General features: G+C 73.6%; 42 protein-coding genes. 13 read left to right on the plus strand and 29 right to left on the minus strand.

Annotated elements, in window-relative coordinates:
- Together ACTT8P_RS04025 and ACTT8P_RS04030 are read left to right on the plus strand one after the other, a co-directional pair.
- Positions 1 to 99, plus strand: a 99-nt coding sequence (locus tag ACTT8P_RS04025) for an FMN-binding protein (protein ID WP_442830146.1), incomplete at its 5' end; no start/stop codon positions are given.
- Between the two features lie 43 nt (positions 100 to 142).
- The gene (locus ACTT8P_RS04030; protein WP_442830147.1) at positions 143 to 880 is read left to right on the plus strand and encodes an FAD:protein FMN transferase; all 738 of its coding nucleotides are present in this window, start codon (positions 143 to 145) and stop codon (positions 878 to 880) included.
- Between the two features lie 97 nt (positions 881 to 977).
- On the opposite strand, the gene ACTT8P_RS04035 is transcribed toward ACTT8P_RS04030, so the two are convergent.
- From ACTT8P_RS04035 to ACTT8P_RS04065, 7 genes are all read right to left on the minus strand, one after another.
- The gene (locus ACTT8P_RS04035) at positions 978 to 1,523 is read right to left on the minus strand and encodes an arginine repressor (RefSeq protein WP_189418791.1); all 546 of its coding nucleotides are present in this window, start codon (positions 1,521 to 1,523) and stop codon (positions 978 to 980) included.
- A 7-nt stretch (positions 1,524 to 1,530) separates the two neighbouring features.
- Positions 1,531 to 2,742 carry an acetylornithine transaminase gene (locus ACTT8P_RS04040; protein WP_442830110.1) on the minus strand — a complete coding sequence of 404 codons (1,212 nt, stop codon included), beginning with the start codon at positions 2,740 to 2,742 and terminating at the stop codon, positions 1,531 to 1,533.
- Entirely contained in the window at positions 2,739 to 3,647 is a 909-nt protein-coding gene (gene argB, locus ACTT8P_RS04045) for an acetylglutamate kinase (RefSeq protein WP_442830111.1), read from the minus strand. The genes ACTT8P_RS04040 and argB overlap by 4 nt, the downstream gene beginning before the upstream one ends.
- Entirely contained in the window at positions 3,644 to 4,798 is a 1,155-nt protein-coding gene (gene argJ, locus ACTT8P_RS04050) for a bifunctional glutamate N-acetyltransferase/amino-acid acetyltransferase ArgJ (protein ID WP_442830112.1), read from the minus strand. Before argJ ends, argB begins: the two co-directional genes overlap by 4 nt.
- The gene (argC, locus tag ACTT8P_RS04055) at positions 4,795 to 5,823 is read right to left on the minus strand and encodes an N-acetyl-gamma-glutamyl-phosphate reductase (RefSeq protein WP_442830113.1); all 1,029 of its coding nucleotides are present in this window, start codon (positions 5,821 to 5,823) and stop codon (positions 4,795 to 4,797) included. The genes argJ and argC overlap by 4 nt, the downstream gene beginning before the upstream one ends.
- 80 nt (positions 5,824 to 5,903) lie before the next feature.
- Positions 5,904 to 6,215, minus strand: coding sequence for a hypothetical protein (locus ACTT8P_RS04060; RefSeq protein ID WP_442830114.1), 312 nt, complete (start codon positions 6,213 to 6,215; stop codon positions 5,904 to 5,906).
- A 29-nt stretch (positions 6,216 to 6,244) separates the two neighbouring features.
- Complete coding sequence (locus tag ACTT8P_RS04065) at positions 6,245 to 8,740, minus strand: alpha-L-arabinofuranosidase C-terminal domain-containing protein (protein ID WP_442830115.1); 2,496 nt, start codon at positions 8,738 to 8,740, stop codon at positions 6,245 to 6,247.
- 145 nt (positions 8,741 to 8,885) lie between these two features.
- On the opposite strand from ACTT8P_RS04065, the gene ACTT8P_RS04070 reads away from it, so the two are divergent.
- Positions 8,886 to 9,335, plus strand: a complete 450-nt coding sequence (locus tag ACTT8P_RS04070; RefSeq protein WP_442830116.1) for a DUF6314 family protein — start codon at positions 8,886 to 8,888, stop codon at positions 9,333 to 9,335.
- Here the strand turns inward: ACTT8P_RS04070 and ACTT8P_RS04075 are convergent.
- The 3 genes from ACTT8P_RS04075 to ACTT8P_RS04085 form a co-directional block, all read right to left on the minus strand.
- Positions 9,332 to 9,907, minus strand: coding sequence for a histidine phosphatase family protein (locus tag ACTT8P_RS04075; protein WP_442830117.1), 576 nt, complete (start codon positions 9,905 to 9,907; stop codon positions 9,332 to 9,334). The two genes, ACTT8P_RS04070 and ACTT8P_RS04075, sit on opposite strands and share 4 nt — an antisense overlap.
- 127 nt (positions 9,908 to 10,034) lie before the next feature.
- The gene (locus ACTT8P_RS04080; RefSeq protein ID WP_442830118.1) at positions 10,035 to 10,478 is read right to left on the minus strand and encodes a GNAT family N-acetyltransferase; all 444 of its coding nucleotides are present in this window, start codon (positions 10,476 to 10,478) and stop codon (positions 10,035 to 10,037) included.
- A 56-nt stretch (positions 10,479 to 10,534) separates the two neighbouring features.
- Positions 10,535 to 11,992 carry an aminotransferase-like domain-containing protein gene (locus ACTT8P_RS04085; protein ID WP_442830119.1) on the minus strand — a complete coding sequence of 486 codons (1,458 nt, stop codon included), beginning with the start codon at positions 11,990 to 11,992 and terminating at the stop codon, positions 10,535 to 10,537.
- On the opposite strand from ACTT8P_RS04085, the gene ACTT8P_RS04090 reads away from it, so the two are divergent.
- Together ACTT8P_RS04090 and ACTT8P_RS04095 are read left to right on the plus strand one after the other, a co-directional pair.
- Complete coding sequence (locus tag ACTT8P_RS04090; RefSeq protein ID WP_442830120.1) at positions 11,991 to 12,914, plus strand: DMT family transporter; 924 nt, start codon at positions 11,991 to 11,993, stop codon at positions 12,912 to 12,914. The two genes, ACTT8P_RS04085 and ACTT8P_RS04090, sit on opposite strands and share 2 nt — an antisense overlap.
- A 79-nt stretch (positions 12,915 to 12,993) precedes the next feature.
- Positions 12,994 to 13,188: a DUF1918 domain-containing protein gene (locus tag ACTT8P_RS04095; protein ID WP_442830121.1), complete on the plus strand. Its 195-nt coding sequence runs from the start codon at positions 12,994 to 12,996 to the stop codon at positions 13,186 to 13,188.
- Positions 13,189 to 13,218: 30 nt separating this feature from the next.
- On the opposite strand, the gene ACTT8P_RS04100 is transcribed toward ACTT8P_RS04095, so the two are convergent.
- Positions 13,219 to 14,487: a glycoside hydrolase family 10 protein gene (locus tag ACTT8P_RS04100; RefSeq protein ID WP_442830122.1), complete on the minus strand. Its 1,269-nt coding sequence runs from the start codon at positions 14,485 to 14,487 to the stop codon at positions 13,219 to 13,221.
- Positions 14,488 to 14,668: 181 nt separating this feature from the next.
- Here ACTT8P_RS04100 and ACTT8P_RS04105 point away from each other — a divergent pair, with 181 nt between their 5' ends.
- Together ACTT8P_RS04105 and ACTT8P_RS04110 are read left to right on the plus strand one after the other, a co-directional pair.
- Positions 14,669 to 15,541 (plus strand): 3-hydroxybutyryl-CoA dehydrogenase, encoded by an 873-nt coding sequence (locus ACTT8P_RS04105; RefSeq protein WP_442830123.1) that lies wholly within the window; start codon positions 14,669 to 14,671, stop codon positions 15,539 to 15,541.
- Positions 15,542 to 15,734: 193 nt separating this feature from the next.
- Positions 15,735 to 15,992: a hypothetical protein gene (locus tag ACTT8P_RS04110; protein WP_442830124.1), complete on the plus strand. Its 258-nt coding sequence runs from the start codon at positions 15,735 to 15,737 to the stop codon at positions 15,990 to 15,992.
- A gap of 30 nt (positions 15,993 to 16,022) precedes the next feature.
- On the opposite strand, the gene ACTT8P_RS04115 is transcribed toward ACTT8P_RS04110, so the two are convergent.
- The 10 genes from ACTT8P_RS04115 to infC form a co-directional block, all read right to left on the minus strand.
- Positions 16,023 to 16,568: an NUDIX hydrolase gene (locus tag ACTT8P_RS04115; protein WP_442830125.1), complete on the minus strand. Its 546-nt coding sequence runs from the start codon at positions 16,566 to 16,568 to the stop codon at positions 16,023 to 16,025.
- An 82-nt stretch (positions 16,569 to 16,650) separates the two neighbouring features.
- Positions 16,651 to 17,991: a transcriptional regulator gene (locus tag ACTT8P_RS04120; protein WP_442830126.1), complete on the minus strand. Its 1,341-nt coding sequence runs from the start codon at positions 17,989 to 17,991 to the stop codon at positions 16,651 to 16,653.
- A 252-nt stretch (positions 17,992 to 18,243) separates the two neighbouring features.
- Positions 18,244 to 19,260 (minus strand): PP2C family protein-serine/threonine phosphatase, encoded by a 1,017-nt coding sequence (locus ACTT8P_RS04125; RefSeq protein WP_442830127.1) that lies wholly within the window; start codon positions 19,258 to 19,260, stop codon positions 18,244 to 18,246.
- 179 nt (positions 19,261 to 19,439) lie between these two features.
- The gene (gene pheT / locus ACTT8P_RS04130; RefSeq protein WP_442830128.1) at positions 19,440 to 21,944 is read right to left on the minus strand and encodes a phenylalanine--tRNA ligase subunit beta; all 2,505 of its coding nucleotides are present in this window, start codon (positions 21,942 to 21,944) and stop codon (positions 19,440 to 19,442) included.
- Entirely contained in the window at positions 21,944 to 23,065 is a 1,122-nt protein-coding gene (gene pheS, locus ACTT8P_RS04135; protein ID WP_442830129.1) for a phenylalanine--tRNA ligase subunit alpha, read from the minus strand. Before pheS ends, pheT begins: the two co-directional genes overlap by 1 nt.
- Positions 23,066 to 23,203: 138 nt before the next feature.
- Positions 23,204 to 24,352 carry an ATP-binding protein gene (locus ACTT8P_RS04140; protein WP_442830130.1) on the minus strand — a complete coding sequence of 383 codons (1,149 nt, stop codon included), beginning with the start codon at positions 24,350 to 24,352 and terminating at the stop codon, positions 23,204 to 23,206.
- Positions 24,353 to 24,402: 50 nt separating this feature from the next.
- On the minus strand, positions 24,403 to 25,248 hold the full coding sequence (locus ACTT8P_RS04145) for a TrmH family RNA methyltransferase (protein WP_442830131.1): 846 nt from the start codon (positions 25,246 to 25,248) through the stop codon (positions 24,403 to 24,405).
- A 168-nt stretch (positions 25,249 to 25,416) separates the two neighbouring features.
- Complete coding sequence (rplT, locus tag ACTT8P_RS04150) at positions 25,417 to 25,800, minus strand: 50S ribosomal protein L20 (protein ID WP_055492778.1); 384 nt, start codon at positions 25,798 to 25,800, stop codon at positions 25,417 to 25,419.
- Positions 25,801 to 25,896: 96 nt separating this feature from the next.
- Positions 25,897 to 26,091 (minus strand): 50S ribosomal protein L35, encoded by a 195-nt coding sequence (gene rpmI, locus ACTT8P_RS04155; RefSeq protein ID WP_007829094.1) that lies wholly within the window; start codon positions 26,089 to 26,091, stop codon positions 25,897 to 25,899.
- Between the two features lie 110 nt (positions 26,092 to 26,201).
- Positions 26,202 to 26,855 (minus strand): translation initiation factor IF-3, encoded by a 654-nt coding sequence (gene infC / locus ACTT8P_RS04160; protein ID WP_361164932.1) that lies wholly within the window; start codon positions 26,853 to 26,855, stop codon positions 26,202 to 26,204.
- Positions 26,856 to 27,241: 386 nt separating this feature from the next.
- Here infC and ACTT8P_RS04165 point away from each other — a divergent pair, with 386 nt between their 5' ends.
- Positions 27,242 to 27,598 (plus strand): DUF1844 domain-containing protein, encoded by a 357-nt coding sequence (locus tag ACTT8P_RS04165; RefSeq protein ID WP_442830132.1) that lies wholly within the window; start codon positions 27,242 to 27,244, stop codon positions 27,596 to 27,598.
- Here ACTT8P_RS04165 and ACTT8P_RS04170 read toward each other — a convergent pair.
- On the minus strand, positions 27,589 to 28,383 hold the full coding sequence (locus ACTT8P_RS04170; protein WP_442830133.1) for an SseB family protein: 795 nt from the start codon (positions 28,381 to 28,383) through the stop codon (positions 27,589 to 27,591). The genes ACTT8P_RS04165 and ACTT8P_RS04170 overlap by 10 nt on opposite strands.
- 128 nt (positions 28,384 to 28,511) lie before the next feature.
- On the opposite strand from ACTT8P_RS04170, the gene ACTT8P_RS04175 reads away from it, so the two are divergent.
- Entirely contained in the window at positions 28,512 to 29,465 is a 954-nt protein-coding gene (locus ACTT8P_RS04175; protein ID WP_442830134.1) for a serine hydrolase, read from the plus strand.
- On the opposite strand, the gene mycP is transcribed toward ACTT8P_RS04175, so the two are convergent.
- On the minus strand, positions 29,450 to 30,631 hold the full coding sequence (mycP, locus tag ACTT8P_RS04180) for a type VII secretion-associated serine protease mycosin (RefSeq protein WP_442830135.1): 1,182 nt from the start codon (positions 30,629 to 30,631) through the stop codon (positions 29,450 to 29,452). The two genes, ACTT8P_RS04175 and mycP, sit on opposite strands and share 16 nt — an antisense overlap.
- Positions 30,628 to 31,728, minus strand: a complete 1,101-nt coding sequence (locus ACTT8P_RS04185) for a hypothetical protein (RefSeq protein WP_442830136.1) — start codon at positions 31,726 to 31,728, stop codon at positions 30,628 to 30,630. Before ACTT8P_RS04185 ends, mycP begins: the two co-directional genes overlap by 4 nt.
- A 1,375-nt stretch (positions 31,729 to 33,103) precedes the next feature.
- Between ACTT8P_RS04185 and ACTT8P_RS04190 the strand changes: the two genes are divergently transcribed.
- Entirely contained in the window at positions 33,104 to 34,306 is a 1,203-nt protein-coding gene (locus ACTT8P_RS04190; RefSeq protein WP_442830137.1) for an amino acid deaminase/aldolase, read from the plus strand.
- 1 nt (position 34,307) lies between these two features.
- Here ACTT8P_RS04190 and ACTT8P_RS04195 read toward each other — a convergent pair whose 3' ends face one another.
- The 3 genes from ACTT8P_RS04195 to ACTT8P_RS04205 are packed head-to-tail and all read right to left on the minus strand — an operon-like array spanning position 34,308 to position 37,829.
- Positions 34,308 to 35,090: a 3-oxoacyl-ACP reductase gene (locus ACTT8P_RS04195; protein ID WP_442830138.1), complete on the minus strand. Its 783-nt coding sequence runs from the start codon at positions 35,088 to 35,090 to the stop codon at positions 34,308 to 34,310.
- A gap of 7 nt (positions 35,091 to 35,097) precedes the next feature.
- The gene (locus tag ACTT8P_RS04200) at positions 35,098 to 36,462 is read right to left on the minus strand and encodes an aldehyde dehydrogenase family protein (RefSeq protein WP_442830139.1); all 1,365 of its coding nucleotides are present in this window, start codon (positions 36,460 to 36,462) and stop codon (positions 35,098 to 35,100) included.
- A gap of 8 nt (positions 36,463 to 36,470) precedes the next feature.
- Complete coding sequence (locus ACTT8P_RS04205) at positions 36,471 to 37,829, minus strand: glutamine synthetase family protein (RefSeq protein ID WP_442830140.1); 1,359 nt, start codon at positions 37,827 to 37,829, stop codon at positions 36,471 to 36,473.
- A gap of 83 nt (positions 37,830 to 37,912) precedes the next feature.
- Between ACTT8P_RS04205 and ACTT8P_RS04210 the strand changes: the two genes are divergently transcribed.
- Both ACTT8P_RS04210 and ACTT8P_RS04215 read left to right on the plus strand, forming a co-directional pair.
- On the plus strand, positions 37,913 to 38,647 hold the full coding sequence (locus tag ACTT8P_RS04210) for a FadR/GntR family transcriptional regulator (RefSeq protein WP_442830141.1): 735 nt from the start codon (positions 37,913 to 37,915) through the stop codon (positions 38,645 to 38,647).
- Positions 38,648 to 38,710: 63 nt separating this feature from the next.
- The gene (locus tag ACTT8P_RS04215) at positions 38,711 to 39,403 is read left to right on the plus strand and encodes a gamma-glutamyl-gamma-aminobutyrate hydrolase family protein (RefSeq protein WP_442830142.1); all 693 of its coding nucleotides are present in this window, start codon (positions 38,711 to 38,713) and stop codon (positions 39,401 to 39,403) included.
- Positions 39,404 to 39,705: 302 nt separating this feature from the next.
- Here the strand turns inward: ACTT8P_RS04215 and ACTT8P_RS04220 are convergent, their stop codons facing one another.
- Positions 39,706 to 40,650 carry a LysR family transcriptional regulator gene (locus ACTT8P_RS04220; RefSeq protein WP_442830143.1) on the minus strand — a complete coding sequence of 315 codons (945 nt, stop codon included), beginning with the start codon at positions 40,648 to 40,650 and terminating at the stop codon, positions 39,706 to 39,708.
- 70 nt (positions 40,651 to 40,720) lie between these two features.
- Here ACTT8P_RS04220 and ACTT8P_RS04225 point away from each other — a divergent pair, with 70 nt between their 5' ends.
- A complete protein-coding gene (locus ACTT8P_RS04225) occupies positions 40,721 to 41,824 on the plus strand; it encodes a TDT family transporter (protein WP_442830144.1) in 1,104 nt (367 codons plus the stop codon).
- An 8-nt stretch (positions 41,825 to 41,832) separates the two neighbouring features.
- Here ACTT8P_RS04225 and ACTT8P_RS04230 read toward each other — a convergent pair whose 3' ends face one another.
- The gene (locus ACTT8P_RS04230) at positions 41,833 to 42,402 is read right to left on the minus strand and encodes a helix-turn-helix domain-containing protein (protein WP_361171778.1); all 570 of its coding nucleotides are present in this window, start codon (positions 42,400 to 42,402) and stop codon (positions 41,833 to 41,835) included.
- Positions 42,403 to 42,770: the final 368 nt, after the last annotated feature.

Raw genomic sequence — 42,770 nt, forward strand, 5'->3', positions numbered from 1 at the left:
ACCGGCACCGCCGACATCGACACCGTCTCCGGCGCCACCTACACCAGCACCGGATACAAACAGTCCCTCCAGTCGGCGCTGGACCGGGCCGGTGGCTGAGCCGGCCGAGGCTCCCGCCGCGGTGCGCCGGGTGGAGGAGACGATGGGCACCGTCTTCTCCTTCGACGTCCGCGGCGGGGAACCGGCTGCCGTGCGGGCCGCGCTGAACGAGGCGGTGGCCGGGCTGCACCGGGCCGACGAGGTGTTCAGCACCTTCCGCGACGACAGCCAGCTCTCGCGGCTGGCCCGCGGTGAGCTGACCACGGCGGAGTGTGAGCCGGAGGTGGCTCAGGTGCTGGCGCTGGCGGCCGAGGCGGAACGGGTGAGCGAGGGCTGGTTCAGCACGTCGTACGAGGGCCGGCTCGACCCCACCGGGATCGTGAAGGGCTGGGCCGTGGAGCGGGCCGCGCGGCGGATCGCGGCGGCGGGTCCGGACGGGGTGAGCGTCAACGGCGGCGGGGACGTGCAGGTGCTGGGGACGCCCGGGGCCGGCCGGCCGTGGCGGGTCGGCGTGTCGGACCCGCTGCGGCCGGGCGCGCTGGCGGCCGTCCTGTCCGCCGCCGGAGCCACCGAACTGGCCGTCGCCACCTCCGGGTCGGCCGAGCGGGGCGCGCACGTCGTCGACCCGCGCACGGGCCGCTCGGCCGTCACCGACCTGGTCTCGGTCACCGTGGTGTCCGACAGCCTGACCTGGGCCGACTGCTGGGCGACGGCGGCCTTCGCGATGGGGGCGAGGGAGGGACTGCGGTGGCTGGAGTCCCTGGAGGGGGTGGAAGCCCTACTGATCACGGCGGGCGACGAGGTGAGATGTACGGGGGGCCTGGCTTCCCGACTCGGTTGAGGAGACGTCCCTGAAGGGGCGCGGGGCTGTGTCGATCCGCGGCTTCGCCGCGTGGGCGCGACCAGCCACAACCAACCCGCACCCGGCGAACGAACCCTCAGTGCCCGTTCTGCGCCAACCGCAGCAAATGATCGGCCAACGCCTGTCCCCCCGTAGGATTCCGGCTGATCAGCATCACCGTGTCGTCCCCGGCGATCGTCCCGAGGATGTCGTGCAGCTCCGCCTGGTCGATCGCCGAGGCGAGGAACTGCGCCGCCCCCGGCGGAGTCCGCAGCACCACGAGATTCGCGGACGCCTCCGCGGAGATCAGCAGCTCCGCCGAGAGCCGCCGCATCCGCTCCTCCTTCGCCGACCCGCCCAACGGTGCCCGGGGGGTCCGGAAACCCCCCTCACTGGGCACCGCGTAGATCAGGTCGCCGTCGGTGTTGCGGATCTTGACCGCGTTCAGCTCGTCGAGGTCCCGGGAGAGCGTCGCCTGCGTGACGGTCAGCCCGTCGTCGGCGAGCAGCTTCGCGAGCTGGCTCTGCGACCGCACCGGCTGCCGGTTGAGGATGTCCACGATCCGGCGGTGGCGGGCGGTGCGGGTCTGCGGCACGGCGGGCCCCGCGGCCCCCGCGCTCTCGTGGTCCTGCGCCTGACTCATCGTCGTCTCATTCTCCGGATCGTCCATCCGTTCGTCCGTTCCCGCCCGCCGCGTCCAGGATGCCGGGCAGCGCCCCGAGGAACGCGTCCACCGCGTCGTCACCGAGGTTCAGCGGCGGCATCAGCCGTACGACATCGGGGGCGGGCGCGTTCACCAGGATTCCGGCGTCCTGAGCCGCCTGCTGCACCCGCGGCGCCAGTGGCTCGGTGAGCACGATACCCAGGAGCAGGCCCGCGCCCCGGACCTGGTCGACCAGCGGGTGTCCGAGCGCCTCGACGCCGCCGCGCAGCTTCTCGCTCTGCCGTTTGACGTTCTCCAGCAGCCCGTCCGCCGCGATGGTGTCCAGGACGGCGAGTCCGGCCGCGCAGGCGACCGGGTTGCCGCCGAAGGTGGTGCCGTGCTGGCCGGGCTGGAGCAGGTCGGCCGCGCGGCCGAAGGCGACGGTCGCGCCCAGCGGCAGGCCGCCGCCGAGGCCCTTGGCGAGGGTGACGACGTCGGGCAGCACGCCCTCGTGGGCCTGGTACTCGAACCAGTGCCCGGTGCGGCCGACGCCGGTCTGCACCTCGTCCAGGACCAGCAGCGCGCCGGTCGCGGCGGTGATCGCGCGGGCCGCCTTCAGATAGCCGGCCGGGGGCACCACCACGCCGTTCTCGCCCTGCACCGGCTCGATGATCACCAGGGCGGTGTCCTCGGTGACCGCGGCGGCCAGCGCCTGCGCGTCGCCGTAGGGGACGTGCGTGACGTCGCCGGGCAGCGGACGGAAGGGTTCCTGCTTGCCGGGCTGGCCGGTGAGGGCCAGCGCGCCCATGGTGCGGCCGTGGAAGCCGCCCTCGGTGGCGACCATGTGCGACCGCCCGGTCAGCCGGCCGATCTTGAACGCGCCCTCGTTGGCCTCGGCGCCGGAGTTGCAGAAGTAGACCTTGCCGTCCCGGCCGAAGTGCTCCAGCAGCCGTTCGGCGAGCGCGATGGGCGGCTCGGCGATGAACAGGTTGGAGACGTGGCCGAGTGCGGCGATCTGGTCGCTGACGGCTGCGACGACCGCCGGGTGGGCGTGGCCGAGCGCGTTGACCGCGATACCGCCGACGAAGTCCAGGTACGCGTTGCCGTCGGCGTCCCACAGCCGCTCGCCGGCGCCGCGCACCAGGGGCAGCCGGGGGGTGCCGTAGTTGTTCATGAGCGCGCCCTGCCACCGCGTGGTCAGGTCCTGGTTGGCGGTCACTGGTCCCCCTCGGTCTCGTCCGGCACGACCATCGTGCCGATCCCCTCGTCGGTGAAGATCTCCAGCAGGATCGAGTGCTGGACCCGGCCGTCGATGACGCGGGCCGTGGTGACGCCGCCCCGGACGGCGTGCAGACAGCCCTCCATCTTCGGCACCATGCCGCTGGACAGCTCGGGGAGCAGCTTCTCCAGCTGGGAGGCGGTGAGCCGGCTGATCACCTCGTCGGAGTCCGGCCAGTCCTCGTAGAGGCCCTCCACATCGGTGAGGACCATGAGGGTCTCCGCACCGAGCGCCGCAGCGAGTGCCGCAGCCGCCGTATCAGCATTGACGTTGTAGACATGGTGGTCGTCCTGGGAGCGGGCGATCGACGAGACGACCGGGATGCGGCCGTCGGCGAGCAGCGCCTCGATCGCGCCGGTGTCGATCTCGGTGATCTCACCGACCCGGCCGATGTCGACCGGCTCGCCGTCGATCCGGGGCTGGTGCTTGGTGGCGGTCATGGTGTGCGCGTCCTCGCCGGTGAGGCCGACGGCGAGCGGGCCGTGCCGGTTGAGCAGCCCGACCAGTTCCCGCTGCACCTGCCCGGCCAGCACCATCCGTACGACGTCCATGGCGTCCTCGGTGGTGACCCGCAGGCCCGCCTTGAACTCGCTGACGATGCCGTGCCGGTCGAGGGCGGCGCTGATCTGCGGGCCGCCGCCGTGCACGACGACCGGCTTGAGGCCGGCGTGCCGCAGGAAGACGACGTCCTGGGCGAAGGCGGCCTTGAGGTCCTCGTCGATCATGGCGTTGCCGCCGAACTTGATGACGACCGTCTTGCCGGCGTGCCGGACCAGCCAGGGCAGCGCCTCGATGAGGATCTGGGCCTTGGGGAGCGCGGTGTGCTTCCGCGTGGGAGTGCTCATGACGAGTAGGCGCTGTTCTCGTGGACGTAGTCGGCGGTGAGGTCGTTGGTCCAGATGGTGGCGGTCTCGGTGCCGGCCGCGAGGTCGGCGACGATGTGCACCTCGCGGTAGCGCATGTCGACCTGGTCGCGGTCCTCGCCGACGCCGCCGTCCTTGCACACCCAGACGCCGTTGATGGCGACGTTGAGCGCGTCGGGCTCGAAGGCGGCCTTGGTGGTGCCGATCGCGGACAGGACGCGGCCCCAGTTGGGGTCCTCGCCGTGGATGGCGCACTTGAGGAGGTTGTTGCGGGCGATGGAGCGGCCCACCTCGACGGCGTCGTCCTCGGTCGCGGCGTTCACGACCTCGACCTTGATGTCCTTGCTGGCGCCCTCGGCGTCCCGGATGAGCTGCTGGCCGAGGTCGTCGCAGACGGTCCGTACCGCCTCGGCGAACGCGGCGTACTCGGGGGTGACCCCACTGGCGCCGGAGGCGAGCAGCAGCACGGTGTCGTTGGTGGACATGCAGCCGTCGGAGTCGACCCGGTCGAAGGTGACCCGGGTGGCGTCGCGCAGCGCCCGGTCGAGGGTCGCGGCGTCCAGGTCGGCGTCGGTGGTGAGCACGACGAGCATGGTGGCCAGGCCCGGGGCGAGCATGCCGGCGCCCTTGGCCATGCCGCCGACGGTCCAGCCGTCCCGCGTGACGACCGACGTCTTGTGCACGGTGTCGGTGGTCTTGACGGCGATGGCGGCCTTCTCGCCGCCGTGCTCGGAGAGCTGGGCGGCGGCGCTCTCGACGCCCGGCAGCAGCTTGTCCATCGGGAGCAGCACGCCGATCAGGCCGGTGGAGCAGACGGCCACCTGGCCGGCGCCGATCCCGCCGAGCACCTCGGCCACCTTCTCGGCGGTGGCGTGCGTGTCCTGGAAGCCCTTGGGTCCGGTACAGGCGTTGGCGCCCCCGGAGTTGAGGACGACGGCGGTCAGCTCGCCGGTCTTCAGCACCTGCTCGGACCACAGGACCGGGGCGGCCTTGACGCGGTTGGCGGTGAAGACGCCCGCGGCGGCGCGGCGCGGGCCGGTGTTGACCACGAGGGCCAGGTCGGGGTTGCCGTTCTCCTTGATCCCGGCGGCGATGCCCGCCGCCGTGAATCCCTTGGCTGCCGTCACACTCACGGCGCGACTCCGATCGTCGTCAGTCCCGTGGTCTCGTCGAGACCCAGGGCGAGGTTCATGCTCTGGACGGCACCGCCCGCGGTGCCCTTGGCCAGGTTGTCGATGGCGCTGATCGCGATGATGCGGCCCGCGGCGGCGTCGTACGCGACCTGCACCTGAACGGCGTTCGAACCGTGGACTGACGCGGTCGCGGGCCACTGCCCCGCGGGCAGCAGGTGGACGAAGGGCTCGTCGGCGTACGCCTTCTCGTAGGCGGCGCGGACCGACTCGGCGGTGGCGCCGGGGCGGGCCTTGGCGCTGCACGTGGCGAGGATGCCGCGCGGCATCGGCGCCAGCGTCGGTGTGAAGGAGACGGAGACCCGCTCGCCCGCCGCGGCGCTGAGGTTCTGGATCATCTCCGGGGTGTGCCGGTGCACGCCGCCGACCCCGTACGGGGACATCGAGCCCATCACCTCGCTGCCCAGCAGGTGCGGCTTGGGCGCCTTGCCGGCGCCGGAGGTGCCGGAGGCGGCGACGATCACCGCCTCGGGCTCGGCGAGCGCGGCCGTGTACGCCGGGAACAGGGCGAGGGAGACGGCCGTCGGGTAGCAACCGGGTACCGCGATGCGCTTGGACCCCTCCAGCGCGGCGCGGGCACCCGGCAGTTCGGGCAGCCCGTAGGGCCAGGTCCCGGCGTGCGGGGAGCCGTAGAACGCCTCCCAGTCGCCGGCGTCCGTCAGCCGGAAGTCGGCGCCCATGTCGACCACGAGCACGTCCGGGCCGAGCTGCTCGGCGACGGCGGCGGACTGGCCGTGCGGCAGCGCGAGGAAGACGACCTCGTGGCCGGCCAGCACCTCGGCCGTCGTCGGCTCCAGCACCCGGCCGGCCAGCGGCAGCAGGTGCGGCTGGAGCGCGCCGAGGCGCTGTCCGGCGTTGGAGTTGCCGGTCAGGGCGCCGATCTCGATCTCGGGATGGGTCAGGAGCAGCCGCAGCAGCTCTCCGCCCGCGTATCCGCTCGCTCCGGCCACCGCCGCACGTACCACCATGGATAACCCTCCTCCTGATGGCATGACTATACGTTTCCATGCACGTTTATGCAATGCGGTCCCCGGTGGGCCACGAGCCTCTAGGCGGCCAGGACCAGCAGCAGCAGAAACAGCACCACGGGTGTCAGGAGCAGGGTGAGGAGGTGCCCGCACAGAGTGCGGACCATGCCGAGCAGCGCGAAGAGCAGCAGCCCGCCCAGCAGCCAGGAGAGGAAGAGGCCCAGCGCGAGTGTCTGTGCCGCGTTCTCCTGTTCCCGGGTGGCCGGGTCGGTGAGCACGCCGCTCGCCAGGAAGAAGAGCAGCGAGCCGAGCAGGACGTCCGCCGCGCCGACCACGGGTGCGGCCGGCCGGTCGGCCCGCCGCACCCGTCTCCACAGCCGTATGACACTCATGGGCCGGGGAGCCTAGCCCAGGATGATCTTCACCGCCGCTTGATCCGCAGGAAGGTGACCGAGTTGGCCGGGAAGGTGTACGTGAACTCCGCCGCGACCCCGGAGAAGGTCGACGTCACCGGTGTGACCGGGGCGTCCGTCTCGGTGTTCACCGCGTCCTGGTCGGCGGCCAGGGTGGTGACCCGGGCGCGGGTGGCGACCTTGGCGCCGCCGAGGTCGACCGCGGTGCGGGCGGCGGCGCTCTGCGCGTTGACGACCTTGACGATCAGGTCGCCGGTCTTCGCGTCCTCGGTGACGACCTGACGGAACGGCTCGGCCGGCTTGTCGTCGGTGAAGGAGCCCCACTCCGCGCCGTCGAGGTAGAGGGTGACCTGACGGCCCCGGACCTTGATGCCGATGTCGTAGGCGCGACCGGTCTCGACCGAGCCGGCCTTGGACAGCAGCGTGGACTTGCCGCCGTCGACGGCCTGCTCGACGGCGGACTGGGTGTTGTTCCAGCCGCCCAGGTTCCACCAGTAGTAGTTCCCGGTGTCCTTGACACCGAAGGCGACCAGGAAGCCCTCCTTGCCGGCCTTCTTGGTGGCCTTGACGTGCAGGTCGTAGTTCTGCCAGGCCGGGTCGCCCGCCGTGACCAGGGTGTTCTCGGCGGCCTCGTCGGTCTGTACGTACTGCCCGTCCTGGACGCTCCAGCTCCCGGTGCCGGAACCGGTCCACTGCGCCGCGTCACCGGAGAAGTCGTCGCTCAGCAGCGTCGCACCGTCCGCCGAGGTCACCTTCACGTCGTCGTACGCCGCGCTGGTGGCCCAGGTCGACAGCCCGACCGCGCCGGCGATGGGGCCGCTGACGTCAGGGGTCGTGGTGGCCGTCGAGGGGACGACGCGGTCGCCGGTGTTGTTCATGAAGAGCTTCTGGACCTCGTAGTTGGCCGAGTTCCAGGACGCCCGGTTGTTGAACCAGATCAGGTCCGGGCGCCACTGCACGTAGTCCTCGTTGGCGAGCAGCGGGGCGTAGGAGGCGAGTTTCACGATGTCCGCGTTGCGTTCCAGGCCGGTCATGTAGGCGGCCTCGGAGAGGGCGTTCCGCCAGGCGTTGCCCTGGGAGGCGTACTCGCCGAGGAAGACCTTGGGGCCGTTGCGGTCGTAGCTGTCGTAGCGGTCGTTGTTCTGGAGGAACCACTGCGGGCTGTTGTAGTAGTGCTCGTCGACCAGGTCGACGCCGCCCTCGCGGTTGAGTTTCCAGGCGGTGTCGAAGGTGGTGCCGGAGTCGTCGGGGCCGGAGTTGGAGACGACGGTGATGTCCGGGTACTTCGCCTCGATGGCGGTGCGGAACTTCTCGAACCGGGCGTAGTACGCCTCGGGCAGGTTCTCCTCGTTGCCGACCGCGAGGTGGGTGAGGTGGAAGGGCTTGGGATGGCCCATCCGGGCGCGCAGCCCGCCCCACTCGGACGTCACCGGACCGCCCGCGAACTCGATCAGGTCCAGGGTGTCCTGGATGTGCCGCTTCAGCAGCGCCTCGTCGTCGACGGCCCGGTTCTGGCCGCAGCCGGTGACCAGCGCGGGGACGACGGGCAGCGGCATGGCGCCGATGTCCTCGGCGAAGCGGAAGTACTCGTAGTAGCCGAGGCCGTAGCTCTGGTTGTAGCCCCAGAAGTTGGCGTTGGTGGCGCGCTCCTCGACCGGGCCGACGGTGTCCTTCCACTGGTAGGCGCGCTTGCGCTGGTAGCCGGACGCCGCGCTGTAGTCCTCCATCGAGCCGGTGTTGACCAGGCAGCCGCCGGGGAAGCGGACGAAGCCGGGGTCCAGGGCCTCGATCTTCTCGGCGAGGTCCCCGCGCAGGCCGTTGGGCTCGTTCTGGTAGGTGTCGCGCGGGAAGAGCGAGACCATGTCGAGGGCGGCGGACGCGGAGGAGGCGACCGCGAGCCGGCCGCGGTTGCTGGTGCGGGTCGCCGTGAAGGTGGCGGTGTACTTGCGCCAGCCGCCCTTCGCGGCGACCTCGCGTGCGGTGGCGAGGGTGCCCGCGGCGTCCTTCAGGCCGACGGTGAGGATGGTGCCGGACTCGGCGCGGGCCCACACCGAGAAGTCGTACTTCTTGCCCTGCTCGACGCGGACGCCGGTGTTGTAGCCGGCGTTGGTGACCGCCGAACCGGCGCCCAGTTTCAGGTAGTTGCGGTTGCGCTCGTTGAGCCGCCCACTGTCGTCCACGACCTCGGCGGTGCCGTCCGTCGCCCAGGAGGTCAGCGGGGTGTAGGAGGCGTTGTCGGCGGTGGAGTACTCGAAGGACCGGTTCTGCACCAGCTCGGCGTAGAGACCGCCGTCGGCCGCGCGGTTGATGTCCTCGAAGAAGACGCCGTACATCGTGTCGTCGATGGCCGCGCCCGTGGCGTCCGGGTCGACGGTGATCGCGTAGTCGGTGACCGCCTCGGCGTGCGCGGGGACCGGGATCAGGACGGTGGCGGTCAGCAGGGCCGTCGCCGTCAGACCGAGTCTGAGACGGCGGCGGTGCGTGCGGGACAGGGATCGTGACATGGATACTCCGCGGCTCCGACTGGACCGGGTCCAGTCTTGTTCGAAATATCGGACATTGACCAGGACTTCGAACGGCAAGATAGGGAGGAGACCGTGGAGCGTCAATGGGTCGCGCGAGGGCGGGCGGGGCGGAGGGAGCGAAGTGATGGGCGAGTTCTGGCCAGTACCCGATGTACTGGCCCATCTGGCCGGGGGCTGGCGGGTGCGGCGGTCGGTGCGGGATCTCGCGGGCGGCGACGCGGGGCGGTTCGAGGGGACGACGGTCTTCCGGCCGCCGGCGGACGGCGACGGTCTGCTGCACCTGGAGTCCGGCGGGTTCACCTGGCAGGGCGTGACCCGGCCGGCCGAGCGGACGCTGCGGTTCCTGCCGGGCGCCGCGCCGGGCACGGCGGACGTGCGCTTCGCCGACGGCCGGCCCTTCCACGACCTGGACCTGACCACCGGCCGCTACGTCGCCGACCATCCCTGCGCGGCCGACCTGTACCGGGGCGAGTTCACCGTCCGGGACCGGGACCACTGGCGCACGGTGTGGCGGGTGGGCGGCCCGGCCAAGGACCTGCTGCTGACGACGGATTATGAGCGGGCGGCCCTCTAGAGACCCCCGTCGAACCGCAGCGCCCAGCGACCCGCGCTGCCGGTGAGGGTGGTCGTCGCCAGTGGGTGCACGTCGATGTTCCAGTACGTCGCGGGCGGCGCGCCCAGGGCGTACACCAGGGCGGCGCGGATCACGGACGGCTCGGCCACCGCGACGACCCGGTCGCCGTCCTGGGCGGGCCGGGTGTCGAGCCAGCCGCCGACCCGGCCGATGAAGCCGAGCAGCGACTCCCCGCCGTGCGGGGCGGCTCGGGCGTCGGTCAGCCAGGCGTCCACCGCCTGCGGTTCCCGGGCCATCGCCTCGCCCAGGGTCAGTCCGCGCCAGCGGCCCATGTCGCAGTCCCGCAGGGCGAGTTGGACGAGCGGGGCGTAGCCGAGTCCGTCGCCGGTGGTCCGGCTGCGGGGGGCCGGCGAGCAGTAGCGCAGTTCGCACGCCGCGAGCGGCAGCAGGCCGGCGGCGGCCCGCTGCACCTGCTGCCAGCCGTCCCGGTCCAGCGGCTGGTCGTCGCCGAACCGCTCCGCGAACGGGGACGCGGCGCCGGCCGCCGCGACGAACGTGACGCGAAGCGACATGCGCCGATCGTCATCCCGGAAAGTGCCCGGGGCAAGGGGTGTTACCCGGGGCTCACCGTGCGTGCGCCGGAGTTCACCCTCGGTGTGCCGGGGCTCACCGACGGCTCACTGGGGGCGCACCGACGGCTCATTGGCCGTAGGCGAGCAGCATCCACTCCGCGGGCCGCTCCAACGGCGCGAACCCGAGCTTGGCGTACACGCCGTGCGCGTCCCGGGTGGCGAGGATGATCCGGCGCAGCCCGTACGGCCGCAGGTGCTCGCGGACGGCCGCCGCCAGTGCCGTACCGATGCCCTTGCCGCGTACCGAGGGGCCCACGTAAACGTCGCACAGGTACGCGAAGGTCGCCCGGTCGGTGACCACCCGGGCGTAGGCCACCTGCTCGCCCGTCACCGCCTCGTACACCCCGAAGTTGAGCGACCCGGCGACCGCCCGGTCGTGCTTGTCGCGGGGGCGTCCGGTGGCCCAGTAGGTGTCGGTGGCCAGCCAGTGGTGCACGCGGTCGGCGTCGAGGCGGGCGGGGTCGGTGGAGATCTCGTAGCCCTCGGGGAGGGACGGGGCGTCGTCGGTCATGCCGGGAGGCTCGCAGGCGGCCGGCCCGGTCGTCGACCTGTTTTCCCCGCCGCGGCTCACGCCTCCCGGCCGCCCGCCACCTCGTCCAGCGCCGCCCGCAACCGCCGCACGCCCTCCCCGATCTCCGCCACTCCCGCCACCGCCGCGAAACTCAGCCGCAGATGACCCGCCGACGGCTCGGCGCTGAAGTACGGGCGGCCGGGCGTGAGCGCGACGCCCGCGCGCAGGGCGGCGGTGGTCAGCGCGGCCTCCGAGGTGCCGTCCGGGAGGCGGAGCCAGAGGTGGTAGCCGCCGGACGGGACGTGCGGCAGGGCGAGTTCGGGCAGGTGCCGGCGCAGGGCCGTGGTCATGGTGTCCCGGCGGGTGCGCAACTCGGCGGACACCGCCCGCAGATGACGGGGCCAGGCGGGCGAGCCGACCAGTTCCAGCGCCGCTTCCTGGAGCGGGCGCGGGACGAAGAAGCTGTCGACGACCTGGATGGCGCGCAGCCGCTGAAGGACGGGGCCGCGGGCGGCCAGCGCGCTCACCCGGAAGCTGGGCGAGGCCGCCTTGGTCAGCGAGCAGACGTGCACCACCACGCCGTCCGGGTCGTCGGCGGCCAGCGGCGGCGGCAGCGGCCCGGCGTCCTCGTGCACCAGCCGCCGGACGAAGTCGTCCTCGACGACGAACGCGCCGGCCTGCCGGGCGATGCGCAGCACCTCGGCGCGCCGGTCGGCGGCGAGCACCGCGCCGGTCGGGTTCTGGAACAGCGGCTGGCAGACGAGGACCCGGGCGCCGCTGGCCCTGAAGGCGTCGGCGAGCAGCGCCGGACGGACCCCGCCGGCGTCCACCGGTACCGGCACCGGGCGCAGTCCGGCGGCGCGGGCGATGGCCAGCATGCCGGGGTAGGTGGGCGACTCGACGAGGACCGGCGCGCCGGGCGGGGCGAGCGCGCGCAGCGCCGTGGTCAGCGCGGACTGGCCGCCGGCGGTGACGAGTATCTCGGCGGCCGTGACGGTCCCGCCGGGCCCGCCGATGGCGCGCGCGAACCACTCGCGCAGTTCCCACAGCCCCTCCATCGGCGGCCGGCCCCAGGCGCCGGGCCGCCGGCCGGCCCGGGACAGGGCGGCGGCCAGCGCCCGTTCCGGCTGGAGCGAGGGGTGCAGATAGCCGCCGTTGAACTCGATGACACCGGGCGGCGGCGCGGCCAGCGAGGCCAGCACGCCGGACGCGTCCACCGAGCGCGGTACCAGGTCGGTGGAGGCGTCCGCGCTGAGCGCGACCTCCTGCCAGGAGGTGTCCCCGGCGGCCGGCGCCGGAGTGCGCGGCTCGGCCCGGAAGGCGCCGGCGCCGGGCCGGGTCACCACCAGCCCCTCGGCGGCGAGCCGCGCCAGCGCCCGGGAGACGGTCACCGGACTGACCCGGAACCGGTCGACCAGGACCCGGCTCGACGGCAGCTTTCCACCGGGTGAGTAGCGGTCCAGCTCCCGTCGCAGCAGATTCGCCAGTTCCTCCACACTGCTACGCTCATGCATGAGAGCACAGAGTAGCGCTACCGGTACTGCGGCGATAGCGGTCGGCGGGGCCCCGGCCGAGGACTCCGCGACCGGGGGCACCCTTCAGGCCGCGCTCGGCGTCGTCGCCTTCTCCCTCACCTTCCCGGCCACCGCCTGGGGCCTGGAGGGCTTCGGTCCCTGGTCCCTGGTCGCGGTGCGCAGTGTCCTGGCGGCCGCGATCGCGGGCGGTTGCCTGCTGTTCCTGCGGGTGCCGCTGCCCGACCGGCGGCACCGGGCCCCTCTCGCGGTGGTCGGCGCCGGCGTGGTGCTCGGCTTCCCGCTGCTGACCACGCTCGCCCTCCAGACCTCGACCACCGCGCACGCCGCCGTCGTCGTCGGCCTGCTGCCGCTGACCACCGCCCTGCTGTCCGCGCTGCGGACGGGCACCCGCCCCTCGCGCACGTTCTGGCTGGCGGCGCTGGTGGGCGCGGCGGCGGTGGCCGCCTTCACGGTGCAGCAGAGCGGCGGGGCGCTGACGGCGGCCGACGCCTACCTGTTCGCGGCGCTGCTGGTGTGCGCGGCCGGGTACACCGAGGGCGGCCGGCTGGCCCGGCTGATGCCGGGCTGGCACGTGATCGGCTGGGCGCTGGTGCTGTGCCTGCCGCTGACGCTGCCCGTCGCGGCGGTGGCGCTGGCCCTGGAGCCGGTGCGCCTGACCGCGCACAGTGTGACCGGGCTGCTGTGGGTCGCGGTGGGCTCGCAGTTCCTCGGGCTGGTCGTCTGGTACCGGGGCATGGCCGCCATCGGCATTCCCAAGGCCAGCCAGTTGCAGCTGGCCCAGCCGCTGTTGACGCTGGTCTGGTCGGTGCTGCTGCTGGGCGAGCACCTGCCGGTGGCCGCGCCGGTCACGGCCGTCGCGGTGCTGGTGTGCATCGCCGTCACCCAGCGGGCGCGCGGCTGACCGGGTCCCCGCCCGGAGCTCACCGCCGTAGACTCGACAGCACGGACCGCTGCTCCGCGACGGTGAGGAGGTCCCGCCCATGCGTGCGACCGTTGGTGACCAGCTTGTGCAGCACGGCAGGGTGGTCGGACAGCAGGACAAGAAGGCCGAGATCGTCGAGGTGCTGGGCCGGGCGGGCGGCCCCCCGTACCGGGTCCGGTTCGAGGACGGGCACGAGGCCGTGTGCTCACCCGGCCCGGACACCGAGATCCGGCACCCGCAGACCCAGCTGTAGGAACCCCGAGGCCACGGCTGCCCGTGGCGGTCAGCGGGTGGTGCGGGCCGGCTTGCCGTAGTGGTCGGCGGCCACCCGCGCCATCGCGCCGATCGGGTTGGCCGCGACGTCCCGGGCGCCGAAGAAGACGTGCCCGCGCACCTGCGGATGGTCCTTGGCCAGCGTCAGGTGCCGGGACAGCTCGCCCGTCTTCTGCCAGGCGGCGGGCTGGGCCGCGTCGCCGGCCTTGTACAGCGCCTCGCCGATGTACAGCTCGGTGCGGCTGCCCTCGGCCGCCTTCGACCACCAGGACAGCAGCTCGGCGTAGTCGGCGGCGGCCATGCCGATGTGCCAGTACAGCTGCGGCACGATGTAGTCGATCCAGCCCTGCTGGACCCACTTGCGGGTGTCGGCGTACAGGTCGTCGTAGGTCTGGACGCCGCCCTGGGTCCGGGAGCCGCGGGAGTCGGTGGTGGCGTTGCGCCACACCCCGAAGGGGCTGACCCCGAACCGGGCGGCGGGGCGGACCTCCTCGACCCGGGCCGCCGTCTCCCGCACCAGCCGGTCGATGTTGTCCCGCCGCCACGCGGCCCGGCTCTCGAAGCCGCCGCCGAAGGTGCCGTAGGCGCCCGCGTCGTCGAAGCTCTGCCCGGCCACCGGGTACGGGTAGAAGTAGTCGTCGAAGTGGACGCCGTCCACCGCGTACTTGCGTACCGCGTCGAACATCGCCTCCTGCACGAAGGCGCGCACCTCGGGCAGCCCGGGGTTGTAGTAGAGCTTTCCGCCGTACGGCACCACCCAGTCGGGGTGCTTGCGGGCGGGGTGGGCGGCGGCCAGCCTGGACCGGTCGGTGTGGTTGGCGACCCGGTAGGGGTTGAACCAGGCGTGCAGTTCCAGGCCGCGCGCGTGCGCCTCCGTCACGGCGGTGCCCAGCGGGTCCCAGCCGGGGTCGCGGCCCTGCACCCCGGTCAGGCACTCCGACCACGGCTCGTGCGCGGACGGCCACAGCGCGTCGGCGGCGGGCCGCACCTGGAAGAAGACCGTGTTCAGGCCGTACTTCACCGCCGTGTCGAGGTACTTGACCAGGTCCCGGCGCTGGTCGGCGGCGGGCAGCCCCGGCCGCGACGGCCAGTCCCGGTTGGCCACGGTCGCCAGCCACATGCCGCGCATCGCGGTGCTTCCGGCGGCGCCGCCACCGGCCCCGGCCGCCCCGGCCGCCGTACCGGCACCCCGGCTGCCCGGTGCCGACGAGGCCCGCGGCGCCATCGCGAGCGCCGACACGGCGGCCACCGCGAATGCCCGGCGTGACAGCCGGCGCATGGGAAGACTCATGAAGACCCCAAAACGCTCCGGATCCGCTCGGTCACGGATCGTCCCAGGGGCACAGCATGCCCGACCCGGAGGACCGATCGACGTCATGGCGAGGGTAACGTGCACGATCGGAGCAGACGCCGGAGCCCCCGGCGGGCTGCCGGTGCCGTAGGACAGCGAAAGGGACGATGTGACCGTCTTCTCGGGAGATATCGCGCGCGTCGGCGTGGTCGGCTGCGGTCAGATGGGTGCGGGCATCGCCGAGGTGTGCGCCCGCGCCGGTCTGGAGGTGATGGTCGCCGAGACCACCGGAGAGGCCCTGGAGATAGGCCGTACCCGGCTGTTCAACTCGCTGGACAAGGCGGCCGAGCGCGGGAAGATCACCGAGGACGAGCGGGCGGCCACCCAGGCCCGGCTCGGCTTCACCACCGACCTCGGCGAGTTCGCCGACCGCGATCTGGTGATCGAGGCCGTCGTCGAGAACGAGCAGGTCAAGACGGAGATCTTCCAGGTCCTCGACCAGGTCGTGACCCGCCCGGACGCGATCCTCGCCTCCAACACCTCCTCCATTCCGCTGGTCCGGCTCGCGGTCGCCACCTCGCGCCCCGACCACGTGATCGGCATCCACTTCTTCAACCCGGCCCCGGTGCAGCAGCTCGTCGAGCTGATCCCGGCGCTGACCACCTCCGAGGGCACCCTCAGCCGGGCCCAGCTGTTCACCGAGAAGGTGCTCGGCAAGCACTCGATCCGGGCCCAGGACCGCTCCGGGTTCGTGGTCAACGCGCTGCTGATCCCGTACCTGCTGTCCGCGATCCGGATGTTCGAGTCGGGCATCGCCAGCCGCGAGGACATCGACAACGGCATGGAGCTGGGCTGCGCCCACCCGATGGGCCCGCTGCGGCTGACCGACCTGATCGGCCTCGACACGGTCGCCTCGGTCGCGTACTCGATGTACGAGGAGTACAAGGAACCGCTGTACGCCGCTCCCCCGCTGCTCCAGCGGATGGTCGACGCGGGGCGGCTCGGCCGCAAGAGCGGCTCGGGGTTCTACACCTACGCCTGACCCCCGTTGAGTCGCACGTGGGCCCGGCACCCGTCAGGGGTGCCGGGCCCACCGCTTTCACACTCCGTGTGCGCGCCGGGCTCGCATATGCCCCCCGCACACTCTCCCCCTGCGCCCACCAGGCGAGTTGACTCATCATGCGCATGCAAGGGCTGTACTGCGCGCTCATCCGATTACGGAAAGGAGCGGATTCGTGACCGTCGATCCCGAGCAGACCGTCGTGAACGGCGAACTGGCCGATGTCCGGCGCCGGCTCGACGTCGCCTACGCCCGCGTCGAGGGCGGACTGACGCTGCTCAACCATCGCACCGAGGAGACCGCGAAGACGCTGGACGAACTGAACACCCGCGTCACCTCCCTGGAACACGCCCGCTGGCCGCTGCCCTCGATCGCGGCGATCACGGCCGCGGGCGCGCTCATCGTGGCGGTGTGGCAGGCGTTCGGCCGCTGACGGGCCGAAGGAGCGGAGCCACAGGGGGGGTCAGGGCATGGCGTCCGGCCCGAGCCTGAGGTGGTGCAGCAGTAATAACGCGGCCGCCATGTTGGCGGCCGGCACCTCCCCGCGCGCGACCATGTCGGGGACGAGCTTGAGGGACACCCATTCCCTGCGGTCGGACTCGAAGGCGTCCACCGGGTGCCCGACGTACTCGCCCTCGTCGGACCAGTAGATGTGGTGCCGGGCGTCGGTGAGGCCGTTGGACGGCTCCACGCTCATCAGGTGCCGCAGGGGTCCCGGCCGCCAGCCGGTCTCCTCCTCCAGTTCCCGGGCGGCCGCGACCGCGAGGTCCTCGCCGTCCTCGACCACGCCGGCCGCCAGTTCCCAGCCCCAGCTGTCGGTGATGAAGCGGTGCCGCCACAGCAGCAGCACCTCGTTGGCCTCGTTGACCACCGTGGCCACGGCCACCGGACGCATCCGGATGAGGAAGTGGTCGAGGTGCCTGCCGTCCGGGAGTTCGACGTCGGCGAGATTGACGCTGAACCAGCGATTCGAGTACACAATCTGCTCGTAATGTTTCGCCCACTGCACGGTTATGCCACCTTTCGTTGAGTAGGTGGCAATATCGCAGCCGGAGCTGTCCGCAGCAGGCGCGCGGTGGCGGCTCAGGGGATCACAGGGGTACGCGCAGTGCCCCGTCGATGAGTTCGGCCGCCTCGGTGGTGCCCGCGCAGCCGCTGCGCACCAGGTGCTCGCGGACCGCGCGGAGTCTGTCGCGCAGCCGCTGGGACTCCATGCCCCGGGCCTGTTCGGTCATCTGCACCGCCGTCACCACGGCCTTGTCCGCGTGGCCCTGGCGCAGTTCGATGGTGCTGAGCATGGCCAGCCGGTGCACCCGGCCCCGGTCGTGCGCGGGGGTGTCGACGGCCGCCGCGGCGTGCTCGGCGGCGGCGGCCACCTCACCGAGGCTGAGCAGCGCCTCGGCCACCTGTACGTTGACCAGCCCCGGCTGCACATAGCCGGTCTCGTCGGGCTCGCGGCCGCGTCGGATGCGGTCGGCGGCCTGCTCGGCCCGCCGGATGCAGGACAGCGCGCTGGTGCCGTCGCCGAGGTGCGCGTACGCCTTGGCCTGCATCGCGTACAGGTCGGAGGCGAGCGCCGGGGTGATGTGCCGGCCGGCGGTGCGCAGCGCGGCCTCGGCGAAGGCGACGGCCTGGCGGTACTCCCGCAGGTACAGCGCCTGGTTGACCAGGAGCGCGATGACATAGGCGCCCAGGCCCCGGTCGCCGCTGGCCTTGGCCAGCCGCAGCGCCTGGTGGAAGTAGCGCTGTGCCAGGCCGTGCGCGTCGGAGTCGTAGGCACAGATACCGGCCACCGCGACCAGGCCGCCGGTGGCGCGGTGCAGTTGGCGGCCGGTGGCGTCGGTGTAGCTGCCGCGCAGCAGCGGGGCGGCCTCGGCGTTGAGGAAGCCGACGATCCGGGCCCGGGTCGCCACGCCGCCGGCCTTGCGGTACATCTGCTCGTAGTGGGCCCGGGCCGAGCGGAGCATGTCCAGGTCGGCGGGGGTGACCGGATGCCGGCCGCCGCGCGAGACGTCGACGTCCTCGGGCGGGTTCTCCCACTCCCACACCGGCATCACCGCGGGGGTGCCGGTGAGCGCGGGCGCGCCGAGCAGGTGCGGGCGCTGCTGCTGGTCGGAGCGCCACAGCGCGGTGGCCCGCTCGACGAACCCGGACAGCGAGCCGGCGTGCGGGGCGGCCGGCTCGCCGGGCACGCCGAGGCCGATGTCGTCGAGGGTGACCGGCCGGCGCAGCCGGCCCGCGAGCACCTCGCAGATCAGGTCGGGCACCTGGCCGCGCGGGCGCTGTCCCTTCAGCCACCGCGCGACGGCGGTGTGTTCGTAGCGAAGGGCGAGCCCTCGGCCCCGTCCGGCCTGGTTGACGTGTGCGGCCAGGCCGGCGTGCGAGATTCCCGCCTCGTCCAGGATCGCGTCGAGCAGAGTGTTGGGCTGCATGGGATGCCCCCCGAAGGCTCGGTGCCGTAGAGATTACTGGGTGCGTCTTCACACGGGGTGTGAACCGAGTACGCGATTCCGTACCGTGTGCGCGCTGTCGCGGAGCGTGCTGACCCGCTTGACTGAATTGCCTCGTAAGAGAGGCCGGTCGGGCCGCCGGCTCCCCCTCGTACAGTGCGGCGGCCCGTTGCCGCGCCGTCCGCCCGGCCGTCTGCCCGACATTCCGTGGCGGGGCGGGCGGCGGGCGCCGGCTCAGGAGAGCGAGTCGGCGCCATGCCGGGTCAGGGGTACGTCGTCGGGGCAGCGGGCGCGGTCGTGGTGCAGCATCAGCAGGGCCACGTCGTCGGGCGGGCCGCCGTGGCTGTGGCGCAGCAGCGCGGTGAGGAGCCGGCGCAGTACCGCCCGGGGGCACAGCGGCTGCTCCCGCACCGCCCCGGCGAGCGTCCGGTGCAGCGGGAAGAACCGGCCGTGGCCGTCCCGGGCGTCCTCGGCGCCGTCCGTGTACAGCAGCAGCGCCTGGCCCGGCGCCAGCCGCCCGTACCGCTGGACCGGCAGTTCGTCGGGGAGCGGGAAGAGACCGAGCGGCGGCAGCGGATCGGTCCGGGCCAGCGGCTCGACCTCGGTGCCGGTGATCAGATACGGCCATGGATGACCGCAGTTCAGCGCCCGCACCGCGCCGTCCGGCCCGATCTCCAGCAGCAGCACGGTGACGAACTCCTCGCCCGCCGTGCCGTCGTCGGCCCGCTCGCGCAACTGCCGGGCGAGGGCGCGGTCCAGGCGGCGCAGCACGTCGCCGAGGTCGCCCCCGTCGTACGCCGCCTCACGGAAACTGCCCAGTACGGCGGCGGCCGTGCCCACGGCGGCGAGACCGTGGCCCCGGGCGTCCCCCATCACCACCCGCACCCCGTGCTCGGTGCCGACCGCCTCGTACAGGTCACCGCCGATGACGGCGCCCGGGTCGGCGGAGAGCTGGGCGGCGGCGACGTCGAGTCCGCCGACGCTCGGCGGCAGCGGGCGCAGCAGCGCGCTCTGCGCGGCCCGCGCGATCCGGCGGGCCTGCCGCAACTCCCGCAGCAGGGTCCGCCGCACGTGCAGGACGATGCCGGTGCCGACGGCGAAGAAGACGGCACTGGACACGAGCCGGGCGCCCAGCCCGTCCTGTTGGGCGAGCGGACAGGCCAGCTTGTACGTGACGGCGCCGGCCCCCCACGCGGTGGGCAGCCCCAGCGCGAGCACCCTGCGGGGCAGCCCAGCCTTGATACGGATCATGCCGTGGCCCCCCAGTCAGGCCCAGACAGCGCGGACCGGCCCCGAAGGACCGGTCCGATTCTGTCGACGGCATGACCGAGAAGGGCCATATCATCCGGGATCGTCACCCATATGAGTGACGGGAGGGAAGGGGCCCCCGGTGGTGCCCCCAGTGGTGTCCCCGAAGGGGCGCCCGGCGCTCAGCCGCGCAGTACCGCCCCCACCCGCTCGCCCGCGAGGGCCACCGCCGCGTCCCGGGCCGCCGACGCCTCGTCGACGGTCAGCGTCCGGTCCGCCGCCCGGAACCGCAGCGCGTACGCCAGCGACTTGTGCCCCTCGCCGAGCTGCTCCGCGTTGTCGTACACGTCGAACAGCCGGATGGACTCCAGCAGTTCGCCCGCGCCGTCCCGCAACGCCGCCTCGACCTCGGCGGCCGGCACGAACGCGTCGACGACCAGGGCGACGTCCTGCGTGGCGACCGGGAAGGTGGAGATCCCCGGCGCCCGGGGCGTGTCGTCGCCGACCCGCTCCAGGACATCGAGGTCCAGCTCCATCGCGCAGGTGCGCGCGGGCAGTCCGAGCGACTTCAGCACCCGCGGGTGCAGCTCACCGGCGTGCCCGACGACCCGCTCGGTGCCGTCCACGTCCACCACCAGCTCGGCGCAGCGGCCCGGGTGCCAGGGCCCGTACTGGCCCTTGCGGACGACGAGTTCGGCGCCCGCCTCGCGGGCGACGGTCCGGGCGGCCTCGACCGCGTCGGCCCAGTCGGCCGGCCGGCCCCTGCCCCACCAGCCGGCCTGCTCGCGGGCGCCCGCGAGGACGACCGCGACGTGCCGCGGCTGGTGGGGCAGCGCGGCGTTCAGCGCGGCCAGGTCCTCGTCGCTGGGGCGCCGGTCGACCGGGAGCTGAGCTGCGGCCCGCTGGTCCTCGCGCGGCAGGAAGACCAGGCCGGTCTCGTACAGCGCGAGGTCGTGGCTGCCCCGGCCGTCGTTGCGGCGCAGCGCGCCGAGCAGGCCCGGCAGCAGCGTGGTGCGCAGCGCGGGCTCCTCGTCGCTGAGCGGGTTGACCAGCTTGACGACGCGGCGGGCCGGGTCGTCGGCGGCCAGGCCGAGCTGGTCGAAGACCTTCTCGGCGAGGAAGGGGTAGCTCAGCGCCTCGACGTATCCCGCGCCGGCCAGGGCCCGGCCGACCCGGCGGTGCAGCCGCTGCCGGGGGGTCAGGCCGCGCCCGGAGGGCGGCTTGGGCAGCGTGGCGGGCAGGTTCTCGTAGCCCTCCAGCCGGATGACCTCTTCGGCCAGGTCGTTGGGGTCGGTGAGGTCGGGCCGCCAGGACGGCACGGTCACCAGCAGTTCGTCCTGGCCGTAGACGTCGCAGCCGACCTCCTGGAGGCGGCGTACGACGGTCTCGCGGCCGTAGGGGACGCCCGCGACCTTGTCCGGGTGGTCGGCCGGGACGGTGATGGTGCGCGGCGCGTGCGGGGCGCTGATCTCGGTGACGCCGGCCTCGGCGGTGCCGCCGGCGAGCAGTACCAGCAGGTCGACGGTGCGCTGCGCGGCAGCGGCGGCGGCCCCCGGGTCGACGCCGCGCTCGAAGCGGCGGGACGCCTCGGAGGAGAGCTTGTGCCGGCGGGCGGTGCGGGCGATGGAGACCGCGTCGAAGTGCGCGGCCTCGATCACCACATCGGTCGTGGCGTTCGCGTCGTCGGCGATCTCCGTGTTGGCGCCGCCCATGACGCCGGCCAGGCCGATCGGGCCCCGGTCGTCGGTGATGACCAGGTCCTCGGCGTGCAGGACGCGCTCGGTGCCGTCGAGGGTGACGATCTTCTCGCCGTCGCCGGCCCGGCGGACGCCGATGGTGCCCTGGACCAGGGACCGGTCGTAGGCGTGCAGCGGCTGGCCCAGCTCCATCATCACGTAGTTGGTGACGTCGACGGCGAGCGAGATCGGGCGCATGCCGACCTTCTGGAGCCGGCGCTGGAGCCAGATCGGGGAGCGCGCCTCGGGGCTGAGGCCGGTCACCGTGCGGGCCGTGAAGCGGTCGCAGCCGGTGGGGTCGGCGATCTTCACCGGGTAGCCGTAGGCGTTCGGCCCGGGTACGTCGAGCAGGGCCGGGTCGCGCAGCGGCAGCCCGTAGGCGATGGCGGTCTCGCGGGCCACGCCCCGGATCGACAGGCAGTCGCCGCGGTTGGCGGTGACGGCGATGTCGAGGACCTCGTCGACCAGTTCGAGCAGCTCGACGGCGTCGCGGCCGACCTCGGTCTCCGGCGGCAGCACGATGATGCCGTGGGACCCGTCGTCGCCCATGCCCAGCTCGTCGCCGGAGCAGATCATGCCGTGCGAGACCTTGCCGTAGGTCTTGCGGGCGGCGATCGAGAAGCCGCCGGGCAGGGTGGCGCCGGGCAGCACCACGACGACCTTGTCGCCGACCGCGAAGTTCCGGGCGCCGCAGACGATCTCCTGCGGCTCACCGGTTCCGTTGGCCTGCCCGACGTCGACGGTGCAGAAGCGGATCGGCTTCTTGAAGCCCTCCAGCTCCTCGATGGTCAGCACCTGGCCGACGACGAGCGGGCCCTTGAGGTCGGCGCCGAGGTGCTCGACGGTCTCCACCTCCAGGCCGGCCGAAATCAGCTTGGCCTGCACGTCGCGGCCGGTCTCGGTGGCGGGGAGGTCGACGTACTCCCGCAGCCAGGAAAGCGGGACCCGCATCAGATCTCCATCCCGAACGGCCGGGTGAAACGGACGTCACCCTCGACCATGTCTCGCATGTCTTCGACGTTGTGGCGGAACATCGCCAGGCGCTCGATGCCGAACCCGAAGGCGAAGCCGCTGTACTTGTCCGGGTCCACGCCGCAGGCGGTCAGCACCCGGGGGTTGACCATGCCGCAGCCGCCCAGCTCGATCCAGCCCTCGCTGGAGCAGGTGCGGCAGGGCCGGTCGGGGTTGCCGACGGAGGCGCCCTTGCACACGTAGCAGAGCATGTCCATCTCGGCGCTCGGCTCGGTGAAGGGGAAGAAGTTCGGCCTGAGCCGGGTCTTCATCTCCGCACCGAACAGCGACTGGACCATGTGGTCCAGGGTGCCCTTGAGGTCCGCCATGGTCAGGCCCTCGTCCACGGCGAGCAGCTCGACCTGGTGGAAGACCGGGGTGTGGGTGGCGTCCAGCTCGTCGGTGCGGTAGACGCGGCCGGGGCAGATCACGTAGACCGGGGTGCCGCGGCCGAGCAGGGAACGGATCTGCACGGGCGAGGTGTGGGTGCGCAGTACGACGCCGGACTCGGTGCCGCCCTCGGGCCCCTGCACGAAGAAGGTGTCGGCCTCGCCGCGGGCCGGGTGGTCCGGGCCGATGTTCAGCGCGTCGAAGTTGAACCACTCGGCCTCGGCCTCGGGGCCCTCGGCGACCTCGTAGCCCATGGCCGTGAAGATGTCCTCGAGGCGCTCGGAGAGCGTGGTGAGCGGGTGCCGGGCGCCGGCCGGCAGCCGGTCGTAGGGCAGCGTGACGTCCACCGCCTCCTCGACCAGGACCCGGGTGTCGCGCTCGGCCTCCAGTTCGGCCTGGCGGGCGGCGAGGCCCTTGTTCACGGCACCGCGGGCCTGGCCGACCAGCTTTCCGGCGGCGGCCTTGGCGTGCGGGGGCAGGGCGCCGATCTCCCGGTTGGCCAGCGCCAGCGGCGAGGTGCCGCCGGTGTGGGCGACCTTCGCCTCCTGGAGCGCGTCGAGGGAGCCCGCGGCGGCGAAGGCGGCGAGCGCCTCGTCCCGCATGCGCTCGATCTCTTCCGGTTTCAACGCCTCGACCTCGACAGGGTCGTACGACTTATTCGGTGCCGACATCTCTTCCCGTGCTTCCGATTGGCTGGCTGAAGGTCCCCGTCCCGACTCGGGGGACGTGTCGTCCCTGAAACGGGGACGCAAAGGTGCCAAAGGCCGAGTCTAACGGGGTGGTGATGCGCGAAGGTGCCCGCGGGCCGCTCAGGTCAGGTAGGCCGGAGTGCTCACGGGCAGCGTAAATCGGAACTCGGCGCCGCCCCGCGGGCCGCGGCCGACGGTGATGGTGCCGCCGTGGGCCTCCACGATGCCCTTGACGATGTAGAGCCCGAGGCCGGTGCCGCCGCGCTTGCTGCCCCGCCAGAAGCGGGTGAAGACGCGGTTCATGGACTCCTCCGGGATGCCGGGCCCCTCGTCGCTCACCGTGACCGACGTGCCGGTGTCCTCCCCTTCGCGGGGGGACGGCGCGGGCGTGATGTCAATGGTGACGGTTCCCTCGCCGTGCCGCACGGCATTTTCGATGAGGTTGCTGAGCACCTGGTCGACCTTGTCGGGGTCGGCCCACAGGTCGGGCAGCGGCCGGCCGAGCCGGAGCAGGAACCGGTCGGCGCTCTGGCCGGCCGCGACGTACGCCTGGATGTGCCGGCCGACGGCGGCGCCGATGTCGACGGGCTGGCGGCGCAGCTCGAGCCGGCCGGAGTCGATGCGGGAGATGTCGAGCAGTTCGGCGATGAGCCGGGTGACCCGGTCGGCGTCGGCGTCGACGGTCTCCAGCATCAGCCGTTTCTGGTCGTCGGTGAACCGTTCCCACTTGGCCAGCAGGGTCGCCGTGAAGCCCTTGACGGAGGTGAGCGGGGAGCGCAGTTCGTGGGCGACGGTGGCGATCAGCTCGGCGTGGCTGCGCTCGGTGCGGCGGCGGGCCTCGGTGTCGCGCAGGGTGACGACGACGCGGCGGACCGGGCCGGTGGGGCGGTCCCGCACGTACCGGGCGCAGACCAGGACCTCCCGGCCGCCCGGCAGCAGCAGGTTGCGCTCGGGCTGGCGGTTGCGGATGGCGAGGCCGCCGTACGGGTCGGTCAGCTGCCACCAGCGGCGGCCTTCGAGGTCCTCCAACGGGAGGGCCTTCTCCAGGCTCTCGCCGAGGGCTTCGGCGGCGCGCCGGGCGGTGATGCGCTCGGCGGCGGCGTTGAACCGGATCACCCGTCCGTGCTCGTCGGCGACGACCAGGCCGTCGGGCAGTTCGTCGGGGTCGAGGCCGGGTTCCACGGGGGTGCCGGCGGGTTCACCGGGCCGGGGCGCGGGCGGGCACCCGGTCTGCCGTGCTCCCGGTGCACTGCTCGTGCCGACACCCATCCCCGTACCCCACCTCTCCGCCACGCCGGGGTCCCGAGTGGGTCACCCTACTAGCTCTCGGTGACGGAGCGGCACCCTCCGGCGGCGCGCTGTGCACGCGCCGACGCGTAGAGACATACGGCGGCGGCGGTCGCGAGGTTCAGACTCTCGGCCTTCCCGTGGATCGGGACCCGGACCACGGCGTCCGTGAGGGCGCGGGTCTCGGCCGGCAGCCCCCAGGCCTCGTTGCCGAACACCCAGGCGGTGGGCCCGCCCATGCTGCCGGCGTCCAGTTCGGCGTCGAGGTCGTCGTCCCCGGCCCCGTCGGCGGCGAGCACCCGTACCCCGGTCTCCCGCAGCCCGGCCACGGCCCGCTCGACGGGGACGCCGACGGCGACCGGCAGGTGGAACAGAGAGCCGACCGAGGCCCGTACGGCCTTGGGGTTGTACAGGTCCACCGAGGCGTCGGTGAGGATCACGGCCTCGGCACCGGCCGCGTCGGCGCAGCGCAGCACGGTGCCGGCGTTGCCCGGGTCGCGGACGTGGGCGAGGACGGCGACCAGCTTCGGCCGGGCGGCGAGGATGTCGTCGAACGGCGTGTCCACGAACCGGCAGACCCCGACCAGGCCCTGCGGGGTGACGGTGGTGGAGATGTCGGCGATCACCTGCTCGTCGGCGAGCTGCACCCGGGCACCGGCGGCCCGCGCCTCCCCCACGATGTCGGCATACCGCTCGGCGGCCTCGACGGTGGCGAACAGCTCGGTGAGCGTCTCCCCGAACCCGACCGCCTCCCGCACGGCCTGCGGCCCCTCGGCCAGAAACAGCCGCTCCTTCGACCGGAAGTTCCGCTTGCCGAGCCGCCGCGCGGCAGAGACACGGGAAGACCGGGGCGAGATCAGCTCAGAAGCGGCAACCATGCGACGACCTTCAGGGAGAGACACCTAGGGGCGCGGGACTGTATCAATGTGCGGCTCCGCCGCGTGGGCGCGACCAGCCACGACGCACCCGTGGACGAAAAACAACAGGACCCGCAGACCGAAGCCTGCGGGCCCCTGCACTCACGTCGGCTCAAAGCCAGCGCGGCGTCACGCGGCCTTGGGCGCGTTGACGTCCGCCGGCAGCGCCTTCTGCGCCACCTCGACGAGCGCCGCGAAGGCACCCGCGTCGTTGACCGCCAGCTCGGCGAGGATCTTGCGGTCCACCTCGACGTTGGCGGCCTTCAGACCCTGGATGAAGCGGTTGTACGTGATGCCGTTGGCGCGGGCAGCGGCGTTGATGCGCTGGATCCACAGCTGGCGGAAGTCACCCTTGCGCTTCTTGCGGTCGTTGTAGTTGTAGACCAGCGAGTGGGTGACCTGCTCCTTGGCCTTGCGGTACAGGCGCGAACGCTGACCGCGGTAGCCGGAGGCCTGCTCGAGGATCGCCCGGCGCTTCTTGTGGGCGTTGACTGCCCGCTTGACGCGTGCCACTTTTTACTCCTTGTAGCGGGGCCGTGGTGGTCGGCACACGGCCCGGTATCGATGGGGTCCCGGTCCAGACGTACGACGCTCAGTGGCGCCCGTACGTCACTTGCCGAGAAGCTTCTTGATCTTCTTGGCGTCGCCCGGAGCCATCTCGGCGTTGCCGGTGAGGCGGCGCGTCAGGCGCGACGACTTGTGCTCGAGCAGGTGGCGCTTGCCGGCGCGCTCGCGGAGCACCTTGCCGGAGCCGGTGACCTTGAAGCGCTTGCTGGCACCGCTGTGCGACTTGTTCTTCGGCATAGCGCCGTTATCTCCTCGTGGGTGGCGCTCCGATGCCCGGTCGTGGAAACCGGGCACGGTGGAGCGTCGCTCGTATGTCGGTTACGTCCTGGGACTCGCGTCCCGGGAGGTCACGCCTCGGCGGATGCCTCGGCCTGGGCCTCCGCGTTGGCGGCGTCGGGGTCCGCGGCGTTCATCGAACGGCCGGGGTTGGCCTTCGCCTCCGCCTTGCGGGCTTCCTGTGCCTGGCGGGCCTCGGCCATCGCCTCGGTCTTCTTCTTGTGCGGACCGAGGACCATGATCATGTTGCGGCCGTCCTGCTTCGGGTTCGACTCGATGAACCCGAGGTCGGCCACGTCCTCCGCGAGCCGCTGGAGCAGTCGGTAGCCGAGCTCCGGCCGGGACTGCTCGCGACCACGGAACATGATCGTGATCTTGACCTTGTCGCCCTGCTTGAGGAACCGGACGACGTGACCCTTCTTGGTGTCATAGTCGTGCGGGTCGATCTTCGGCCGGAGCTTCATCTCCTTGATGACCGTGTGCGCCTGGTTCTTGCGCGCCTCACGGGCCTTCATGGCCGACTCGTACTTGAACTTCCCGTAGTCCATGAGCTTGCACACGGGCGGACGGGCGTTCGCCGCGACCTCGACGAGGTCGAGGTCGTACTCCTGCGCAAGCTCCAGGGCCTTGGCAAGCGGGACAATCCCGACCTGCTCGCCGCTGGGACCGACAAGTCGCACCTCGGGAACGCGAATCCGGTCGTTGATGCGGGGCTCGGCGCTGATGGATCCTCCTCGGTAGCACCACGCGACCGTCTGGCGGACAGCCGCGTTACGTCTGTGTTCGATAGACCTAACCGCGCCGAGACATGAAAAATGCCCCGGACGATCACAGGCGGGGCTCCTCGAACTGCTACCGGAGCACCGCCGCGATGATCGCGGGGCGCGCTTTCGGGCTGGTGCCCGTCGTGGGACGGGACCGCCTGACCGGTGACCCGCCGTCCCGGGGGACGGTCAGGTGGGAGTTCGATGGCCTCCACTTGCAGTCGGTCGCGGTGCCCTGGGGCACACGTGTCCGACCGGTCGTTACACAAGGTTAGCAGCTTCGGCCCAGGACGTGCCAATCGAGACCGCGTGCGGGTGCCTGCCACCCTGCGCCTATCGTGTCGGGCATGAACGAGACGCCCCCTCAGTCGCCCGACTTCGACGCCATGACCCGCGACATCGCCGAGGTCCCGGCGGTCGAGGTGATCGTGACGGTCGCCGTGAACCTGATGAGCGCCGCGGCCGTGAAGCTCGGTCTGACGGAGGACGGCGACGCGCACAAGGACCTGGACGAGGCCCGCAAGCTGGTGCACGCGCTGGCCGGGCTGCTGGACGCGAGCGCGACGGAGATCAGCTCCTTCCACGCCGCGCCGCTGCGCGACGGCCTGAAGTCGCTCCAGCTGGCGTTCCGCGAGGCGTCGCTGGTGCCCGACGACCCGGGCCAGGGTCCGGGCGAGAAGTACACCGGCGCGGTCTACGGCTGAGCCGCCGCCGTACGGACGTACAAGGGCTCGCCCGGCGGCGTCGCCCCGGCCGGCAGCAGTGCCAGGTCGAGGCCGCGCACCAGGCGGGCCCGCAGTGTCTCGTCGGCCGCCAGGCGTCCGGCGACGGCCCTGGCCGCCGCGGCGGGGGCGGCGGCCGGGTCGAGGACCAGGGCGAGGGTGCCGTCGGCCGCCCCCGGCCCCAGATGGGCGCTGAGCACGGCGGACTCGGCGGCCACCGCGTCCCGTACCGCCGCGACGACGGCGGGGTCGGCGAGCGGGTCGGTGCTGGTGCGGCCCTCCGCGAGGGCCAGCAGCGCCGGTCCGGTCAGTTCGAACGGCACGGGTCCGGCCAGGTCCAGGACCACGGTGTCCGCCTTCTCGTGCGCGGCGGCCTGGAGCGCCTGGTGCAGCGGGACGGCGACCGGGCGGGCCGCCGGGTCCCAGCGGGCCAGCGAGTCGGTGCAGGTGAAGGCGGGCAGCGCGGTCCGGCCGCCGGCCTTGAGGGTGGGGACGGCCATGTCGCTGGTCTTCTCGCGGCGCAGCCCGCCCGCCCGTCGCCCGCCACCACCCTTCCAAGGAGCTTCGCCCCCCTCTTGACCGTCCGCTTCGACCTCGCCGAGCACGGCCACCACCGGGACCAGCAGCCGGGCGCCCTTGAGCGCCTGGAGGACCGGCGCCAGCGCGGTGCGGTCCGCGGCCCAGCCGGCCAGCGCCGCGGTCAGCCGGGGGTCGGCGGAGCCGTCGTCGTCGGAGAAGCCGGGGTCGGGAATGTTCTTGTTCGCCACGGTCCCCGACCCTATCGGGGGCCGGGAAACGCCCCCGTCACACCCCTCATGGACTTCTCAGGAATCTATGACGCACATTTAACGTCCGTCATACGGACCACTCAGCCGGCGCGGCGAGCATCGCGGGCATGGCCTCCTTCAGATCCCGGCTGCTGTACGCGGCCCTCGCCTGTGCCGTCGTCGGCGGCGGTACGGCGGCGGGGACGGTGTACCTGACCGCGCACGCGAACACGGCCGCCGTATCGTCGCTCGCGGCGGAGTCGACGGCGGCTCCGCAGGCGACGGACGGGGAGGCATCGGTGGCACCTTCGGCGGAGCCCGCGGTGGACCGGGACGCGCTGCTGGCGAAGGCCGTGGCGGCGGTGTCGGTGACGGACGGCACCCAGATGTCGGTGGCGGTGCTGGACCCGGAGACCGGGGAGCGCGCGGTGTACGGCGACGACGCCTTCACCACCGCGAGCATCGTCAAGGTCGACATCCTGGCGACGCTGCTGCTCCAGGCCCAGGACGCGGGGCGGTCGCTGACCTCGGCGGAGCGCACATACGCCACCGCCATGATCGAGAACAGTGACAACGCCTCCGCGACGGCGCTGTGGCGGACGATCGGCGGGGCCGACGGGCTGGACGCCGCGAACGAGCGGTTCGGGCTCACGGACACCGCGGGCGGGGACGGCGACCTGTGGGGGCTGACCACGACCACGGCGGCCGACCAACTGGTCCTGCTCCAGCAGGTGTTCGAGAGTGATTCGGAGCTGACGCCGGCGTCCCGGACGTATCTCCAGGGGCTGATGGGGCAGATAGCGGACGGCCAGGACTGGGGGGTGTCGGCGGCGGGTTCGTCGGCCGCGCTGAAGAACGGCTGGCTGCCGCGCAGTGCCACCGGGCTGTGGGTGATCAACAGCGTCGGGCGGGTGACGGTCGACGGCCACGAACTGCTGGTGGCCGCGCTGTCGCAGGGCAACGCCTCGCAGGCGGCGGGGATCTCGCTGGTCGAGGGGGCGGCGCGGGCGGCCGTGTCGGTGTTCCACGACGGCGGTGCCACGTCCTCCGCCGAGCCGAGTACGGCTCAGAAGTCGTCGTAGCGGGTGCGGCGCCCGCGCCACAGCACCACCGCCGCGACCAGCAGCACACCGCCGGCGCCGCCCGCGAGCGGGGCCACCCAGGCGGAGGTGGCGCCGGCCGGGTTCGCGTCGTCGGGCCCGGCACCGAAGTACTTCTCGCCGTACGCCGCCGGCTTCAGGCTCTGCGCCGTCAGCCGGTCGGCCGCCTCGATCGCGGCGGCCGGGTCGATGAAGCCGTAGCCGCGCGAGTCGTCGCGTCCGTCGGCGGGGGCGTTGTCGGCGGTGTCCTCAAGGAGGCTCTTGATCTGCGCCGGGGTGAGGCCGGGGTGGGCGGCCCGGAGCAGGGCGACGGAGCCGGAGACGAAGGCGGCGGCGGCGCTGGTGCCCCAGCCCTCGTAGTACTGGTGGTCCGGGTCGGCGATGATCACGTCGACGCCGGGCGCGCTGACCGTGGCGTACCAGCGGCGGGTGGAGAAGGAGGCGCGGGTGCCGTAGCGGTCGACGGCGGTCGCGGCGATCACGCCCGGGTAGGCGGCCGGGTAGGAGATGTGGTCGCCCTTCTCGCCGCCGTTGCCGGCCGAGGCGACGACGACCACGTTCTTCTTCAGGGCGTACTGGATGGCCTCGTCCTCGGCGGGCTCGGGGTGGGCGGAGGAGGAGTCGTCGCCGAGGGAGAGGTTGATGACGTCGGCGCCGTGGTCGGCGGCCCAGCGGATGCCTTCGGCGAGGGCGCCGCCGCGGGTCTTGCGGGCCTTGGCGCGGGCCGGGTCGCCGTCCTCCAGGATGACCCGGACGGGCAGGATCTTCGCCGCGGGGGCGACGCCCATGACGCCGTCCGCGGCGCCGGTGCCGTGTCCGTGGCCGGCGATGATGCCGGCCATGGCGGTGCCGTGCCGGGCCCAGGCGCGGTCGCCGTCCCCGGCGCCGAAGCCGACGAGGTCGGTGCCGGTCAGGACGTTGCCGGCCAGGTCGGGGTGGTCGGCCTCCACGCCGGTGTCGAGGACGGCGACGGTGATGCCGGCGCCCTTGGTGGTCCGCCAGACCTGGTCCAGGTGGAGGGCGTCCAGGGCCCACTGCTTGGCCCGTATGCCGTCGGCGTGCGCGGCGGTGGCGGGCACCAGCGTGAGGGCGGCGGCGAGGAGCACGCCGAGGGCGCCGGTGCGGCGGCGCGGAGAGGTGGGGGTCACGAGGGCTGCTCCGGGGCCGGTTCGACGTTCTTGCGCAGGCGGCGTTCGACGCGGTCGGCGAGGCCCTTCGCCTCGTGGCCGAGGCCCGCCTGGGCGGGGGCCGTGGTGGCGCCGGTCTGCATGGCCGCCGCGGCGGGCTGCGGGTCGTCGACCTCGCGGCCGTCGGCCCAGCCGGCGACGGCGTAGACGACGACCGGGGCGTCGGTGAGGACGGAGACCGTCCAGGAGGCCCGCTGGGCCGCGCCGAAGCCGGCCGCGACGGTGTCCTTCGCGGCGTACGGCAGGGGCATCAGGTCGGTACGCCGGTCCAGGCCCTCCTGGTCGAACCGGGCGGCCAGCGAGGTCATCGCGGCGGCGTCGGCCTTGGTGAACAGGAGGCCGACGGTGGTGACGTGGCTGCGGGTGGCGTCGGTGTAGGTGGCGCGCAGCAGGCGGGCGCAGCCGACCGGGGCGAGGGCCTTGCGCAGCAGCGGGTCGAAGGCGTGCCCGCAGCCGCTGTCGGGGGCGACGGCGACCCGGGTCCAGGTGCGGTCGGCGCCGCCGGGGCCGGCGCCCTGGCCCTGCACGGTGGGCGGGAACAGGTCGTCGACCGGCACGCTGTGCCACAGGTCGCCGGCGGTGGCGTAGGTGTCCTCGCGGCCGCCGTCCGCGGTGTCGTCCGCGAGCCAGCTGCCGGTGACGGCACCGGCCAGCAGGCCCGCGCCGAGCACGAGGGAGACGGCCGCGGCGATCACCTGGGACCGCAGCCGCCGCCCGAGCGGACGGGGCCGGGCCCGCTCGTCGTCGTACCCCTCGGGCTCGCCGAGCGTCACGAAGGGCCGGGGGGCGCCGCCGGGGGCGGCGGGGTGCCAGGCCGGTCCCGGGGCGGGCGGGACGGGCGGAACGGGGCGCAGGCGCCGGGTCGTCTCGGCGGCGCCCTCGGGGGGAAGTACGGGACGGGGTGCGGAACGCGGAGAGCGCGCCGCGGATTCCGGGCCGCCGTCCGGGATCGGCCGCAGCCGCCGGGTCGTCTCCGCCGGTCCCTCGGCGGGGGCGGCGGGCCGGGCCGGCGGTGCGGCCGGGCGCGGCGGTGTTCCCGTCGGCACCTCGGCGGGCAACGGCTGGGCGGTGTGCGGCGGGGGGCCGCCGGGGGCGGCGGGGGGCGGTTCCGGTGCCGGCGGGGTCCCACCGGGTGCGGAGGCGTGCGGCTGCGGTGCGCGAGGGGCTGGATGGTTCTGCGCTGGACGGTCCTGCGCCGGGTGGTCTTGCGCTGGGCGGTTCCGCGGGGGCCGCGTGGTGCCGTCACCGCTGCCGTGCGGACGCTGTGTCGGACCGGCGGCGCTGTCATACGGACGGCGCGTCGGGGCGTCGCCGCTGCCGTACGGACGGGGCGTCGTGCCGTCACCGCTGTCGTACGGCCGCTGCGTCGGACCGGCGGCGCTGTCATACGAACGGCGCGTCGGGGCGTCGCCGCTGCCGTACGGACGGGGCGTCGTGCCGTCACCGCTGTCGTACGGACGCTGCGTCGGACCGGCGGCGCTGTCATACGGACGGCGCGTCGGGGCGTCGCCGCTGCCGTACGGACGGCGCGTCGTGCCGTCACCGCTGTCGTACGGACGCTGCGTCGGACCGGCGGCGCTGTCATACGGACGGCGCGTCGGGGCGTCGCCGCTGCCGTACGGACGGCGCGTCGTGCCGTCACCGCTGCCGTGCGGACGCTGCGTCGGACCGGCGGCGCTGTCATACGGACGGCGCGTCGGGGCGTCCGTGTCGCGCGGGTCGCGGCCCACCGTCGGCGGGGTGTCCGGGAAGCGGGCGGAGGACTGCGGCGGGGCCGGCGTGCCGGGGTCGGCGGCGGGGAGCCGTGCGCCCTGGGCTGCGCCGGACGGACGAGGAGCGGCACCGGACGGGCGAGGGGCCGCACCGGACGGGCCGCCGCCGTGACGCTGATCCGCAGGGGCCGGCGCGCGGTCGGGCCGCGGCTCGCCCGGGTCGTCCGCCGCCGACGCCTGCGGGCGGGGCGGAACCGCTCCGGCGGGCGGCGGGGTGGGCTGCGGTGGGGTGGGGGGAGCGGGCGGCACGGTTCCGGTGCTGGTCGGGGGGACGGCGGGCGGCAGGGGGCCCGGCTGTGGTCCCGGCGTCCGGCGCTGGGCCGGGGCGGGGGGACGGGACGGCGGCGGGGGAACGGAGGCACGTCGCGCTTCCGTGCTCATGCACCCCCCGTTTCCTCGTGCCCGTGCCGTCCTCGTCGGCGGGCCGTGTCCTGCTGCCCTGGCCCGGCGCGGACACCTCACGTCCGTCCCGGGTATGTACCCGCACGGCCGGAAGAACCCTCCCGGCAGCGGCGCCGGACCCGTGCCCGGACGCCTGAGACGTGCGTGCGCGTCACTCTACGGCGTGACCCCCTACCGCGGGGAACCAGTCCACGCGCTCGCGGCATTGGCCCGGAACATCCCCCTACCCTGCGGTAATCCGGTCTGGCAGGCTGCCTCCATGACTCCTCGCTCCGCCGACCGGGCCCGGTACGACCGGGCCACCGCCGAGCTCGACGCCCCGCTCGCGATCGTGGACCTGGCGGCGTTCGACGCCAACGCCGAGGACCTGGTGCGCCGGGCCGGCGGCAAGCCGGTCCGGGTCGCCAGCAAGTCCGTCCGCTGCCGCGCGCTGCTCGAACGCGTGCTGGCCCGGGACGGTTTCGCCGGCCTGATGTCGTTCACGCTGGCCGAGTCCCTGTGGCTGGCCCGCTCCGGTTTCGACGACGTACTGCTCGCCTACCCGTCGGCGGACCGCGCCGGGTACGCCGAGCTGGCCGCCGACCCGAAGCTGGCCGCCGCGGTGACCGTGATGATCGACGACCCCGCGCAGCTGGACCTGATCGACGCGGCCCGCGACGGCGGGCGGGAAGTCGTGCGGGTCTGCCTGGAGTTGGACACCTCGCTGAGGCTGCTCGGCGGGCGGGTGCGGATCGGCGCCCGGCGCTCCCCGCTGCACTCCCCCGCCCGACTCGCCGACCTGGCCCGGTCGGTGGCCCGGCGACCCGGGTTCCGGGTCGTGGGTGTCATGGCGTACGAGGGTCATGTGGCCGGCGTCGGGGACGCGGTCGCCGGGCGGCCGGTGCGGTCGCGGGCGGTGCGGCTGATGCAGGCCGCCGCCCGCCGCGAACTGGCCGAGCGGCGCGCCGAGGCGGTGCGCGCGGTACGGGCGGTCGTACCGGATCTGGAGTTCGTCAACGGCGGCGGCACCGGCAGTGTGCAGCACACCGCCGCGGAGAACGCGGTCACCGAGATAGCCGCCGGGTCGGGACTGTATCTGCCGCGCCTCTTCGACAACTACACGTCCTTCCGGGGCCGGCCGGCGGCGCTGTTCGCGCTGCCCGTGGTACGGCGCCCGGGGGTGGGCGTGGTGACCGTGCTCGGCGGCGGCTATCCGGCCTCCGGCGTGGCCGGTGCCGACCGGCTGCCGGTGCCGTATCTGCCCGAGGGGCTGCGCTACGACAGCCAGGAGGGACCCGGCGAGGTGCAGACGCCGCTGCTCGGCTCCGCCGCCGACGACCTGCTCATCGGCGACCGGGTGTGGTTCCGGCACGCCAAGGCCGGGGAGTTGTGCGAGCGGTTCGACGCGCTGCACCTCGTCGAGGGGGACCGGGTGACGGCGACCGTGCCGACGTACCGGGGCGAGGGGCACACCTACCTGTGATCTACAGGGGCGTCACGTACGCCCCCGAGATCCCGCCGTCCACCAGGAAGTCGGTGGCGTTGACGAACGAGGAGTCGTCGCTGGCCAGGAAGGCCACCGCGGCGGCGATCTCCTCGGCCTCGGCGAACCGGCCGACGGGGATGTGCACCAGCCGGCGCGCGGCCCGTTCCGGGTCCTTGGCGAACAGCTCCTGGAGGAGGGGGGTGTTGACCGGGCCGGGGCAGAGCGCGTTGACCCGGATGCCCTCCCGGGCGAACTGCACGCCCAGCTCCCGGGACATGGCCAGCACCCCGCCCTTGGAGGCGGTGTAGGAGATCTGCGAGGTGGCCGCGCCCATCCGGGCCACGAAGGACGCCGTGTTGATGACGGAGCCCTTGCCCTGGCGCCGCATGTAGGGGATCGCCGCCTTGCAGCACAGGTAGACGGAGGTGAGGTTGACCTCCTGGACGCGCTGCCACGCCTCCAGTCCGGTCTCCAGGATCGAGTCGTCGTCGGGCGGTGAGATACCGGCGTTGTTGAAGGCGACGTCGACGCTGCCGTAGGTGTCGTACGCCGCCTTGAACAGCGCCTCGACCTGGTCGGGATCGGTGACGTCGGTCTTCACGAACAGGCCGCCGGTCGCCTCGGCCGCCGCCTTGCCGCGCTCCTCGTCGACGTCGGCGCAGACGACGTGCGCGCCCTCGGCGGCGAGCCGGCGGGCGGTGGCCAGTCCGATGCCGCTGCCGGCTCCGGTGACGACGGCGGTACGGCCGACCAGGCGGCGGCAGATGATGTCCTCGGTCATGGTCGGTTCAGGCCTCCGTGCTGAGGAAGACGTTCTTGGTCTCGGTGAAGGCGGTCAGCGCGTCCGGGCCGAGTTCGCGGCCGATCCCGGACTGTTTGAAGCCGCCGAACGGGGTCCAGTAGCGGACGCTGGAGTGCGAGTTGACGGACAGGTTCCCGGCGCGCACGGCGGCCGAGACGCGCAGGGCGCGGCCCACGTCCCGGGTCCAGATGGAGCCGGACAGGCCGTGGTCGCTGTCGTTGGCGAGGGCCACGGCCTCCGCCTCGTCCTCGAAGGGCAGCACGACGGCGACCGGGCCGAAGACCTCCTCGACGGCCACCCGGGCGCGGGGGTCGACGCCGGTGAGGACGGTCGGCGGGTACCAGAAGCCGGGGCCGTCCGGGGCCTTGCCGTAGATGCCGGCGGCGCCCTCGGGGACGTAGGAGCGGACCCGGTCGCGCTGGGCGGCGGAGATCAGCGGGCCCATCCCGGTGCGCTCGTCGGCCGGGTCGCCGACGACGACCGACTCGACGGCGGGGGCGAGCAGGTCCAGGAAACGGTCGTGGACGCTGCGCTGGACGAGGATCCGGGTGCGGGCACAGCAGTCCTGGCCGGCGTTGTCCAGGAAGGACATGGGGGCGGCGGCCGCGGCGGCCTCCAGGTCGGCGTCGGCGAAGACGATGTTGGGGCTCTTGCCGCCGAGTTCGAGGGTGACGCGTTTGAGGCGGTCCGCGCCGCGGGCCAGCACCGCCTTGCCGACGGCGGTCGAACCGGTGAAGACGATCTTCGCCACGTCCGGGTGCTCGACCAGGGCGTGGCCGGTGACCGGGCCGTGGCCGGGCAGTACCTGGAAGAGGTGCTCGGGCAGGCCGGCGGCCAGGGCGAGTTCGGCCAGGCGGAGGGCGGTCAGCGGAGTCGTCTCGGCGGGTTTGAGGAGGACCGCGTTGCCGGCCGCGAGCGCGGGGGCGGTGCCCCAGGCGGCGATCGGCATCGGGAAGTTCCAGGGGGCGATGACGCCGACCACGCCCAGTGGTTCGAGGATGGTGATGTCCAGGCCGCCCGCCACCGGGATCTGCCGGCCGGTCAGCCGCTCCACTCCGCCGGCCGCGTAGTCGAGCAGGTCACGGACGTTGCCCGCCTCCCAGCGGGCGCCCGCGAGGGTGTGCCCGGCCTCGGTGACCTCCAGGCGGGCCAGTTCCTCCAGGTGCTCGTCGACGGCGACGGCGAACCGGCGCAGCAGCCGGGCGCGGTCGCCGGGGGCCAGCGCCGCCCAGGCGGTCTGGGCGCGGGCGGCCCGGGTGACGGCCGCGTCGACGTCGGCGGGGGTGGCGGCCGGGACGGTCGCGACCAGTTCCTCGGTGGCGGGGTTGAGCACCTGCAACTCGTCGGTCACGGCGGGCCTCACATGCGTTCGAAGGAGCGGCGCAGCTCCCAGTCGGTGACGGCGGCGTCGAAGGCGTCCAGCTCGACGCGTGCCATGTTGCGGTAGTGGTCGACCACCTCGTCGCCGAAGGCGGTCCGGGCCAGTGGGCTGTGCTCCCAGAGCGCGGCGGCCTCGCGCAGGGTGGTCGGAACGTGGGCGAAGTCGGCGGTGTAGGCGTTGCCCGCGCACGGCTCGGGCAGTTCGAGTCGCTGTTCCACGCCGTGCAGGCCGGCCGCGATCATGCCGGCGACCGCGAGGTAGGGGTTGACGTCGCCGCCGGGGAGCCGGTTCTCGAAGCGCAGCGAGCGGCCGTGGCCGACCACGCGCAGCGCGCAGGTGCGGTTGTCGTGGCCCCAGGCGACGGCGGTCGGGGCGAAGGAGCCGGGCTGGAACCGCTTGTAGGAGTTGATGTGCGGGGCGTAGAGGAGGGCGAAGTCGCGCAGGGCGGCCAGTTGGCCGGCGAGGAAGTGCCGCATGACCTCAGACATGCTGTCGGGTCCGGCCATGACGGAGGCGCCGTCCGCGTCGGTGAGCGAGAGGTGGATGTGGCAGGAGTTGCCCTCGCGCTCGTCGTACTTGGCCATGAAGGTCAGCGAGACGCCCTCCTGCGCGGCGATCTCCTTGGCACCGGTCTTGTACAGGGCGTGCTGATCGCAGGTGACCAGGGCCTCGTCGTAGCGGAAGACGATCTCGTGCTGGCCGGGGTTGCACTCGCCCTTGGCGGACTCGACGGTCAGGCCGGCGCCGGCCATCTCGTTGCGGATGCGGCGCAGCAGCGGCTCGACGCGGCCGGTGCCGAGGACGGAGTAGTCGACGTTGTACTGGTTGACCGGGGTGAGGCCGCGGTAGTTGGCGTCCCACGCCTGCTCGTAGGTGTCCTTGAAGACGATGAACTCCAGCTCGGTGCCGGCCTGGGCGGTCAGGCCGTGTTCCGCGAGGCGGTCGAGCTGGCGGCGCAGGATCTGGCGCGGGGCGGCGACGACCGGGGAGCCGTCCTCCCAGGCGAGGTCGGCGTGCACGAACGCGGTGCCGGGGTGCCAGGGGATGCGGCGCAGGGTGGTCAGGTCCGGGCGCATGGCGAAGTCGCCGTAGCCGCGGTCCCAGGAGGACATCGCGTAGCCGTCGACGGTGTTCATCTCGGCGTCCACGGCGAGGAGGTAGTTGCAGCCCTCGGTGCCGTGGCGCAGTACCTCGTCGAGGAAGAACCGGGCGGCGAACCGCTTGCCCTGGAGCCGCCCCTGCATGTCCGGGAAGGCCAGGACGACGGTGTCGATCTCGCCGCCCGCGACGAGGGCGTGCAGTTCCTCGACACCGAGCGGGGGCGTGCGGTCTGCCACGGAGGACTCCTCGGGCTTCCTGGTCGGGCCGGGAGCCATAAGGTATGGCCCACGACCATTGGTTGGGAAGGGGGCACGGCCGCATGCCGGGGACGACCGGGAGCGCGGGGGCGGACCGGCTGGCGGCGGTGCTCCGGCCGGTGCGCGCGGGCAACGGCTTCGAGGAGGCGCTGGAGCAGATCCTCCAGGTGGTCCGGCTCGGACTGGTGCCGGCCGGTGAGCGGCTGCCGGCCGAGCGGGAGCTGGCGGAGCGGCTGGGGATCAGCCGGGTGACGCTGCGCGAGGTACTGCGGGTGCTTCAGGACGAGGGGCTGGTGACGGCCCGGCGCGGGCGGTACGGCGGCACGTTCGTGCTGCCCCGCGCGGACACCGGCGGCGCGGACGAGCTGCGGCGCCGGGTGGCCGAGGTGGACCTGGAGGACGTGCTGCGGTTCCGGGAGGTGCTGGAGGTGGGCGCGGCGGAGCTGTGCGCGGCGCACGGGCTCACCGGGGAGCGGGCGGCGCGACTGCGGGCGGCGCTGGCCCGCACCCGCGACGCGCCGCTGGCGGAGTACCGCCGGGTGGACACGCTGCTGCACCTCACCCTGGCCGAGCTGTCCGGTTCGCCGTCGCTGAGCGCGCGGTACGCGGCCGTGCGGGCGAGTGTGAACGGGCTGCTGGACTGCATCCCGCTGCTGGTGCGCAATCTGGAGCACTCGCAGCGCCAGCACACCGCGCTGGTGACCGCGGTGCTCGACGGCGACGCGGACGGGGCGCGGGCGGTGATGCGGGAGCACTGCGCGGGCACGGCGGCGCTGCTGCGGGGGTTCTTGACGTGAGCAGCACCGCAAAGGTATGGAACGTTTCCATTGACGGGAGGACGGGAGGACGGGAGGAACCGGATGGCGGACAGGCCGCTGATCGGGGTCAGTACGTATCTGGAGGCCGAGGTGCGCTGGGGGGTGTGGGAGCTGCCGGCGGCGCTGCTGCCGGCCGGGTACCCGGCGCTGGTGCGGCGGGCCGGCGGACTGGCGGCGCTGCTGCCGCCGGACGCGCCGGAGCACGCCGCGGCGGTGGTGGCCCGGCTGGACGGCCTGGTGATCGCGGGCGGCCCGGACGTGGACCCGGCCCGCTACGGCGCCGAGCGCGACCCGCGCACCGGCCCGCCCGCCGAGGCCCGGGACGCCTGGGAGCTGGCGCTGATCGAGGCGGCGCTCGCCGCCCGGCTGCCGCTGCTGGGCGTCTGCCGGGGCATGCAGCTGCTGAACGTGGCCCTGGGCGGCACCCTCGTCCAGCACCTGGCCGGGCACGCCGAGGTGGTCGGCGTCTTCGGCGGCCACCCGGTCGAGCCGGTGCCGGGCACCCGCTACGCCGGGATCGTCCCGGAGACGGCGCCGGTGCCGACGTACCACCACCAGGCGGTCGACCGGCTCGGCACCGGTCTGGTGGCGTCGGCGCACGCCGCGGACGGCACGGTGGAGGCGGTGGAGCTGCCGGCCGCCGTTGGCTGGGTGCTGGGTGTGCAGTGGCACCCGGAGATGGGCGAGGACGTGCGGGTGATGCGGGCGCTGGTGGCGGCGGCCGCCGCCCGCTGAAGCAGGGGTCAACGGTGGTCGAACCGGACCCGGACGGTGCGCGGGGCGCTCAGGTCGTGCCCGGTGGGGAGTTCCTCGGGGGCCGCGCCGCGCCGGGACAGGACGCCGCCGGCCGGCCTGCCGCCCGGGGTCAGCCGGTCACCGTGCGGCGCAGCCGGGTGCCCCCGCGCAGCGCCACGGCCGGGATGCCGTCCTCCTCCAGGAACCGCGTCAGCCGCTCGGGCGCCGCGCCACCGACGTGCCCAGGCCGGACTCCCTGGCCACGTCCGCCTGAACCCGGCTGAAGCTCTCCCGGCCCCGCCTCACCCCCGAGTCAACGACAACAACTGCCGGGCCGGCCCCGCGGGCCGGTGCCCCGTCGGCCATACCGCCTTCAGGTCCCGGGCCAGGGAGACGTCCTCGACCGGTACCCGGACCAGGCGCCGCAGCGCCAGTTCCTCGCCGAGGGCGAGTTCGCTGAGGACCGCCGGGCCGGCGCCGCCGACGGCGGCGGCCTTCACCGCGGTGGTCGACGACAGTTCGATCAGCGGCCGGGCCAGTCCGCCCAGCGCGGCGTCCAGCACCTGCCGGGTGCCGGACCCCTTCTCCCGCAGGATCAGCGGCGTCACGGCCAGCTCGCGGGCGGCCAGCGGACGCCGTCGCCGGGCCCAGGGATGCCCGGGCGCGGTGACCACGATCAGCCGGTCGTGGCCGATCACCGCCGAGTCCAGGCCGCCCGGCACGCTCACCCCCTCCACGAACCCCAGGTCGGCCTCGCCGGCCAGCAGCCGCTCGGCCACCACCGACGAGTTCCCGGCCAGCAGCGACACCGCCGTGTCCGGGCGCTGGCCGCGCAGCGCGACCAGCCAGCCGGGCAGCAGATACTCCGCGATGGTCATGCTCGCCGCCACCCGCAGCCGCGAGTCCCGCCGGTCCCGCAGCGCCTGCGCCCCCGCGTCGAACGCCTCCGCCGCCTCCACGATCAGCCGAGCCCAGTCGGTGACCAGCGCACCGGCGTCGGTGAGCCGGGAACCGCGCGGCGACCGGTCCACCAGGGCGACGCCGAGCTGGCGTTCCATGGACCGGACCCGGCTGCTGGCGGCCGGCTGGCTGATGCCCAGTTCCCGCGCCGCCCCGCCGAGGCTGCCCAGCCGGGCCACCGCCAGCAGCAGCTCCAGGGCGCCCAGATCGGGCACCCGGTGCGCCAGTCCCGCCGTGTGCGGCCACCCGGACATGTCCTCACCACCCCGACTCTCCGCACCGCTCATAAATCAAGCTTATGCCCTCATAGGGAGGTGCTCCCTGGTCAGCGTGGTCCGCCCCGGCGACCGTGGGGTCATGGTCACCGCGATCCGTCCCCTTCGTCCCCGCCCCGGTCCCCTTGCGTCCGCGCCCCGCTTCCCCGCCGTCCGTCATCTCGGCCCCAACTGGTACGCCTGCGTCATGGGCACCGCCGTCGTCGCCTCCGCCGGGGCCGGGCTGCCCTGGCGACCGCCGGGTCTGCGCACCGCCTGCGCCGCCGTCTGGGCGCTCTCCCTGGCGCTGCTGGTGACCCTGCTCGCCGTCCGGGCACTGCACTGGCGCCACCATCACGACCAGGCCCGGGCCCACCTCCTGGACCCGGCGGCGGCTCCGTTCTACGGCTGTCTGGCGATGGCGCTGCTGTCCGTCGGCGGCGGCGCGCTCACCGTCGGCCGGGACTGGATCGGGCTGCCGGCCGCGGTGGCCCTGGACACCGTGCTGTTCGGCGCCGGTACGGCCGTCGGGCTGGCGGCGGCCGTCGCCGTCCCGTACCTGATGGCCGTACGCCACCAGGCCGGACCCGGGCAGGCGGCGCCCGCGTGGCTGCTGCCGCTGGTGGCGCCGATGGTGTCGGCGGCGCTCGGGCCGCTGCTGGTGCCGCACCTGCCGGCCGGGCAGCCGCGCGAGACACTGCTCGCGGCCTGTCTGGCGCTGTTCGGGGCGAGTCTGCTCGCGACCCTGCTGACGCTGCCGCTGATCCTCGCCCGGCTGCTCACCGGCGACCCGCTGCCGCCCGCCCTGACCCCGACCCTGTTCCTGGTCCTCGGTCCGCTGGGCCAGTCCACCACCGCCGTCGGCAACTTCGCGGACGCCGTGCCCGGCCGGGGCGCCGCCCTGCTGTCCGTCCTGTACGGCGTCCCGGTGATGGGCTTCGCCCTGCTGTGGCTGGCGTCGGCCACGGCGCACGTGGTCCGGGCCCGCCGGCACGGCCTGCGGTTCTCGATGACCTGGTGGTCGTTCACCTTCCCGGTGGGCACCTGCGTCACCGGCGCCACCGCCCTGGCCCGGCACACCGGTCTCGCCTGCTGCGCGGCCCTCGCCCTGCTCCTGTACGCGGTGCTGGTCGTCGCGTGGGCGGTGGCGGCCGTGGGGACGGTGCGCGGGATCGCCGGCGGGAGGCTGCTCGCGGCGCCCAGGTGACCCGTCGCTCAGCGGTGCGGCCGGTCCCGTACCGCCTCGATGTGTTCGGCGACCGCCACCACGATCAGCCGGGTGTCGGGGACGGTGGCCCGCCAGCGGTGCCGGACCCCGCCGGTGAGGTACAGCGTGTCGCCGCGGCCCAGGCGGTAGGCGCGGCCCTCCGCCTCGATCTCGACGGCACCCTCGGCTACGTACATCAACTGGTCGTTGCGGTACTGGAGTTCCCGGCCGGCGTCGTGGTCGCCGGTGAACTCCGAGGCGTGCATCTGGTGGTGGCCGCGCACCAGCGAGCGCACCCGGGGCTCGGGCTCCGGTCCGCCGTCCTCGGCCCGGACCACGTCCACGCTGCACGCGGGGTCGGCGGCGGCGAGCAGTTCCACGGCGGTGGTGCGCAGCGCGTCGGCGACCTTCTCCAGGGAGCCGGTGCTGGGCCGGGCCCGGTCGTTCTCGATCTGGCTGAGGAAGGGCACCGACAGGCCGCTGCGCGCGGCCACGACGGCGAGGGTGAGGTCCAGCGCGCGGCGCCGCCGGCGGACCGCGGCGCCCACCCTAAGGGGCTGTTCTTTGTGGTCGCCCATCGCTCCGGCTCCCTCCTTCACCCGTCGTGTCGGTGTCGTTGTTCCAGTGTCCTTGATGAGTTCTCTGCACCCTACGCATGTTCGGCAAACCGTTTCATGCCGCCGTCACATCGCTGTCATGCCCCCGTGGCACGAACCCACCGGTTCACGCCAGGTGTTCCGTCCGGCCCGGGAGCGCCTGTCGGCCTCCCTGGCGGGTTCCCACCCCGTATCCCGTGTCCCGGGTGCGTCCCGGATCCGGGGCGGGGGAGGCTCGGGCGGGGGCATGGCGCTCCGTGGTTGGCCAAATCCTGACCGTGTCGGCGCCGCCGGGCGCGGGACGGCCGGAGGGGTGGGCCGTCCCGCGCTGTGACAGCGCGGGACGGCCC

It is taken from the genome of Streptomyces sp. JW3, assembly GCF_052216785.1.
In the GTDB taxonomy this organism is placed as follows: Bacteria; Actinomycetota; Actinomycetes; order Streptomycetales; family Streptomycetaceae; genus Streptomyces.

Coding starts and splice junctions, on each gene's coding strand:
- ACTT8P_RS04120 (WP_442830126.1), bottom strand. CDS start 17,991: ATGCAGCCCAACACTCTGCTCGACGCGATCCTGGACGAGGCGGGAATC.
- rpmI (WP_007829094.1), bottom strand. CDS start 26,091: ATGCCGAAGAACAAGTCGCACAGCGGTGCCAGCAAGCGCTTCAAGGTC.
- ACTT8P_RS04225 (WP_442830144.1), top strand. CDS start 40,721: ATGGTCACCGCGATCCGTCCCCTTCGTCCCCGCCCCGGTCCCCTTGCG.
- ACTT8P_RS04060 (WP_442830114.1), bottom strand. CDS start 6,215: ATGAGTGTCATACGGCTGTGGAGACGGGTGCGGCGGGCCGACCGGCCG.
- ACTT8P_RS04065 (WP_442830115.1), bottom strand. CDS start 8,740: ATGTCACGATCCCTGTCCCGCACGCACCGCCGCCGTCTCAGACTCGGT.
- pheT (WP_442830128.1), bottom strand. CDS start 21,944: ATGCGGGTCCCGCTTTCCTGGCTGCGGGAGTACGTCGACCTCCCCGCC.
- ACTT8P_RS04195 (WP_442830138.1), bottom strand. CDS start 35,090: ATGACCGAGGACATCATCTGCCGCCGCCTGGTCGGCCGTACCGCCGTC.
- ACTT8P_RS04090 (WP_442830120.1), top strand. CDS start 11,991: ATGAGAGCACAGAGTAGCGCTACCGGTACTGCGGCGATAGCGGTCGGC.
- argB (WP_442830111.1), bottom strand. CDS start 3,647: ATGAGCACTCCCACGCGGAAGCACACCGCGCTCCCCAAGGCCCAGATC.
- ACTT8P_RS04075 (WP_442830117.1), bottom strand. CDS start 9,907: ATGTCGCTTCGCGTCACGTTCGTCGCGGCGGCCGGCGCCGCGTCCCCG.
- ACTT8P_RS04230 (WP_361171778.1), bottom strand. CDS start 42,402: ATGGGCGACCACAAAGAACAGCCCCTTAGGGTGGGCGCCGCGGTCCGC.
- ACTT8P_RS04220 (WP_442830143.1), bottom strand. CDS start 40,650: ATGAGCGGTGCGGAGAGTCGGGGTGGTGAGGACATGTCCGGGTGGCCG.
- ACTT8P_RS04080 (WP_442830118.1), bottom strand. CDS start 10,478: ATGACCGACGACGCCCCGTCCCTCCCCGAGGGCTACGAGATCTCCACC.
- pheS (WP_442830129.1), bottom strand. CDS start 23,065: ATGTCGGCACCGAATAAGTCGTACGACCCTGTCGAGGTCGAGGCGTTG.
- ACTT8P_RS04190 (WP_442830137.1), top strand. CDS start 33,104: ATGACTCCTCGCTCCGCCGACCGGGCCCGGTACGACCGGGCCACCGCC.
- argC (WP_442830113.1), bottom strand. CDS start 5,823: ATGGTGGTACGTGCGGCGGTGGCCGGAGCGAGCGGATACGCGGGCGGA.
- ACTT8P_RS04030 (WP_442830147.1), top strand. CDS start 143: ATGGGCACCGTCTTCTCCTTCGACGTCCGCGGCGGGGAACCGGCTGCC.
- ACTT8P_RS04125 (WP_442830127.1), bottom strand. CDS start 19,260: ATGATCCGTATCAAGGCTGGGCTGCCCCGCAGGGTGCTCGCGCTGGGG.
- ACTT8P_RS04175 (WP_442830134.1), top strand. CDS start 28,512: ATGGCCTCCTTCAGATCCCGGCTGCTGTACGCGGCCCTCGCCTGTGCC.
- ACTT8P_RS04165 (WP_442830132.1), top strand. CDS start 27,242: ATGAACGAGACGCCCCCTCAGTCGCCCGACTTCGACGCCATGACCCGC.
- ACTT8P_RS04035 (WP_189418791.1), bottom strand. CDS start 1,523: ATGAGTCAGGCGCAGGACCACGAGAGCGCGGGGGCCGCGGGGCCCGCC.
- ACTT8P_RS04145 (WP_442830131.1), bottom strand. CDS start 25,248: ATGGTTGCCGCTTCTGAGCTGATCTCGCCCCGGTCTTCCCGTGTCTCT.
- ACTT8P_RS04210 (WP_442830141.1), top strand. CDS start 37,913: ATGCCGGGGACGACCGGGAGCGCGGGGGCGGACCGGCTGGCGGCGGTG.
- ACTT8P_RS04085 (WP_442830119.1), bottom strand. CDS start 11,992: ATGCATGAGCGTAGCAGTGTGGAGGAACTGGCGAATCTGCTGCGACGG.
- ACTT8P_RS04140 (WP_442830130.1), bottom strand. CDS start 24,352: ATGGGTGTCGGCACGAGCAGTGCACCGGGAGCACGGCAGACCGGGTGC.
- ACTT8P_RS04100 (WP_442830122.1), bottom strand. CDS start 14,487: ATGCGCCGGCTGTCACGCCGGGCATTCGCGGTGGCCGCCGTGTCGGCG.
- ACTT8P_RS04095 (WP_442830121.1), top strand. CDS start 12,994: ATGCGTGCGACCGTTGGTGACCAGCTTGTGCAGCACGGCAGGGTGGTC.
- ACTT8P_RS04215 (WP_442830142.1), top strand. CDS start 38,711: ATGGCGGACAGGCCGCTGATCGGGGTCAGTACGTATCTGGAGGCCGAG.
- ACTT8P_RS04070 (WP_442830116.1), top strand. CDS start 8,886: ATGGGCGAGTTCTGGCCAGTACCCGATGTACTGGCCCATCTGGCCGGG.